At 39.6% G+C, this 57,671-nt stretch carries 40 protein-coding genes and 1 pseudogene; 26 read left to right on the forward strand and 15 right to left on the reverse strand.

The features are described from left to right. The 7 genes and pseudogenes from ESZ39_RS07080 to ESZ39_RS07110 all read left to right on the forward strand — a co-directional run. A partial coding sequence (locus ESZ39_RS07080) for a transposase (RefSeq protein WP_191321720.1) occupies positions 1-196 on the forward strand: 196 nt, incomplete at its 5' end. A gap of 394 nt (positions 197-590) precedes the next feature. Next, positions 591-3,146, forward strand: coding sequence for a nitrite reductase large subunit NirB (nirB, locus tag ESZ39_RS07085; protein WP_146879214.1), 2,556 nt, complete (start codon positions 591-593; stop codon positions 3,144-3,146). Positions 3,147-3,321: 175 nt separating this feature from the next. After that, positions 3,322-3,657: a nitrite reductase small subunit NirD gene (gene nirD, locus ESZ39_RS07090; protein ID WP_146879215.1), complete on the forward strand. Its 336-nt coding sequence runs from the start codon at positions 3,322-3,324 to the stop codon at positions 3,655-3,657. A 677-nt stretch (positions 3,658-4,334) separates the two neighbouring features. After that, complete coding sequence (locus ESZ39_RS07095) at positions 4,335-5,525, forward strand: alginate export family protein (RefSeq protein ID WP_146879216.1); 1,191 nt, start codon at positions 4,335-4,337, stop codon at positions 5,523-5,525. Positions 5,526-5,641: 116 nt separating this feature from the next. Further along, positions 5,642-7,099 (forward strand): annotated as a pseudogene (nirB, locus tag ESZ39_RS07100) (nitrite reductase large subunit NirB); the annotation flags it as partial. A 99-nt stretch (positions 7,100-7,198) separates the two neighbouring features. Continuing rightward, entirely contained in the window at positions 7,199-9,898 is a 2,700-nt protein-coding gene (locus ESZ39_RS07105; RefSeq protein WP_146879217.1) for a nitrate reductase, read from the forward strand. A gap of 173 nt (positions 9,899-10,071) precedes the next feature. Further along, a complete protein-coding gene (locus ESZ39_RS07110) occupies positions 10,072-10,773 on the forward strand; it encodes a VC0807 family protein (protein WP_146879218.1) in 702 nt (233 codons plus the stop codon). Positions 10,774-11,184: 411 nt separating this feature from the next. Here the strand turns inward: ESZ39_RS07110 and ESZ39_RS07115 are convergent, their stop codons facing one another. The 5 genes from ESZ39_RS07115 to ESZ39_RS07135 all read right to left on the reverse strand — a co-directional run bounded on the left by ESZ39_RS07115 (position 11,185) and on the right by ESZ39_RS07135 (position 18,469). Further along, positions 11,185-11,466 carry a DUF1145 domain-containing protein gene (locus tag ESZ39_RS07115; protein WP_191321721.1) on the reverse strand — a complete coding sequence of 94 codons (282 nt, stop codon included), beginning with the start codon at positions 11,464-11,466 and terminating at the stop codon, positions 11,185-11,187. Positions 11,467-11,481: 15 nt separating this feature from the next. Further along, a complete protein-coding gene (locus tag ESZ39_RS07120) occupies positions 11,482-13,107 on the reverse strand; it encodes a GMC family oxidoreductase (RefSeq protein ID WP_146879220.1) in 1,626 nt (541 codons plus the stop codon). 68 nt (positions 13,108-13,175) lie between these two features. After that, positions 13,176-15,140 carry an alkyl/aryl-sulfatase gene (locus ESZ39_RS07125; protein ID WP_146879221.1) on the reverse strand — a complete coding sequence of 655 codons (1,965 nt, stop codon included), beginning with the start codon at positions 15,138-15,140 and terminating at the stop codon, positions 13,176-13,178. 94 nt (positions 15,141-15,234) lie between these two features. Continuing rightward, the gene (locus ESZ39_RS07130; protein ID WP_146879222.1) at positions 15,235-16,596 is read right to left on the reverse strand and encodes a DUF1329 domain-containing protein; all 1,362 of its coding nucleotides are present in this window, start codon (positions 16,594-16,596) and stop codon (positions 15,235-15,237) included. A gap of 31 nt (positions 16,597-16,627) precedes the next feature. Continuing rightward, positions 16,628-18,469 (reverse strand): DUF1302 domain-containing protein, encoded by a 1,842-nt coding sequence (locus ESZ39_RS07135; protein ID WP_146879223.1) that lies wholly within the window; start codon positions 18,467-18,469, stop codon positions 16,628-16,630. 227 nt (positions 18,470-18,696) lie between these two features. Between ESZ39_RS07135 and ESZ39_RS07140 the strand changes: the two genes are divergently transcribed. The 14 genes from ESZ39_RS07140 to ESZ39_RS07205 all read left to right on the forward strand — a co-directional run bounded on the left by ESZ39_RS07140 (position 18,697) and on the right by ESZ39_RS07205 (position 37,913). Continuing rightward, a complete protein-coding gene (locus ESZ39_RS07140; RefSeq protein ID WP_146879224.1) occupies positions 18,697-19,722 on the forward strand; it encodes an AraC family transcriptional regulator in 1,026 nt (341 codons plus the stop codon). A 242-nt stretch (positions 19,723-19,964) separates the two neighbouring features. Further along, positions 19,965-21,098 (forward strand): WD40/YVTN/BNR-like repeat-containing protein, encoded by a 1,134-nt coding sequence (locus ESZ39_RS07145; protein WP_146879225.1) that lies wholly within the window; start codon positions 19,965-19,967, stop codon positions 21,096-21,098. A gap of 10 nt (positions 21,099-21,108) precedes the next feature. Further along, the gene (locus ESZ39_RS07150; protein WP_146879226.1) at positions 21,109-23,457 is read left to right on the forward strand and encodes an efflux RND transporter permease subunit; all 2,349 of its coding nucleotides are present in this window, start codon (positions 21,109-21,111) and stop codon (positions 23,455-23,457) included. Next, positions 23,457-24,872 carry a coniferyl aldehyde dehydrogenase gene (locus tag ESZ39_RS07155; protein ID WP_146879227.1) on the forward strand — a complete coding sequence of 472 codons (1,416 nt, stop codon included), beginning with the start codon at positions 23,457-23,459 and terminating at the stop codon, positions 24,870-24,872. Before ESZ39_RS07150 ends, ESZ39_RS07155 begins: the two co-directional genes overlap by 1 nt. Before the next feature lie 115 nt (positions 24,873-24,987). Beyond that, entirely contained in the window at positions 24,988-26,622 is a 1,635-nt protein-coding gene (locus ESZ39_RS07160) for an AMP-binding protein (RefSeq protein WP_146879228.1), read from the forward strand. Between the two features lie 1,741 nt (positions 26,623-28,363). Further along, entirely contained in the window at positions 28,364-29,644 is a 1,281-nt protein-coding gene (locus tag ESZ39_RS07165) for an EAL domain-containing protein (RefSeq protein ID WP_146879229.1), read from the forward strand. A 171-nt stretch (positions 29,645-29,815) separates the two neighbouring features. Further along, positions 29,816-30,178, forward strand: a complete 363-nt coding sequence (locus tag ESZ39_RS07170; protein ID WP_146879230.1) for a response regulator — start codon at positions 29,816-29,818, stop codon at positions 30,176-30,178. 5 nt (positions 30,179-30,183) lie between these two features. Continuing rightward, positions 30,184-30,495 (forward strand): lipid asymmetry maintenance protein MlaB, encoded by a 312-nt coding sequence (locus tag ESZ39_RS07175; RefSeq protein WP_146879231.1) that lies wholly within the window; start codon positions 30,184-30,186, stop codon positions 30,493-30,495. A 1-nt stretch (position 30,496) separates the two neighbouring features. After that, on the forward strand, positions 30,497-32,659 hold the full coding sequence (locus tag ESZ39_RS07180) for a chemotaxis protein CheA (protein WP_146879232.1): 2,163 nt from the start codon (positions 30,497-30,499) through the stop codon (positions 32,657-32,659). Positions 32,660-32,695: 36 nt separating this feature from the next. Beyond that, positions 32,696-34,846: a methyl-accepting chemotaxis protein gene (locus ESZ39_RS07185; protein ID WP_146879233.1), complete on the forward strand. Its 2,151-nt coding sequence runs from the start codon at positions 32,696-32,698 to the stop codon at positions 34,844-34,846. A gap of 12 nt (positions 34,847-34,858) precedes the next feature. Further along, a complete protein-coding gene (locus tag ESZ39_RS07190; protein ID WP_146879234.1) occupies positions 34,859-35,428 on the forward strand; it encodes a chemotaxis protein CheW in 570 nt (189 codons plus the stop codon). Continuing rightward, on the forward strand, positions 35,418-36,284 hold the full coding sequence (locus ESZ39_RS07195; protein WP_146879235.1) for a CheR family methyltransferase: 867 nt from the start codon (positions 35,418-35,420) through the stop codon (positions 36,282-36,284). The genes ESZ39_RS07190 and ESZ39_RS07195 overlap by 11 nt, the downstream gene beginning before the upstream one ends. Before the next feature lie 8 nt (positions 36,285-36,292). Beyond that, entirely contained in the window at positions 36,293-37,357 is a 1,065-nt protein-coding gene (locus ESZ39_RS07200; RefSeq protein ID WP_146879236.1) for a chemotaxis response regulator protein-glutamate methylesterase, read from the forward strand. A 154-nt stretch (positions 37,358-37,511) separates the two neighbouring features. Next, positions 37,512-37,913, forward strand: coding sequence for a chemotaxis protein CheD (locus ESZ39_RS07205; RefSeq protein WP_223270280.1), 402 nt, complete (start codon positions 37,512-37,514; stop codon positions 37,911-37,913). A 678-nt stretch (positions 37,914-38,591) separates the two neighbouring features. On the opposite strand, the gene ESZ39_RS17955 is transcribed toward ESZ39_RS07205, so the two are convergent. The 9 genes from ESZ39_RS17955 to ESZ39_RS07250 all read right to left on the reverse strand — a co-directional run bounded on the left by ESZ39_RS17955 (position 38,592) and on the right by ESZ39_RS07250 (position 51,151). After that, on the reverse strand, positions 38,592-39,305 hold the full coding sequence (locus ESZ39_RS17955) for a PEP-CTERM sorting domain-containing protein (protein ID WP_223270281.1): 714 nt from the start codon (positions 39,303-39,305) through the stop codon (positions 38,592-38,594). Between the two features lie 162 nt (positions 39,306-39,467). Next, a complete protein-coding gene (locus ESZ39_RS07215; protein ID WP_146879238.1) occupies positions 39,468-41,936 on the reverse strand; it encodes a S8 family serine peptidase in 2,469 nt (822 codons plus the stop codon). Positions 41,937-42,036: 100 nt separating this feature from the next. Further along, positions 42,037-42,675 carry a response regulator transcription factor gene (locus ESZ39_RS07220; protein ID WP_146879239.1) on the reverse strand — a complete coding sequence of 213 codons (639 nt, stop codon included), beginning with the start codon at positions 42,673-42,675 and terminating at the stop codon, positions 42,037-42,039. Further along, on the reverse strand, positions 42,672-43,394 hold the full coding sequence (locus ESZ39_RS07225; RefSeq protein ID WP_146879240.1) for a sensor histidine kinase: 723 nt from the start codon (positions 43,392-43,394) through the stop codon (positions 42,672-42,674). Before ESZ39_RS07225 ends, ESZ39_RS07220 begins: the two co-directional genes overlap by 4 nt. Further along, positions 43,384-46,728 carry a serine/threonine-protein kinase gene (locus ESZ39_RS07230; protein ID WP_146879241.1) on the reverse strand — a complete coding sequence of 1,115 codons (3,345 nt, stop codon included), beginning with the start codon at positions 46,726-46,728 and terminating at the stop codon, positions 43,384-43,386. Before ESZ39_RS07230 ends, ESZ39_RS07225 begins: the two co-directional genes overlap by 11 nt. A gap of 22 nt (positions 46,729-46,750) precedes the next feature. Next, positions 46,751-46,963, reverse strand: coding sequence for a hypothetical protein (locus ESZ39_RS07235; RefSeq protein ID WP_146879242.1), 213 nt, complete (start codon positions 46,961-46,963; stop codon positions 46,751-46,753). 32 nt (positions 46,964-46,995) lie between these two features. Beyond that, positions 46,996-47,652 carry an FHA domain-containing protein gene (locus ESZ39_RS07240; protein WP_146879243.1) on the reverse strand — a complete coding sequence of 219 codons (657 nt, stop codon included), beginning with the start codon at positions 47,650-47,652 and terminating at the stop codon, positions 46,996-46,998. A gap of 32 nt (positions 47,653-47,684) precedes the next feature. After that, entirely contained in the window at positions 47,685-48,524 is an 840-nt protein-coding gene (locus ESZ39_RS07245; protein ID WP_146879244.1) for a DUF6689 family protein, read from the reverse strand. A 161-nt stretch (positions 48,525-48,685) separates the two neighbouring features. Next, positions 48,686-51,151: a S8 family peptidase gene (locus ESZ39_RS07250; protein WP_146879245.1), complete on the reverse strand. Its 2,466-nt coding sequence runs from the start codon at positions 51,149-51,151 to the stop codon at positions 48,686-48,688. A 624-nt stretch (positions 51,152-51,775) separates the two neighbouring features. On the opposite strand from ESZ39_RS07250, the gene ESZ39_RS07255 reads away from it, so the two are divergent. The 3 genes from ESZ39_RS07255 (at position 51,776) to glsB (ending at position 54,726) form a co-directional block, all read left to right on the forward strand. Continuing rightward, positions 51,776-52,648 carry a LysR substrate-binding domain-containing protein gene (locus ESZ39_RS07255; protein WP_146879257.1) on the forward strand — a complete coding sequence of 291 codons (873 nt, stop codon included), beginning with the start codon at positions 51,776-51,778 and terminating at the stop codon, positions 52,646-52,648. A 196-nt stretch (positions 52,649-52,844) separates the two neighbouring features. Beyond that, complete coding sequence (locus ESZ39_RS07260; protein WP_146879246.1) at positions 52,845-53,354, forward strand: tetratricopeptide repeat protein; 510 nt, start codon at positions 52,845-52,847, stop codon at positions 53,352-53,354. Between the two features lie 439 nt (positions 53,355-53,793). After that, on the forward strand, positions 53,794-54,726 hold the full coding sequence (glsB, locus tag ESZ39_RS07265) for a glutaminase B (protein ID WP_146879258.1): 933 nt from the start codon (positions 53,794-53,796) through the stop codon (positions 54,724-54,726). 16 nt (positions 54,727-54,742) lie between these two features. On the opposite strand, the gene ESZ39_RS07270 is transcribed toward glsB, so the two are convergent. After that, a complete protein-coding gene (locus ESZ39_RS07270) occupies positions 54,743-55,375 on the reverse strand; it encodes a dienelactone hydrolase family protein (RefSeq protein ID WP_146879247.1) in 633 nt (210 codons plus the stop codon). Positions 55,376-55,574: 199 nt separating this feature from the next. Here ESZ39_RS07270 and ESZ39_RS07275 point away from each other — a divergent pair, with 199 nt between their 5' ends. After that, positions 55,575-56,303: a YebC/PmpR family DNA-binding transcriptional regulator gene (locus ESZ39_RS07275; RefSeq protein WP_146879248.1), complete on the forward strand. Its 729-nt coding sequence runs from the start codon at positions 55,575-55,577 to the stop codon at positions 56,301-56,303. A gap of 267 nt (positions 56,304-56,570) precedes the next feature. Further along, the gene (gene ltaE, locus ESZ39_RS07280; RefSeq protein WP_146879249.1) at positions 56,571-57,590 is read left to right on the forward strand and encodes a low-specificity L-threonine aldolase; all 1,020 of its coding nucleotides are present in this window, start codon (positions 56,571-56,573) and stop codon (positions 57,588-57,590) included. The last annotated feature ends 81 nt before the right edge of the window (positions 57,591-57,671 follow it).

A 57,671-nucleotide genomic window follows, 5' to 3' on the forward strand; every position in this document is an offset into this window, starting at 1 on the left:
ACCCGCTTATTCACCTGAATTAAATCCAATTGAACAGGTATGGCAGTGGTTAAGACAGAATGAGTTAGCGAATAAATGTTTTAAGGATTATGACGATATTGTTGAATCTTGTAGTAATGCATGGAACAGCTTCATAAGTGATATAAAAAGGGTGAAAGATATATGCTTTAGAGACTGGCTAAATTTGAGTGGTTAATTAATGTAATTGGTATTACACACCCGATAAATCGCTTTGATTTATAATGGCTAATATAATGCCTAAGACTGGCTAACAAACTTTCCTAAAGCGTAAACCGTCTCTTCAACTTGATATTATATAAGCTCAGCAGCTAATCCTGTGCCATTTTCAGTGATGACTACTAGTAGACGGTCACTTGTATTGTATGCCCACTTGCTGCTCATCATTATGGCGCACACCATTGGTGCGTTAATTTCTTCACCGTAGTGCAAAATCTCTATTTCGACTAAGCACTTAAACTCTATCCAATTGAATTTATTATTAAAAATATATTGGATCATTTATTGCAGATAACAAACCATTATCTAGTTCCGCTAATACAGCGGTAATTTAAAGAAGTAGGACTGCAAAAATGAACACACAAGCTCAAAAAATAGTCGTCGTTGGCAATGGCATGGTTGGCCATCATTTTGTTGATGAAATGGCGAAACATGCAGGCTATGAAATTACCGTACTATCAGCTGAAGATCGTTTAGCTTATGACCGTGTTCACTTGTCAGAGTATTTTTCTGGAAAAACTGCTGATGATTTAGCCATGACTACGCCAGCATACTATAACGAAATTGGTGTTAACTTTTTCACCAACGCGAAAGTAACTGATATTGATAAAGCTGCAAAAATCGTTACCACTGAAACGGGTGACACTTTCGCTTACGACAAATTAATTATGGCAACTGGCTCATATCCTTTTGTTCCCCCTATTCCAGGTAAAGAGCGTGACCATTGCCTGGTTTACCGTACAATTCAAGATTTAGAAGACATTCAAGCGTCAGCTAAAGCCGGTAAAGTCGGTGTTGTGGTGGGGGGTGGTTTATTAGGCTTAGAAGCCGCTAACGCACTTAAGGAATTAGGCTTACAGACACACGTGGTAGAATTTGCGCCACAATTAATGGGTGTGCAATTAGACAAAGACGGTGGCGCTTTACTTCGTTCAATGATCGAAGATATTGGCGTGCAAGTGCATACCCAAAAAGCCACCAGCGAAATTGTTGATGGCGAAACCTGTGTTCACCGGATGAATTTTGCTGATGGGACACATTTAGAAACTGACGTTATTTTATTTTCTGCGGGTATTCGCCCTTATGATAACTTAGCACGTGAATTTGACTTGGCCGTTGGCGAACGTGGCGGCATTGTGGTTGATAACCACTGTAAAACCTCTGACGAAAGTATTTACGCTATTGGTGAGTGTGCTTTATGGAATAACTTTATTTTTGGTTTAGTGGCGCCAGGTTACACTATGGCAAAAGTTACTGCCGATAACATTATTGGCGGTGAGCAACAATTTACCGGTGCGGATATGAGCACTAAGTTAAAATTAATGGGCATGGACGTGGGTTCAATTGGCGATGCCCATGCACGTACTCAAGGCTGTAAAAGCTATGTTTATTCAAACCAACCTGATCAAATTTATAAAAAAATAGTCGTCAGTGCAAATGGTAAAGAATTAATAGGCGCTGTTTTAGTGGGTGATACCAGTGAATACGATACATTATTACAATACGCATTAAATGGCATTGAATTACCAGAAAACCCCGACGGTTTAATTTTACCAAGCTCAGGCGAAAAACCTACTTTAGGCGTGGACGCTTTACCTGATACCGCCACTATCTGTTCATGTTTGAATGTCACCAAAGGCGATATCATTGCTGCTATTGATTGTGGCGCCGTTGATGTCGGTGAAGTTAAGTCGTCAACGAAGGCAGGAACGGGTTGTGGTGGTTGTGCCGCATTATTAAAAAAAGTAACCGATCACGAATTAGAAAAACGTGGTGTTGAAATTAGTACTGACCTTTGTGAACATTTTGCTTACAGCCGGGTGGAGTTGTTTCACATTGTGCAAGCTGAACAAATTAAAACCTTTGACCTATTAATAGAAAAACACGGTTCAGGTTTAGGCTGTGAAATTTGTAAGCCAGCCGCCGCGTCTATTCTTGCTTCGGTATGGAACGATTACGTATTAAAACCAGACCATGTCTCACTGCAAGACACCAACGATACCTTTCTAGGTAACATGCAAAAAGATGGTACTTACTCTGTTGTTCCACGTATGCCTGGCGGTGAAGTAACACCGGACAAATTAATTGTTATTGGTGAAGTCGCTAAAGAATATAACCTATATACCAAAGTAACCGGTGGCCAACGTATCGATTTATTTGGCGCCCGTGTTGACCAATTACCCGCGATATGGAAACGATTAATTGATGCAGGTATGGAAACAGGTCATGCCTACGGTAAATCATTACGTACGGTAAAATCTTGTGTGGGCAGCACTTGGTGTCGTTACGGCCAACAAGACAGCATGGCAATGGCTATATTTTTAGAAGATCGCTATAAAGGTTTACGCTCTCCTCATAAAATTAAGTTTGCTGTCTCAGGTTGTACACGCGAGTGTGCTGAAGCACAAAGTAAAGACATTGGTATTATCGCCACTGAAAACGGCTGGAACTTATACGTCAGTGGCAATGGCGGCATGAAGCCTCGACACGGTGACTTATTTGCCACTGATTTAGATGATCAAACTTTAGTAAAATATATTGATCGTTACTTAATGTTTTATGTGCGCACCGCCGATCGTCTAACTCGTACTTCTGTCTGGTTAGAGAATCTAGAAGGCGGTTTAGCCTACATGGAAAAAATAGTGAAAGACGATCACTTAGGGATTAATGCTGAATTAGAAAAACAAATGCAAAATGTGGTTGATACCTATCAATGTGAGTGGAAAACAACCATTGAAAGCACCGAACAACTAAAACGATTCCGTCAGTTTGTTAACTCTGACACCGTCGATGGCAATATCGAGTTTGTTACTGAGCGTGATCAAATTCGACCCGCTCAAGGTGATGAGAAAAAATACGGCGTTCAAATTCAAGCCATTGATTTAATACCAGTTCCATTAAGTTTGTGATCTTGTTGTGCGCAGGAAAAATAACTCAAGGTAAGGCGCTCGATTGAGCAATAGCTGGCTATTGGGAGTGAGAGCAACACAGCCTTGAGCTATTTTAACTAGTACAAGTGAGCAATAACTTAATGGGATTGGTATAACACCTGCATAAGAAACGTTTACCCATAAGGAAAATAAAATGACCACAGAAAATACCTGGCAAACCATCTGCCCAACCAGTGATTTAATTAAAAATGCAGGTGTTTGCGCCTTATTAGCCAATCAAGAACAAGTAGCCCTATTTCAAGTAGGTAACGATACCGTTTATGCTGTTGCTAACTTTGACCCCTTTGGCAAAGCAAATGTTTTATACCGCGGTTTAATTGGCGAAACTAAAGGTGATGTCTATGTTGCTTCACCCTTATTAAAACAGCGCTTTGTTTTAAATACCGGAGCCTGTTTAGATGATGATACCTTCGCGATTAAAACCTATCAAACACGCGTTACTGAGGGCAAATTAGAAATATTCGGTTAAGTCTTTACTCTTATCGATTTTACCATCCCAGCTTAAGTGATTAAGCTGGGATTTTTGTTTTTAGTGATGTAGAGATAAGCGTATCAACAAATTTGATCACGTTAATCACTACAAAAATTTTATTGAAAGTACCATTTTCAACCTATGAACAACAATACTTTTGTTGATAGCATGTTTTTGCATAAGAGGCGGGCATAAAAGCTAAACTGATAACCATCAATCATACGCTAGTGATAAATGTAGCGTGATTGAACCTGATGAAGATAAATAAAACTTAGTGAGCTCAATATTGAATACCAAATGGGATAACTTTATTTATGCTCAGATTCTGTTCGTTATTTTTATTTTTATTTTTATTTTTATTTTTATTTTTATTTTTATTTTTATTTTGGTGCAGGCTTGCATCATAAACTAACAAAATACCGCTAATAAAAGCCTCGTAAAAACTAATTCGTTGATATTAAACAACTTAATTTAATGGCATAAAACCTGCTCTATTCCTTTAAATATAACCTCTTATTTTCTCTGATTAAATTAAATTGACAAAAACACCTTATTTTCATCGAACAAATATCTGATGTTGCTAAATGTATATAACAATATTGAGCCATTAGTATTTAACCAGTAAAAACCATAAATTTAACCGCGATTTTAAAAAGAAATTCAAGGGATAAACCATGCAACCAGTTCGTCAACTTTCAACACTTACTGCATTGATTTTATTAGCAGGCTCAAGTGTTTCAGCTAACGCCAATAGTGAGCGAGAAACCCAAGCTAAAACCAGTGTCGATTTGAACTTGCGCTACGAGGCAGTTGCTCAAAACAACGCTTTAAAAGATGCCTCGGCATTAACTTTAAGAACCCGATTAAATTACACTAGTGCTAGCTACCATAGCTTTACAGGCGTTATTGAATTTGAAGACTCACGCCAAGTAGCGGGTATTAACGACTATAACGATACCGTGGGCAACAATACGCCATATGCTATTGTTGCCGATCCAGAAACTACTGAACTAGACCAAGCTTTTGTGCAATACCAGCAAGGTAAAATCATCGCTAAAGTAGGTCGACAAATTATCACCTTAGATAACCATCGTTATGTTGGCCATGTCGGCTGGCGCCAAGATAGACAAACATTTGATGCAGCAACACTAGATTATGCTCCATTAGATAATCTACAAATGAGCTATAGCTACATTAATAAACGTAACCGTATTTTTGCACAAGTAAAAAATCTGCACTCAAAAGATCATCTACTTAACATTACTTATAAAACGAACTATGGGCAACTAACCGCTTACAGCTACCTTTTAGAAGTTGATGAAGGCGCGAAAAACGGTTTAGATACTTTTGGGCTGCGTTTAAACGCTAATAAGAATAAATTTACATACTTTGCTGAATATGCCAGACAAAGTGCTGACAGTAGTACCACTGACTATTCTGCAAGCTATATGGCCATAGAAGGCGGTTATAGCTTTGATGCTGTAGCCGTTAAATTAGGCGCTGAAGTACTGGGTAGTGATGAGGCAATGTATGGTTTTTCAACACCACTAGCGACACTGCATAAATTCAATGGTTGGGCCGATCAGTTTTTGCTAACCCCAAAAGAGGGCTTGGTTGATATATATGCCTCTATTGCCGGTAAAGTCTTTGATGGTAGTTGGACCGTTGCCATACATGATTACTCTGTTGATAAAGCCACCGAGACAGTTGACGATTTAGGCCGTGAAGTCAATGTGGTTTACACAAAGAAATTCGCTAAAAATTATACCGCAGGCATAAAGTACGCCGCTTACTCAGCAGGCGATTTAGCCGCAGCTAAAGTCGACACGGATAAATTTTGGCTGTGGCTTGGTGCTAAATTTTAGCTCACCAAAGACACTTATAATGATAACGCTCAGTACTTTTATTCAGCGTTATCAAAAATTATAAACCCATATAACTATTGCAGCAGGTAAATAAAATTAGCTCAAGTAATCAACAAATCATCGAGAAAAAAAAAGTGGTTGTGGTCGGTAACGGCATGGTGGGTCACCATTTTGTTGAGCAATTGGCTCAATTGAACACAGCTGACCAAGCCATTGAGATAACCGTTTTGTCAGCAGAGCCTCGCCTTGCTTATGACCGTGTTCACCTTTCAGCATACTTCAGTGGCAAAACAGCTGCAGATTTAGCCATGGCTGACGAAAAAACCTACCAAGATTGGGCGGTAAATTTTCAAACTAATGCCAAAGTTGTTGATATCGATCGCAGCAATAAAAATGTTGTCACGCAAAGCGGGCAAGTTATCGCTTATGACAAACTTATTTTAGCTACTGGCTCTTATCCTTTTGTACCGCCTATTCCAGGAAAAGATCGCGAGCATTGTTTGGTTTATCGCACCATAGATGACTTAGATAAGATTCAAGCCAGCGCAAAGGTCAGTAAAGTAGGCGTTGTTATTGGCGGTGGTTTATTGGGTCTTGAAGCTGCCAATGCCCTAAGTCACTTAGGTTTAAAAACTCATGTGGTTGAATTTTCGCCACAATTAATGGCTGTGCAAATTGATGCTGGTGGCGGTCGGTTATTAAAAGAAAAAATTGAAGCCTTAGGTGTTGAGGTGCATACATCAAAAGCCACCAGCGTAATTGAAGACGGCGAAACCTGTCGTTACAAGCTGTGTTTTAGTGATAATACTGTGCTAGAAACTGACCTTATTTTATTCTCCGCAGGTATTCGCCCTTATGACAATCTAGCTAAATCATTCGCGCTTGAAATGGGTGAACGAGGCGGTATAGTGATTAATAACCACTGCCAAACCTCAGATAAAAATGTCTATGCCATTGGCGAATGTGCGCTTTGGAACAACTTTATTTTTGGTTTAGTTGCGCCAGGTTACGACATGGCTAAAGTGGCGGCAAAACATATCATGGGTGAACAAGCCTTATTTACCGGTGCCGATATGAGTACTAAATTAAAACTCATGGGCGTTGAAGTAGGCTCAATAGGTGACGCACACGCAAAAACACCGGGATCAATAACCTATAGCTATCAAAATCAACCTACAGGCGTATACAAGAAAATTGTGGTTTCGAGTGACAAAAGCAAAATGCTCGGCGCGGTATTAATTGGTGATACCAGTGAATACGACTCCTTATTACAATACCTGCTTAATGCCATAGATTTACCTGCATCACCCGAAGCACTGATACTGCCTTTATCAGGAGAAAAACCCACCTTAGATGTTGCGACATTACCTGATACCGCCATTATTTGTTCATGTCATCACGTTACAAAAGGCAATATTATCAGCTCAATAGCTCAAGGGGCTTGTACCGTGGGTGAGATTAAAACCTGCACTAAAGCCAGTAGCGGGTGTGGGGGTTGTAGCGCTTTATTGAAAAGTGTCGCTGATGCAGAATTTGAAAGCCGTGCTGTGGAAGTTAAAAAAGATATTTGTGAGAGTGTCATCGAATAAAATCTAAAAATAAATAAACAAAACTAGCAAAACATCCCATATAAAGCGGGCTGTAAATCATTCTCTGTTTTAAAGGTAAATTTTATGAGTTGTTCTCAATCGTCACATATTGTTCAATCGACTTGTGCATACTGTGGTGTAGGTTGCGGTATTGATATCACCGTTAACAATGGCAAGGCCAGTGCATTAGTGGGCACACTAGAGCACCCCGCCAATTTTGGACAACTGTGCGTAAAAGGCAGTAATTTATTAGCCACCACCGATTTAACCAACCGCCTGCTTGAGCCACAAATAAATAACCAAACAGTTGATTGGTCAACGGCGACAAGCCATGTTGCCAATAAATTTGCACAAATTATTAAAGAGCATGGCCCTGATGCTGTCGCTTTTTATGTCTCAGGACAAATACTGACCGAAGATTATTACCTCGCGAATAAATTAATGAAAGGCTATATCGGCTCAGCCAACATTGATACCAATTCACGTCTTTGTATGTCGTCAGCCGTTGCAGCGTATAAACGCAGTTTTGGTGAAGATGTTGTGCCTTGCAGCTATGACGATTTAGACAGCACAGAGCTGTTATTAATTACCGGCTCTAATGCCGCCTGGACCCATCCAGTGTTATTTCAGCGCATTGAACGCGCTAAAAGACGTAATCCAGCGATGAAAGTTGTGGTTATTGACCCACGTAAAACCGCAACTTGCCAAATAGCTGATTATTTTTTGCCGATAAAACCAGGCACTGACGCCGCATTTTTTAACGGTCTTTTAAACTATTTAAGCGCTAATAATGGCTTAAATAGTGACTATATTGCACAGCACACCCAAGGTTTCGAACAAGCCGTATTAGAGGCAAAAAAATGGTCACTCGCTAAAGTATCAGCCTATTGCGATATTGATCAAAAAACCATGAAAAGTGTCTATCAATTATTTGCCCGTACTGAGAAAGTTCTCACTTTTTTTTCAATGGGAATAAACCAGTCAAACTCAGGCGCTGATAAGTGCCAAAGCATTATTAATTGTCATTTAGCCACAGGAAAAATAGCCAAAGACGGTTGTGGTCCTTTTTCTATCACAGGTCAACCCAACGCCATGGGCGGCAGAGAAGTCGGCGGTTTATCTAATCAATTAGCCTCACATATGGATATTGAAAACCCTGAGCACCGCTCAACCGTACAGCGTTTTTGGCAATCGCCCACTATGGCTGATAAAGCGGGCTATAAAGCCGTTGATCTGTTTGACGCGATGGATGAAGGTAAAATTAAAGCGGTCTGGATAATGGCGACTAATCCCATGGTAAGTTTACCTGATGGTAAAAAAGTCGCCCGAGCACTGAATAAGTGTGAGTTTGTTGTGGTCTCTGACTGTGCTGAAAATAATGATACTTTAGACTTTGCTGATGTAAAACTACCGGCAACGCCATGGTTAGAAAAAAATGGTACTGTTACCAATTCAGAACGCCGAATTTCCCGTCAAACTAATGCAATAGCACCTAATGGCCAAGCAAAGCACGACTGGAAAATAATTGCAGAAGTAGCCACAGCCATGGGTTTTTCAGGCTTTGATTATTCGCATGCTAGTGAGGTTTTTCGAGAGTTTGCTCAATTGTCAGGTTTTGAAAATAATGGCGAACGTGTTTTTGATATTTCGGCATTTTCAACCATTACCACACGACAATATGACCGTTTAAAACCCGTACAATGGCCGGTTAATCACAACTACCCTGAAGGTAAAAAACGGGTTTATGAAGATGGACAGTTCTCTACGCCTTCAGGCAAAGCACTATTTTTTCCTATTACGCCGCGCCAACCAACCCAAAAAACGTCAGCAAAATTTCCCTTTCGATTAAACAGCGGTCGGTTAAGAGATCAATGGCACACCATGAGCCGAACAGGTAAAGCGTCGCAGCTTACCGCGCATACCGATAAATGTTATCTCTATATTAACCCTGAAGATGCCGCACGGTTAAACATAGTTGATGATGAAATAGTCAATATTTCATCAAGTGTAGGGCAAGCAACTGTTCATGCAAAATTAGATAAAAATCAACGTGCTAATGAATGCTTTATGCCTATTCATTGGAATAAGCAGTTTGCTTCTAGCGCCAATGTCAGCAATTTATATGCAAGTATTACCGACCCAATTTCTGGTCAACCTGAAATTAAACACGGGGCCATCGCTTTAAGCAAAACAACATTTAAACAATTTGGACAACTTCATATTAGTGAAGACTTTATTGTTCAAACTCAAATAACTAACGAATTTTGGACCAAAGCACGAACAAGCTATGGCATGAGCTTTCAATTTGCTAATACTAGCCCTGAAACTGATATATTGCACTGGTGCCAAACAACCAGTCAAATCTCCGGTGAATGGCTGCAATTTAGCCAAGAAAGCACCCGCTATGTTCTTTGTTTGCAAGCAGGTAAATTAGTGTTTTTATGTTACAGTTCAGCAACTAATCCAAATATCGAAAGCGCATGGCTTGAACATATTTTCAGTCAAACAAGTTTGCCAGAGCAAGATATTCAATCCTTGTTATCGGGTACTTCAAGTGAGGAATTCGCTAAAGGTAAACAAATCTGTAGTTGCTTTAATATTGGTGAAAAAGACATTATTAGCGCCATTAAAGCTGGCTGTAGTTCAGTTGAACAATTAGGTGACACCTTAAAATGTGGTACCAATTGTGGTTCATGTAAACCAGAGCTCAGTGTTTTACTTAACGAACACAGCATAAATACCACAGAAATAATTAACTCAACTTTTATAGAAGAGATCGCATAACTTGCCAATCATCGTTTTAATGTCAGCATTGAAATGATGACTACACTGGCCAATAAATGTCATCTGCAAAATCATGGAGCGGGTATAGCATGACATTTTAGCTATTATTAGCTAAAATGCTAGCAGACTTAAATAAACTGGCTATAGTCAGTTGCGCCTTAAAATGAAATATCATGTCAACTCAAACACCCACTAAACGCCCTAATACTTTTTTAGAGATTATTTTTAATATTGCTATCCCGTCGGTCATTTTAATGAAATTATCAGGGGATGAATATTTAGGCACTGTATACGCTTTAATTTTGGCGTTATTATTTCCGCTCGGTTATGGCTTGTATGATTTTGTTAAAAATAAGTCAATGAATTTTATTGCCTTACTTGGATTTGTAAGCACCTTATTAACCGGTGGTATTGGTTTATTTGAGTTAGATGTACAATGGCTAGCCATTAAAGAAGCCGCCATTCCTTCTGCGATTGGTTTAGTTGTACTGATATCTGGCTTCTGGGGTAAACCCTTAATTGCAAAGATCTTGTTAAATCCACTGGTGTTTAATTTAGAATTAATCTATCAAACCCTGGAAAATAAAAATAAAACTGATGAGTTTAAAGCCAAAATTCAGCGAGCAAATCACTTTTTATCAACTACTTTTGTTTTTTCTGCAGCCATGAATTACCTCTTAGCTAAATGGATTGTTGTTAGCCCTGCAGGTACCACGGAGTTTAATGAACAATTGGGTGAGATGACCCTATTGAGTTATCCAGTTATTGCGATACCTTCGATGATCATGCTGATTGCGATTATGTTTTATGTCGTCAGAAGTACCATGAAATTAACTGATTTAAAATTAGATAACATCTTGAATAGTGAAAAATAGCTCTAAAACTGACTATAAAATTTATTACAAACTGCAAGCCGAATAAACTGAGCGTTAAGCAAATATTTACTTGATAAAAGCAGTTATACCAAGTTGATTAATTACCTGCTCATTTTTAATGGTTAAAATGAATAACTACAGCGTTATAAAATTTATAAAGTGAATAACTACTGACTAAATTTTATGCCTTGTATTTATCCATTTTTCCTCATGAAAAAGGTGATCACTTAATTAATCAAATTGGTATTACCTAAGCACCTTTTATCATAGCTTGACTATGTCATTTGTATACTTAAAAATATTTTAAAACAGTACAAATCCCGTAAAAAAACCACAGTCAGTTGCCTGAGTGTGGTTTTACTTTACCTAAACTATTTTTACCTAAGCTATTTTTAAGTCAGTATTTTTTTCTTAATCAATCTGCTTTTTAGCCAGCTGCAAAATTGGCAGCCAATAACCAAAGCCCCACAGCATAGTTTGCACAAAGTTCATGGCTAAACCACTTTGCTTTTTAAACTTAGCTTTCATCGCAAAAAACTCAATAAAGTGTACTAAAAGCGCAACACCCGCTAATACCAGAGCATAAAACTGATACTCTGCAGCTAATGGTGACAGCGATAATAGGCCTAATATTGCCAAGACCCATAAACCGGTAAGTAAAGCTTTAAGACTGTATATAACGATATTTAACATCTGCATATTCCTAAATTAATCAGCCAAGATCAGCGCTGACACTTTTTCGGCAATCGCCATTGTTGGCGCGTTTGTGTTACCACTAACCAGCGTTGGCATAATTGAAGCATCAACGACTCGCAGGTTCTTAATGCCATGAACTTTTAACTGATGATCAACCACCGCCATCTCATCATGACCCATTTTGCAGGTACCAACCGGGTGATACACTATGCCTAGGCGCTCTTTTACTTTAGCAAAAATTTGTTCATCGGTTTCAAAAGCTTTGCCAGGATGCACTTCATTATCATAATGATCGGCTAGTGCCGGCGCGGTTAATATTTTACGCAACTGCCTCATACCATCAATCATCACTGCTTTGTCTTTTCCTGCTTCGTCAGAGAAAAAGTTAAAATCAATCTCTGGTGCGTCTTGATAATTAGCAGATTTTAGCGATACTGTGCCAGTACTTTCTGGCCGTAAAACACAAATGTGACATGAAAATCCATGCTGTGATAAAAGTTTCAGGTCACGACCATTATCGTCATATAACAAAGGCAACATATGTAACTGAATATCTGGCCTTTGCACATGCTCACTTGATTTAATAAAGCCACCCGCTTCTAAAATACTATTGGCCAGTTTACCTTTTTTAGCCATAATATATTTCACCGTATCTGGCAGCATTTTCAGTAACCCGGTGACTGACACAGTAAAGCCATCTGTTTTTTTACTTTTGACTAAGACACAAGCATCAACATGTTCTTGTAAATTTTTACCAACCCCTTTAAGTTCATGTACGCAATCAATACCCTGTCCTGCAAGTTCAGTTTTATCACCAATACCCGAGAGCATTAATAGCTGCGGTGAAGCGATAGTGCCACCACTTAAAATCACTTCTTTTTTAGCGGTTATGCTGCTCTTTTCACCTTTGATAACCACATCAACGCCGTAGGCTTGTTGGTCTTTTATAAGTACCTTACTGACTTGCGTATTGGTTAATACCGTTAAATTTTCTCTAGCAAGTACCGGTAGTAAATAGGCATGCGCCGCCGAACAACGCTTGCCATCTTTTATCGTACATTGGTAGTAGCCAACGCCTTCTTGCTCACTGCCATTAAAATCATCAGTAAATTGAAAGCCCGCTTGTTTGCCCGCCTCAATATAACGTTTGCTAATATCGTAGAAAACTGGACGATCGGTAACCTGTAAAGGCCCACTATCGCCATGCAATTCACTTGAGCCACGCTGGTTAGTTTCTGATTTTTTAAAATAAGGTAAAATATCGTCAAATGCCCAACCTTCATTGCCTAAGGCAGCCCAGTGGTCATAGTCTTGCTTTTGACCACGAAGATACAGCATGGCATTGGTAGCAGAGCTGCCCCCTAAGCCTCTGCCACGGGGCACAAACATTGCAGCACCGTGACGAATATCACTTTTAGGCTTAGCATTAAAACTCCAATTAAACTTTTTCAAAAACATAAAGGCTGAAAAAGCGCCTGGGGTATTGACTAACATACTGTTGTTATCACCACCGGCTTCTAATAAACAGACAGTAAATTTACCATTTTCGGTTAATCGATTGGCTAAAACACAACCTGCTGAACCGCCGCCAACGATAATATAATCAAACTTCTTAGCTGATTTTTTTTGACTATTCATTACAAAAACCTCACTTATTTAAATCGGGTTAATTTATTTTTATATTTATATTTATATTTATGCCCATACTATGGTGTAACAATATTGAACCAGAATGGAAATTCATCCATCATCTGTAATAATTGGCCAAATATTTTGCCATTGCCATCGAGCTGCATTTTTCCAGATTTAACCAATTGCCCAAATGACTGTTGTTTTAACAGTAAAAGGTTTAAATCTTTTCGGTCAATAGTGACCGTTAAGTCCGCTTGTTTATCTTGAATATTTTCAATGTTATTCAAATGGGCATTACTTAACTCGACTAAGAATTTTTCATTACGGTCGGGGAAAACAAAGTTAATTTTAAACTGATGTGCCAAGGCTTTATTGGTATTTAACCGTACACCCAAAAAATCAAAAATCAATTCACTACTCATGGCTTTGATGATATCTGGGCCCGCTTTAGTGGCTTTAGCCTTAGTAGGTATGCCGTGGCGCAATTCAAAAGCGGCCGCTAGATAACTATTACGCCAGCCAGCATTTTCAGCTTGATAACCCAATTGTTCTAAGGTGTCTGCTTGTAGATTTTTTGCTGGTTTATTTTCTGGCTGAGCAAAAACTAAGTGATTGAGTAACTCAGCTACCCAGCGATATTCGCCTTTATCAAAAGCTTTTTTCGCCTGAATCAGCACATTTTCTGCGCCGCCCATCAACGCAATATATTTAACCGATGATTGCGCCGGACTCAACTTATTAAGGTTCGCCGGATTGGCGTCATAAAAACCTAAATATTTATTAATAATGCCTCTAACATTATGAGAATAAGAACCATGATAACCGCGGTTATACCACTGATGCGCTAACACATCAGGCACCGCTAATTGGTTATGTATCTCATTTATAGTAACGCCTTTGTTGGCAAGATTTAGTGTCTTATCATGTAAATATCCATACATATCACGCTGCTTTTCTAATACGTCAATAATGTACTCTTTGCCCCACCTTGGCCAAGAATGCGAAGCAAACATGATGTCGCTATCCTGAGCAAAACGATAGATAACCTTATTGATGTACTTACTCCACGCTTGTGAGTCGCGTACTTCAGCGCCACGTAAAGTATAAATATTATGCAGTGTGCCGGTAACATTTTCAGCCAACCAAAGAGTTTTAAACTGGGGGAAATAGGTATTCATTTCTGCGGGTGATTCTGTTCCTGGAGTGTTTTGCATGACCATTTCAATACCATCAACGATAATGCTTTCTTCATCAGCCAAAATTTCTCTCGTTGGTGCAATTAAATCAATATAGCCGGTAGATAAGCCTTTACCGATAGCGGCATCAACTTGGCCTTTAGCGCCTTTTGCAAGCGCATTACCATATTGATAAGTGGCGCGACGCGTCATAGCATTGCCAGCTAAAACATTTTCTTTAATGGCGTGCTCCATAAAACCACGTGGAGCAATAATTTCTACTGCACCAGAATCCACTTCAGCTTGGCTAACCACGCCTTTGATACCACCAAAATGATCGGCATGAGCGTGACTATAAACCACCGCTTTTACTGGAAATTGACCAAGCTCTTGGCTCACCAATGCTAAGGCAGCTTTAGAGGTCGCTGCGGTTAATAGCGGATCAAAAATAATCCAGCCGCTATCACCTTTAATAAAAGTAATATTAGCTAAATCATAGCCTCTGACCTGATAAATACCCTCAGTGACTTGATACAAGCCATAAGCCATATTTAACTTAGCTTGACGTAATAAACTTGGGTTAACACTATCTATATTATCGTTATCAAGTAGAAATTGATAATTACCCAGTTCCCAAACCACGTTACCCAGTTCGTCTTTAATACTGAGCTTTTCTGGGCGTTTGATCAGGCCTTTTTCTACCAAAGAGAAATCAAGGTCATCGCTAAAGGGTAAGTTTTTTAATAATTTGGCTTGATGAGCAATAGTATATTTACTGGCAGGTTTTAACTCAGTATTAGCATAAGCAGACCCCATGCTAACTAACAAGGCACAATATAAAAATACAAAAATACGCTTCAACATATTATTTCTCTTAAATAAGCGACAAAAAAAAGCTGATTAATACCATTGGAAATAAATTCAACAATATTAATCAGCTAGGTTTATTTTACTTAACTTAACGACCTAAACGTCTAAGCGCTGAAGTTGAAAAGTCTTTTCTGTTAACTTTTTCGCCCCAAATCATAAAAGTAGGCTCTTCATTACTTAAACCAGTAACCAAATAGCGGCCAGAATTTAAGTCATGTAAGGTTTCAGCAACTAACCAAGGAGTGTCAACGTCATAAAACTGAATGTTATGGCCTTCTGACAATTTCCATAGTTCACCACGACCATCATATTGATCGATAACAGAGGCGCCCCAAGTATCTTCATCAATAAAGAAGGTACGTTTAGCATAAATATGTCTAGCGCCTTCTTTTAGCGTTGCCTCAACTTGCCAAACACGGTGTAATTCATATCTTAAATGATCAGCATTTAGATGACCTTCTTGTATTAAGTCTTCATATTTTGCGGTGGTATCTAGTAAGTTATAAGAGTTGTAAGGAATATAAAGCTCTTTTTTGCCAACTAGTTTCCAGTTATAACGATCCGGAGCACCATTGTACATATCATAGTTATCAGTCGCTCTTAAACCATCAGTACCTGCGCCTGGGCCATCATAAGCGACATTAGGTGCACGACGAACACGACGTTGACCTGCATTATAGACCCAAGCTTTACGAGCTTCTTTCACTTGATCGATAGTTTCATGAACCAATAACGCTGTACCGGTTAAGCGTGATGGCGCAGTAATTTGTTGCAAATAATAAAACAAGATATTGGCATCTTTTTCATCATCACGGCCACCTTTTAAAAATTCAGGCCAGACTAACTGATCATTCATTTTTACTGGTACAAATGAACCATTGGCTTGTACCGGAATAGTGGTTAAAAAGCGTTTAGCCGTACCACCACGATAACGGGTAATGTGGTTCCAAATAACTTCTGAGCCATTTTGCGCAATAGGAAAAGGGATCGTAGTATCAAAATTAGCCACACCATTACCCGATTGCACTAGTTCAGCTGTGGTCGCATTTTTCTTTACCACATCATAAAGCTCATCTGAGTAGGCAGCGGTTCTTCTAGTCTTATAAATAGGCATTGTATAATCTGCATATTTTTCAAACATAGCGATTTGACCGGCACTCAAGTTAGCTTTGTAATCACTAAAGTTAGCGTTAGTAATCGAAAACAAAACCTTATCTTCACCAAAAGGGTTTGCAGGACGACCTGAGTCTGCACTTGCTGGAGTATTTTTACTGGTGAGTCCACCAGTCCATGCCGGAATAGTACCAGCAGCGTTAGCCGCCATTTCAGCACCTAATGGTGTCAGGGAGTTACCTAATTTAGCTGCTTGTTCTGGACTCACTTTGGCGAAGGCATAACTGCTAACGAGTGATAGCACCAGTAAACTTGCTGTTGTAATATTTTTTTTCATTATAATTCTCTTAATGTTTTTTTCAATATAACTAATATGAAATGCCAAATGACAACGAAACTAAATCTTTATCTTCTAGATTGCTGTGACTACCACCTGAATAGTTGTTGTAACCTAAGGTCATAGAATATTTCTGTTGATATAAAGCTTGGACAGAAAAGCCTAAGTTTTTACGACCTTCATGAAATTGCTGACCTGGGTCTGGTGAATAGCCGTTGACATCATGTGCCCAAAAAATACTGGGTTTTAATGATATGCCCGCATAGACATCGTTATAAGTAAAGATAGCTTTCATGCGGTAACCCCAAGCATTATCACTAACAAAACCATCTGCTCGACAATCACCTGATAATGCACCTGCAGCAGTTAAGTTGGTACAGTTAAAACCACCACCGGCATCAAAATCACCTAAACCAAAGACTGAATTACGGCCATAATGTTGATCAGAGTTTTCAACGCCATCGGTTAAAATCATCCCCACTTCACCAATAACGGTGATGCGAGAAGCGCCTAAGCTGTTTTCAAAGAACTTAATCGCCGTAACTTGTAATTGAGTAACATCAAATTCATCCCAACCCTGTACTTCTTGACCATAGCCAACAGCAGTAACTCTTGGGCTGAAACGTAATACTGGTGATTCAGACAAAGCACCATTTAATATTTCCGGGCCACTGATTTGAATCGGAGTATCTGGCTTGTAAGAAACCTCACCTGATAAAGCCACACCGGCAACATTGGTAGCAAAACTGGCACCAAAGTATTGTAAGTCTTCAGGAAATTCAATATTATAACCTGGATTTAGTGCCGCTAAAGCACCGCCGGTTGGGTCTACCGCTTTAGGCACAAAAACTGGCGTCGGACTTCCTGTGGCTAAAGGCACACTGGTACGAATCGCATTAATTAATGGCACACGAGAATGGATGTTCATGTAGTACAAGCCAAACTCAGTATAATTTAACTCTTCAGCATAATAACGCGCAGCTAAACCATATTGACCACCGTCATCAGGTTCAACATCTGCTTGTCGTTCAGCAGCGAAGCCTCCAGCTAAACCGGCTTGATCGCCAAATGGCCCTACCGGAACAAAGTTACAGCCAGATGCGGCAAAGTCGGCACTAGAAAAATAAGTACCACAACCATCAATTTGGGTTTTTTCCCATTCATATTGATAAAAAGCTTCAATACTTAATTTATCGGTTAAACCTAAGTTAGCGTAAAGCATACCAACCGGTAAAATGCCTTCTTTTAAGGTCGCGCCAGGGCGACGTAACGCAGCAACATCAAAAGGGTTAGATGAATTCATACCACCTTGAATAAAAGTGCTTTCACCCCAGCTCACTACTTGGCGACCTAAACGAACATCCAGAGGAGACGTTCCTATATCAAATGAGCCATAAACATAAGCATCAAGTAATGTCACACCTGAGAATTTAGTATTGTCTTCAAAACCATCATCGCTTAGTGGTGTATTGGGTATAAAGCCATTATTAGAATTACCATGAGGCACATCGCTATCTTTAAGCGCATAGTCGTACCAATATTTAACACGAACAAAAGCCCCAAAATTACCTTTACTCAACTGCAGATCATGCACACCTTTAATGATTTTTGAATAGGCATCATGCTTAGAATAGTTTAAGTTGCCATCATCGGTAGTTGATGTAAAACCCGTACCACCATTGGTTTTACCAATAAAACGCGGATCAGCATCACCAAGTCTCCAACTAGCACCAATATCTAATTGTGAAGTGATTTGCAGTAGAATGTCATTGTCTTCCCCAAAGTTAAAGTCTACGGCCTGCGCTGAGGATGTACCCAGCGCCATAGCAACAACCAGAGCTAATGGTTTGATTTTACAGTTATTAGTTAGCATTTTATTCGCCTGTTATTATAGTTGTAATAGGTAGTGTCGTAGGTAATATAATAGTTATTTGTTATAATTGTAATAAATAATGTAATAGGTAATGTAATATTTTTTCTAAGTTCACATTACGCCAATGGTCAAATTAATATTTCGCTAAATGCGCCAACCTATTGTCATTTCGTGCAATACTCGTAAAATAGAAAAACAATAAAAAATATAAAAATATAGGTAATGTAGTGCAAGATTATTATTCAACATTAACTGGCTGGATGATCCCTATTTCAAGGGCTATGCAAGCAAATGGCATTGACGCTGCAAAAGCGCTAAAAGAATGTGATATCTCGCTAGATGCCCTCTCTGATCAAGAATCTAGTATTGCTGCTGAAAAGTTTGCCCATTTACTTGAATATTGTAATAAAAGATTAGACCGCCATGACTTTTCTGTCTTAGTAGCAGAGCAATTTCATCCAGGTATGTTTCACGCATTGGGTTATGCAATGATGTCTTCCAATACCTTGTATGATGCACTAGAGCGTATTGCTCATTACAAACGTGTGGTGTCAAATACTTGCAAATTGCTTAATCATGAACGCCATGAACATTTAGTGTTTGAGATGAACATTTTCACCTATGAGTCAACCAATAGGCCAGTGCTATCACAAGAGGTTGTCGAGACTTTTTTAGCAACTATTATCCGCTTTGCCCGTGAACTTGTTACCTTAGACTTTGCACCGGTAAAAGTTTGCTTTGCTTACCCTACTCCCCGTTATGATGTCGCTTATCTAAAAGATTTTTTTAACTGTGCCGTAGAGTTTGATAGTAACCAAACAGCCATTATATTTGATCTGAAGCAAACAAAAGAAAAACTAATGTGTGGTAATCCATTGATCACTCACAGCCATGAAAAAATGCTCGACGAATTTATGGCTAGAGTTGATAAAAATGATTTAACGCATGTTATTAAAAACAAAATTTTTGAATTACTACCGCTTGGCGCGCCATCACAAACTGAAATCGCTGAATTTCTCGGCATGAGCTTGCGTAACTTACAACGCAAACTAAGTGACCAAGGCACCAGTTACAAAGAAATATTAGAAAGCACACGCAAAAAATTAGCGATGAATTACATTACTCAAAAACACTTAAGCTTAAGTGAAATTGGCTATTTAGTAGGATTTTCTAGTGTTGGTAATTTTAATCGTGCTTTTAAACGCTGGACCAATCAAACCCCTGGTGATTATCGCCAAGGTCGTAAAGCGTAGCGCATGGCACAAATTTGCAGCTTGAAGTGATACGGGTGTAATCGCTAAGATCAGTTTAAATCTTTGATGAACATAAATTTAAATCGGTTTTAGTCACAGCACCTAAGCCAAATTGAGCTTCAAAAATCCCATCAAAAACTCACTGTGTTGCAAAGATAATCATTTGGCACGTTTAACACCTCTAAATTAATTTTTTATCATCAATACTAGTCAGCAGATTTATATAACTTATTAGGACTTTTATGCGCTCATCTTTTATTGCTTTTAGCGTGATAAACTTATTTTTTCTCGCACAGCTTAATATCGCTGAAGCTAAAACTAACTTAGATTTGCTTGAGTTACCCGCTAAGCAAAGTGCTTTAGCCAGTAAAAGTATACTTATGGCAATGACGCCTGATAATAACGCTATTTTAGCGGTCGGTGAACGTGGCCATATTATCAACTGGAAAAGTCAGTCAGACTGGCAGCAGCAACAGTCACCGGTGAGTGTGTCTATAACCCATATCACGCTTTTATCTAACGGCAGTAAAATAGCGGTCGGTCATGATGGTGTCATTCTTAAAAGTGGCCCTGAGAGTAGCACTTGGCATAAAGTATTTACTGGCGCCAAAATGACTAAGCTTAAAATAGCCCAGGTGAAAGAACAATATAAAGCCTTAGAGCTAGTGATAGCTAATACTGAAGATGAAGACGAACTTGACGAGTTAACCTATCAACTTGAAGATCTAGCCTATGCCATTGAAGATAACCAATTAGAATTAAAGTCTGGCCCAAACAAGCCCCTCTTGTCTGTCACTAGCACCGCTAACGACACCCTATTTGCTACTGGCGCTTACGGCTCATTTTTGACCAGTAATGACCAAGGAGAAACTTGGACTTTGATCAATCAGCGCCTTGATAACCCTAATAACTTTCACCTGAACGCCATTATTACCACCACTGATGACCAGCTTTATATTGCTGGCGAGAATGGCATAGGTTTTCATTCTGACAACCAAGGTGAAACTTGGTCGTCATTAGCATTACCCTACTCTGGCAGCCTATTTGGTATTATCGCTAATCCTAATAATTCTGCTCAGCTGGTGGCTTTTGGCTTGCAAGGTAACTTGATGGTATCGCTTGACAGTGGTGTGCATTGGCAACATAAAAAGTTGCCTACTAGCGCCAGCTTACTCGGCGGCACGTTTTCTGAGCAAGGTAAAGCTTACTTAGTGGGGCACGGGGGGGTAATTGTCGATTTAATCCCTGAAGACCTCAGCACGCTGGCTATTAATAAACACCCTTCAGGTGCAGCACTTTCGAGTGTTTTAGTGCAAGAAAATTCATTAGTTCTCGCCGGACAATTCGGTATTTTAACCTGGTTACTTAAGCAGTAAGGGCAAACTTATGTCAGAGAATAAACCCGTTCATTCGGCGAGTAAATTAGAGCAACTTATAGAGAAATTCGTCTTTGGTCATCGCGCATTAGTGATGGCAGTCATTGCCGTTTGTATCGCTTTACTGACCATTCAAGCGGTTAAAGTTGAGCCTGAGGCTAGCTTTACTAAAATGATCCCCGGTGATCATCCCTTTGTTAATAATTTTTTAACCTACCGAAAAGAACTGGCTGATTTAGGTAATGTAGTACGTATTGTTGTCGAAAATAATCAAGGTGATATTTTCAATGCTGATTTCCAACAAACCTTAAAGCAAGTTACTGACGAAGTTTTCTATATTCCAGGCGTAAGTCGTGACGGTCTTAAATCTTTGTGGACCCCAAATGTTCGCTGGCAAGAAGTCACCGAAGAAGGTTTTGTTGGTGGCGCGGTGATCCCCGATGGTTATGATGGCTCGGCTGAAATGATCGAACGCGTTAAAGCTAATATCTTTAAATCAGGACAAATAGGTGTGCTGGTAGCGAATAACTTCCAATCAGCCATTATTTTAGCGCCCTTGCAAGACATTAACCCTGAAACAGGTTTACCACTTGATTACCGAGAGCTGTCAAAAATTTTAGAAGCAAAGATACGCGACAAATACAGTAGCGACAATATCACTATTCGTATTGTCGGCTTTGCCAAAGTGGTTGGCGATTTAATCGATGGCGCTTTACAGGTTGTGGCATTTTTTGTTTTAGCCGTTGCAATTACTTTTGTATTATTATGGCTTTATTCACGCTGTATACGTAGCACAGTGTCGGTATTAGTCTTTTCTATTTTTGCGGTGTGTTGTCAACTAGGTATTCTTAATTTACTTGGCTTTGGTATTAATCCTTATTCAATGTTGGTGCCGTTTTTAGTTTTCGCTATTGGTGTTAGCCATGGCGTACAAATTATCAATTCAATTATTCATCATAGCGTAACTGGCGCTAATAAAATTGATGCCGCCAAACTTGCGTTTCGCTCACTCTATATCGCCGGTATTACCGCTTTAGTCAGTGATGCTATTGGCTTTACCACCTTAATGGTGATTGATATTGAGGTGATCCGAGAACTCGCGATAGCGGCCAGTATTGGTGTTGCTATTATTATTGTCACCAACTTAATTGCCCTACCTATTTTAATGAGTTACATCGGTGTTTCTCCTGCTGGTTTAAAATATGCCCAAAAATCGGCTCATAAAACCGGTATTGTTGAGCATTTATTTAAAAACTTTGCTAGACCGCCGCTAGCCAAAATAGCGCTAGCCGTTGGTGTTATTCTTTTTGGTTTAGGACTTTATTTCTCACAAGCCATGCAAATCGGTGATTTAGACGCCGGTGCACCCGAGTTAAGACCTGATTCACGCTACAACTTAGACAATGCCTATATTGTTAATAATTACAGTACCAGTACCGACCTATTTGTCATTATGGTAAAAACTGAGGTTGAACAATGTGCTCAATATCAAAACCTAGTGTGGGTAGATCAATTTCAATGGCATTTACGCAACGTGGCCGGTGTACAAGCGGTAAAATCTGTTGCCGATGTTTCAAAATTTGGTCTGTTTGGTATGAACGAAGGCTCATTAAAATGGTATGGCTTAAATCGCAACCAGTTAATGACCAACGCTTCCTTGTCTAAAACGCCACAAGGCTTAATGAACAAAGATTGCTCAATGGTGCCTGTGCTGGTTTTCCTTAACGATCATAAAGCACAAACCCTAGACAATGTGGTTAAAGCGGTAGAAGTATTTAAAGCTGAAAACCAAGTTGATGGTGTCGAATTTCTGATGGCTGCAGGTAACGCCGGTATAGAGTCTGCCACTAATATGGTTATTGAAGATGCACAAACTGAAATGCTAGTGTGGGTATATGCCATTGTTATTCTGATTTGTTTAATCACCTTTAGAAGTGGTCGCATTGTGGTTTGTATTATCACGCCATTAATACTAACTAGTATTATGAGCCAAGGCTTAATGGGCATTTTAGGTATTGGCGTAAAAGTCGCCACTTTACCAGTTATTGCCTTAGGTGTCGGTATTGGTGTTGATTACGGCATTTACATTTTCAGTAAAGTTAAAGAAGCACTCGGCCAAGGTAAATCGTTATATATGACTTATCGCTACGCTTTAAACCAAACAGGTAAAGCCGTTGCTTTTACCGGTATAACTTTAGCGATTGGTGTAGCTACTTGGGTTTTTTCACCAATAAAATTCCAAGCAGATATGGGTATATTACTAACTTTCATGTTTATTTTTAATATGTTAGGAGCGCTAACGCTAATTCCAGCTATGGCATGGTTACTGAAGATAGGCGCTAACAAGGATAAAAAATAATGACAGAAATAATCACGCAAACAGCATTAAATGAGACTTTTTTACAACAAAAAGCATTTTTTGCTCAGCATACTTATCCTAGCTATCAAGAGCGCATTAGCGACTTAATCAAGTTAAAAGCGCTTATTGTTGATAACCAAAGCGCTTTTATTGTCGCCATGAGCGAAGATTTTGGCCATCGCAGTGCTGATGACTCAAGAATAGGTGATATTCTCACCACCGTCATGGGTATTAACTATGCGATAAAAAAATTAAAAAACTGGATGAAGCCTGAAAAAAGACATATCGGGATATTATTTCAACCGGCAAAAGGTCAGGTTATTTATCAGCCTAAAGGTGTTATCGGCATTATCGCGCCGTGGAACTATCCTGTTTTTCTAACGCTGGGACCGTTAACAACCGCGTTAGCCGCAGGTAATACTGCGATGATAAAAATGAGTGAATACACCGCTAAAACCAACAGCTTATTAGCTAAGTTAGTGGCGGAGGTTTTCCCTAGTAATAAAGTGGCGATAGTTTGTGGTGAAGCTGGCATGGCGGCGGCATTTTCAGGTTTAAGTTTTGATCACTTATTTTTCACTGGCTCTACCGGTGTCGGTAAATTAGTGATGAAAGCTGCCGCTGAAAATTTAGTGCCTGTGACCTTAGAATTAGGCGGTAAATCACCGACTATTATTGATGAAAATATTGATATAAAAACAGCGGTTAGTCGATTAATTCTTGGTAAAACGCTAAATTCAGGTCAAACCTGTGTGGCGCCAGATTATATTTTTTGCCCACAAAGCAAAGTAGCAGAATTAACTCAAGCTTTTCAAAGCGCTTATCAAAGCATGTACCCTAATACGCTGGAAAATGATGACTGCACTTGTATCATAAATGATGGACAAAAAGCCCGTATTGATAGTTTATTAACCAATGCTAAAGCGCAAGGGGCAACCATAATGCCGTTGACCCCCCACAGCACTGATAGCTCATCAAGAAAAATGCCTTTAACCCTACTCACTAATGTTAATGATGACATGAGCGTGATGCAGCAAGAGATTTTTGGCCCGCTATTACCCATTATTGGCTATAACAATATTGACGAAGCCATTACTTATATCAATAGTAAGCCTCGTCCACTGGCCTTATATATCTGCAGTTTTAACAAGACATTTCAACAGCAGGTTATATTAAATACTCATGCCGGTGGTGTCTGTATTAATGATGCCGCTTTTCATGTTGCTATTGATGATTTACCTTTTGGTGGTATTGGTGCCTCTGGTATGGGGCAATATCATGGTAGTGAAGGTTTTAAAACTTTCTCACATGGAAAATCAGTACTATCGCGAGGAAAAATAAGCCTAGGGACATTATTATTCCCTCCATTTGGTAATAAAATCCATCAATTTTTATTTAAATTATTTATTCGTTAATTCACTTAATGAGTAATATATTATTTACTCATTTTACAATTTACACTTTACTAGTATTTTGCTTGCTCTACTCTATTTTTCAGGCAAAACGCATCTAATTGCTAAAGGAAATAACATGACTAAACCTTGGACTAAAAATTATCCAGCAAACGTGGCGCATGAAGTAGATTTAAATCGTTATGACTCTTTATTAGATTTATTTCATCAAACAACTGCTAAATATAAGCAAAAAACTGCCTATAGTAATTTTGGCGCTGAGCTGACTTTTAAGCAAGTAGATGCACTATCACGATCTTTTGCCGCTTATCTACAAAATGAGCTCAATATTGTTCCAGGACAACGTGTCGCCTTAATGTGTCCGAATACCTTATGTTTTCCTGTCGCTATGTGGGGCATTATTCGCGTTGGTGGCGTGCAAGTAAATGTTAATCCAATGTACACACCGCGCGAGCTAGCGCATCAACTTAACGATGCTCAGGTCGAAACCATCATCATCTTTTCACCTTCAACAAAAATGCTTGCTGATGTTATCGAAAAAACTAATATTAAAAATGTTATTACGGTTAACTTAGACGACTTAGTTAATAAAGGCTTACCTTGCGATGCTGTTGATCCACGCTTAAGTCAAACTATTAGTTTTACAGATGCCTTAAGACAAGGAGAAAGTTTAACCCTGTCTGAGCCTAGCCTGAGCCAAACTGATTTATTGTTTTTGCAATATACCGGTGGCACCACCGGGTTATCTAAAGGCGCTATGCTTAGCCATGGCAATTTACTTGCTAATATTATGCAATACCAAGAGTTTGCTAAAAATCAGATAGATTATGGTAACGATGTGGTTATTACGGCTATCCCGATGTACCACATCTTTGCTTTAATGGCGAATACACTGAGCTATTTTTACTTTGGTGCTAAAAATGTTTTAGTGACTAACCCTCGCGATATGGCTAGCTTTGTCGAGATATGGAAAAACACGCGCGCAACTGTTTTCACTGGGGTAAATACCTTATTTAATGGTTTATTACACACCCCAGGCTTTGATCAAGTCGATTTTTCATCATTAAAAGTTTCTCTGGGCGGTGGCGCGGCAGTGCAGCAAGCGGTGGCAGATAAATGGCAAAAAGTGACGGGTGTTAGACTAAACGAAGGTTATGGTTTATCTGAAACGGCACCCGTTGTGTCATTAAACTTTGGCACTACGATTAACGGCAAAGCCGTTTATGTTCCAGGTATTGGCGTGCCAGTACCCAGTACTGATCTTTCTATTCGAGATGATTATGGCAATATAGTCGCACCAGGCGAATCCGGTGAGCTGTGTGTTAAAGGTCCACAAGTTATGCAAGGGTACTGGAATAATATTACCGCCACCAATGAATGTATGACTGCTGATGGCTACTTTAAAACTGGCGATGTTGGCATGCTTGACGAGCAAGCTTTCTTTCACATTGTTGATCGTAAAAAAGATATGATCAATGTTTCTGGTTTTAATGTTTATCCCAACGAGATTGAAGCTGAAGTGGCTGGAATGAGTGGTATATTAGAATCAGCTTGTATCGGCGTAGCTGATGATAAAACCGGCGAAGCGGTTAAGCTTTTCATCGTTAAAGCAGATGAAAAAATTACCGAACAAGATGTTATTCAATTTTGTCGCCAAGGGTTAACCGGCTATAAGGTCCCTAAACATGTGGTCTTTATTAATGAAATACCTAAATCAAGCGTCGGTAAATTATTACGCAGAGAGTTAAGGTAGTATTTACCATTGGCTATAGCGATTATAGGCCTAGACTTTATAGGTACCGTTGTTATAGGTATAGTTGTTATGGGTATGATCTGGTTTAAAGTAAGGCTACCTATTATACCCGTTCCACTTCAAGGTGCAGTTTCAGCGTTAAGCTAGGAAATCAGATCAAGGCGCGATACGAAGATAATGGTTATTCCCTTATCAAGTAGTGCACAGGTTTTTTGTTCCAGACAAAACCTAAGTACATACATCCATGTATGCAACGCTGGACTGGTTTTCTAGCTTAGCTCCCTACGGGCAAGCCGATAAAGGGTCATCTCCGGCGTTATGGATTTCGACAATAGAATAACTATTCTCTTCAATCCATGCCTGGTACCTAACCCTTTCTCGACTTGCTGAAACCTGCACTTTGAAGTGGAGCGGGTATAGATACCAAGTTATATAGATATCTAGCTTACAAGTGAGATGTTTTAAAACAAATCCAGCTGATCTGAATTTATTTTTTATTTTATAATTCAATTGGTTGGTTTTAACCTACCGTCTAATTATCCCCTGCTATGGCATTTTTAATTATGGCAACAAAATAGCTTTGTTGCCATAATTTATCAACCCAGCAATATAGCTTGGTAATTTCAGTATAAATTTTGAAAAAATAATCGCCAGTGATCCTGCTAATTATCGGCATAAGATTTACGTTCCACGCATTAAACCTAAACTTCTTTTACCTGTTGCAGTAGTTCTGCTGAGCTACAGTTAGCAATTAATTCGATGGCTATGTGCAACCACGGTAACCATTCTTCAACTAAGTAACTCGGTGTCACTCTTGCTTCATTGTTTTGTTTTGTTTTTTTCCATATTATTCAATAATGCTCAATACAGGCAATACGTCTAAAGGAACTTTTGACCTAGTTGCAGTGTTTTTTACAAGTTTATCTAGGCTAAAATAACAAAGACTATTGCTTATACCAATTACATTAAGTTATTGCTCACTTGTACTAGTTAAAATAGCTCAATGCTGTGTTGCTCTCACTCCCAATAGCCAGCTATTGCTCAATTGAGCGCCTTACCTTGAATTATTTTTCCTGCGCACAACAAGATCACAAACTTAATGGAACTGGTATTACACCCTGACGATAAAAGCTGTTTTATCCTTACTTTCACCAACTATTAGCCTATTATTTATTTCTGCGCCACTACGTCCTCGCTTAATTTTTTCTACTAGCAACCAGCACATTATCTAACGCTATCGCGTCATTTAATTAATACAAACTGTCTCTATCAATAACAAGTATTCATAGGGTATTCACTATTAAAAAGATGGCTTTTATTCTATCAACAGCTTAAGCAGATAATCATGACTGAGCTACTAGCTTATAAGGATATAATGCTAAGTTGATTAATTACCTACTTATTTTTAATGGTTAAAATGAAAAAGGTGATCACTTATTTAATCAACTTATTTAATCAAATGAGTATAAAACGATAACCATTACATCTCATGTTTGGGTTAAGTGGCTTGCCCTTTTCTATAAACAATCTAGTTCAGCCGTAAGTCATCTACATAAGCATATGATTTAAAGTAAAATAAAGCATTAAATGACCTTAATTGTATAGATAAAGACTTGACAAGTTAAGGTTAACCTTTAAAAAATAATTATAATAAAGTCTTTTATGCCTATTTATCTGGCTCAGATAAAACTATAAAAATAGTCAGCAGCACCACACTATAATAATGACTTAAGGAACAATAATGCATCAAATGAAAATACTTGTTGTCGACGATAGTGAAGTCCAGCGTAACCATTTAATAAACTTGTGTAATAAACACGGTTTATCAAACGTCGTTAGTGTTAGTAACGGCGTGCTTGCTGTCGATATATTACAAGATAAAAGTTTTGATTTGGTGTTTATTGATTTAGAAATGCCAGTAATGGACGGGATTACTTTGGTGAGAGAAATAGCTAAAGATAAACTTGCGCCAGCTGTCACTATTTTAAGTGCTAAAGATCCGGCGTTAATTGCCAGTATTGGTACCATGGCGGAATCTGATGGTTTAAGCGTGTTAGGCACCTTTAAAAAGCCGATGCAGGATACTGACCTGTTAGGTTGCATTAAGCGCATCGCTTATAACAGCGAAAAAACAATACCAGATGAAATCCCGAACAGAATTACCGCAAAAGATTTAATGACAGGCATGATTGAAAAGCAAATAACACTTTTTTATCAGCCAAAGTTAACTTGCAAGGGCTTGTTACTCAAAGGTGTTGAAGCCTTAGCTCGCTGGCAGCATCCTAAATATGGCCACGTTTCTCCTGTTGAGTTTATTACCGCCGCTGAAGAGCTCGATTTGATCTGGGAATTAACTTACTACCTATTCGAGATAGTCCTTAAACAAAAAGTAAAGTGGCATAGTCTTGGCATTAACTGCCATATTGCCTTTAACCTTTCACCGGTATCACTCTCCGGTCACGACATTGTTAATAAAATAGCAAGACAAGTGACCTTATATAAAGTTGATCCTAAAGAAATCATTTTAGAGGTAACCGAAAATGCTATTTGCCGTGAAGTATCCGACGCTATTGAAACCTTAGCTAAGTTAAGGTTACAAGGTTTTAAAATAGCCATAGATGATTACGGTACTGGCTTTGCTAATTCAGAACAGCTTTCTAGAGTACCAGCAACAGAGTTAAAGCTTGATAGAATTTTAGTCGATAGTATCGCCACTAGACCCCAAAAATTGGTGATATTAAAAAGCTCTATTAACCTGGCTAGAGATTTGGGCTTATATACTGTTGCAGAGGGTGTGGAAAGCTTTGAAGACTTTCAATTACTCTGCAAATTAAATATAAACTTGGTGCAAGGCTATTATTTTGCTAGACCTATGAAGCCAGAGGCATTAGTGAGCTGGTTAAAAAATGACTTAGCTAGCATTCGACAGGATCTGCGTGAAAAACAAGCTCAAGAAAGTGATAGCGAGTGTGTCAGTTTGAAAATGAAAGTGAAAGCGGCACTTAAAGATTTAGCTGAGTGAGCCAACATATTAAACTTTGAGACAAGGGTTCGATAACTTTTTTGCCCTTTATCTACACCCTGATGATTTACACCTAGTGGTTTACACAGAAGTTAATCGAAGAATGACAGTTTATAAAGTATTGGTAAATAAGCTCGCTAACTCACTTTTTTAATGATTTTGGAAAAATAAATGTCAAAAACAATATTGGTCGTAGATGACTCCCCCTCTGTTCGTCAGATAGTCGCTCTTACCTTAAAAAGTCTTGGTTATAAGGTAATAGAAGCGGTTGATGGTGTCGATGCTTTAGCTAAACTCGATGGCCAGAAAATTAACCTGATAGTCAGTGACGTCAATATGCCCAATATGAATGGCATCGAGTTAGTGAAAGAGGTTAAGGCACACCCAAGATACAAGTTTACGCCCATCCTGATGCTAACCACGGAATCAGATGAAGCAATGCAAGCGGCTGGCAAAGCGGCAGGTGCCAAGGCATGGCTGGTAAAACCTTTTCAACCCGCAGTGCTGTTATCAGCAATTTCTAAACTGGCCTAATAACTATGACCATTAAGATAGATAACTTCGAAGATCACTGCACCATAAAAATTGACCAAGACTTAACCATTTACGAGGTAGACGAGTATCGCAAACAATTACTTGAAAAGTGCGATTTAAACCACTCGGCAACAGTGGAGTTAAGTGATGAGGTTGAACTTGATACTGCAGGCATACAGCTTTTGATCTCATTACAAAAACAGCTCCAAGCCACCGGTGGTGATTTGACAGTTTGCACTACCAGTGTACAAGCGATTAATTTATTTGCTGTATTTAACTTATCTAGCCAATTCAAGCTTACCGATAGGGCTTTCTAATATGATCGACCTTATCGACCTTATCGATACTTTTCGCAATGAAGCAGAAGAACACCTAATAATACTGGAAAAAGCCTTACTGGAGATGGAGCAAAATCCTACTGATAGCGAATTAATCGCCAATTGTTTTCGCGCTATGCATACCATTAAAGGCTCTGGTGGCATGTTCGGCTTTAATGACCTTACCGCGTTTACTCATCATCTAGAATCCGCCTTTGACAAGATTCGTAATGGCCATTATTCGGTTACCCCAGCATTGATCAGCATTATGCTCGACTCCAAAGACCATATTGCGGGCATGCTTGAAAAAACTGAGCAATCTCAGGTACAAGCCTTTGTCGGTCAATCGCTTTTAATGAAACTAAATGACGTTATTCCCAGTGATCAGTTAGCCGATAACAACTCGATAGTTCAACCTTTGTCAGCGCCATTAGCAGAACAAAAAATAACAAAAAATAATGCTTTTAGGATCCGTTTTACACCTTGTAGTAGCTGCTTCGCTGACGGTTTTGATACCCTACATATAGTGAATGAACTAACCTCACTAGGTCATTGTTATGTCACTACAATACACAGTAATGTCCCGCTATTAAAAGACCTCAATGCAGAGTCTAGTTACTTGTCGTGGGACATCATTTTAATCACTGAACAAAGCATTGAGGTTATAAAAGATAGCTTTATTTTTGTCTCTGATGACTGGCAAGTTGTTGTTGAAGTGATAGATAAAAGTTTGTCTGATGTTGAGCACTTCTCGCACATAGACGAGATACTACTTGAACACGGTCTAATGTCGTCTACGCAAGTAATTTCAGTGCCAACAAAAATCGACAGATTACTAGAAAAATCCGATCTAATCGCACAAGCAGATATCGACAAGTTACTCGCCAAAGCAGATATTGACACAGTACTGGCCGAATCAGATCCGGTCGCACAAGCAGATATTGACACAGCACTGGCTGAGCAAAAGATACTTAATGAGCTCAAACAACGTAAAACCCGAGATTCTTCAGATGCCATTGTTCGGGTGCCCGCAGCCCGACTTGATATCTTGATGAATCTAGTTGGCGAACTGGTCATCGTACAGGCGCGCATGAAGCAATTAGCCAAGTCGCGTGCAGACGACGAAATAATGTCAGTATCTGAGGATTTCGATCGACTGATGGATGACCTGCGCGACAACACCTTCTCTATTCGTATGTTGCCTATTGGTACCACTTTCGCTCGTTTTAGCCGACTCGTTAGAGATCTGTCACACGAGCTGGGCAAGGAAATCAAGCTTGAAACCATAGGGGCAGAAACTGAACTCGACAAGATGGTGCTAGACCGTTTAGGTGATTCATTAGTGCACTTGATCAGGAACAGTATCGATCACGGCATCGAGAGTCCTGATATTCGTGCTGCCGCGGGTAAAGACCGAACCGGCACTATTCACCTTTGTGCACAACATGCAGACTCCCATGTGATCATTAATATAAAAGATGATGGTGCTGGACTTAATACCGACATAATACGTGCAAAAGCCATCGAACGTGGCCTTATTGCCGACCATAATGAGTTAACTGAAGACGAAGTAAATAACCTGATATTTGAGGCTGGATTTTCGACAACAGATCAGGTGTCAGAAGTATCTGGCCGTGGTGTCGGGATGGATGTAGTTAAACGCTCGATAGAGGATCTGGGTGGAGAAGTCACTCTGTACAGCGAAGCTAAACAAGGCACTAACATCAAAATAAGGTTACCCATGACCTTAGCGATTATAGAAGGTCTGATGGTTGCTGTTGGAGATGAGCGCTATGTTTTCCCACTCAGCGCTGTTGAAGAGTGTGTTGAGTTACATCAAGACCTCGAAAATCAATCAAACGGTAAGCGTCTGGTAGAAGTTCGGGGGGAGCTAGTGCCTTATATGCGCTTACGAGAGTGGTTCAGCGTCTCAGGTAGCGCCCCTGCTATTGAGCAAATCGTGGTGACCCGCATGGGTGACCGACTTTTTGGTTTTAGTGTCGATCAGGTGATTGGACAATACCAGACCGTAATTAAACGGTTAGGCAAGTTTTATGAAGGCACAACAAGTTTTGCAGGCGCAACCATCCTTGGTGACGGCAGTGTTGCAATGATATTAGATACAGCAAGGCTCATAGAAGCCATAGAGAAAAAAACAAAATGAAAGACACACTACTTTTGAGCCATGCGGAGAGCATAAATGAATAAAATCACTTTAAAAGCCTTGTTGTACTGCACCTTTGCAATATTGTTTATCCTGATCGGCTTGACCAGTTACCTCGGACTTGATGCGCTGGACGGAATGAACGAGCGCTTAAACAAGTTGATTAATGGCCCAGCAGAAAAAGTCAAACTCGCAGCTAGGATCCGTCAGGATCTATTAACAATTAGTCGCGCAGAAAAAAATATTATCTTGGCGAAAACGCAACAAGAAATGGATGATTTTGCGGCCGTAATAACTCAAACACAAACTGAAATGCTAACCAAGAGGTTAACATTACGCAACCTAGTGGATGAAACCGGTAAAGAAAAACTCGATCAATTTGCATCAACTTGGGATGAATACCTGAAAATAAATGAAGAGGTGCGCCAGCTAGCACGTCTTAATTCGAATATTCGAGCAAAAGCGTTATCAACCGGTGCTGCTAGAGAAGCTTTCGATAAAGCACAACAACAGATGGCCATATTGGTAAAAAAAGCTGATGACGATGGTAGCAAGTTTGAACTTATTGCTGAGAATGCCGTTGCTAATAATATGGAAAAACAGCTAAGCACTATTACAAACAACAATAAGAACGAGCAAATAACTTCGTTCCAGGGCTTGCTAGATTCACAAAAGAAAATAAAACTTGCCGCTAACATTAAATATAACTTAGTAGAAATTCAACGTGGTGAAAAGAATATTATTCTAGATACTAGGCAAGATAAAATGGATGTTTTTGCCAAAGCAATTGACGACGTGGCTGTTGATTTACAGTTGCGTCTGAACGAACTTAATACCCTAGTTGATAATGAAGGTAAATTGCTGGTGGCAATATTTCAAAAAGACTATAACGCCTATTTGAAATTAAATAAGCAAGTACGTGAAATTAGCCGAGAAAATGGTAATGCCCTGGCATTTGACTTATCAGCAGGTAAGGGCCGTGAACTACTCGAACAAGCTGAACTCTATCTTGGCGCAATCGTTAGAGTAAATGACTTAGCCATGGACACCGATCAGCAGGCCAGTGATATAAGTTTTATCACAGCTCGTAATATGTTGATGATCATTGCCCTAGCAGCGCTATTTGTCACTGTTATCAGCGCCTGGATAGTGATAGCCAGGATTAATCTGATCAGTCGAGTTACCCAAAAAATCGGTGCTGGTGATTTAACTCACCAATTTGATACTCATACCAGTGATAGTGATATTTATGGTGTACTAAGGTCGATGAATAACAATCTGCGAAGCATTGTAGGGGAAATTCAAGAAGCCGCCACTAATGTCGCCGCAGGTAGCGAAGAAAGCAGTGCAACAGGGCAAGAAATAGCTCAGGGCTCTACTGAGCAAGCGGCTTCACTTGAAGAAGTGACCGCCTCAATGGAAGAAATTACCGCTAACATCGCACATAGTGCAGGCAACGCCCAGCAAACTGAAAAAATTGCCCGCAAGGCCGCTGTCGACGCCGAAAATAGTGGTAAAGCCGTCATTGAAACAGTTGAAGCGATGAAAGATATCGCCGACAAGATCGGTATTATTGAAGAGATATCACGTCAAACTAATCTACTGGCACTAAATGCGGCGATAGAAGCGGCTCGCGCCGGTGAACACGGTAAGGGTTTTGCCGTAGTCGCGGATGAGGTTCGCAAGCTGGCAGAGCGTAGTCAAAAAGCTGCAGCTGAAATTGTTGCCCGGTCTAAAGGCAGCTTAGAAATATCGGAACAGGCAGGGAGTTTATTGGCCCAACTGGTGCCAGACATACAGAAAACCTCGGATCTGGTGCAGGAAATCAGTGCATCTGCCCGTGAACAAACATCGGGCGCTACTGAAATTAACGCTGCTCTACAACAACTCGACCAGGTGGTGCAACAGTCAGCTGCTGCCGCTGAAGAAATGGCATCTACCTCTGAAGAACTATCAGCACAGGCGGAACAGATGCAATCTACTATGACCTTCTTCAATGTTGATGGTAGTAGGGTCAGCAGAAGTACTGCTGCTTTGCAACCACCAAAAAAACCAACGTCTACCAGTCGACCGATTAGACCCACTGCTGCCAAAACAACTTTTGGTCATAAAAAAAGTGCTGAAAAAAAGTCTGGTGTTGATATCAAAATGAATGATGACGACGCCACTGAGTTTGTGCGTTATTAAGGGGCCAGCACCATGTCAAATATTAAAGAAATTACCGCGAGCACAACTGCCCAAGAGCCCCTGCAGTTACTCACATTTTTGCTTGATAAGGAACTCTATGGCACCGATATCAGTCAGATACAGGAAGTGCTCGAATACCGTAAGGTGACACCGGTGCCGCGCACTCCTGATTTTATGCTCGGTGTTATCAATTTACGTGGCAATGTGGTACCCGTTGTTGACCTGCGCCGCCAATTTGACATGCACATTATCGCTAGCACAGTCGAGACCTGTATCGTTATTGTTGACGTAACCGTTGAAGGCGAGAATAACCGTATAGGTATCCTCGTCGACGCAGTAAAACAAGTGATCACGCTGGGCGAGGGACAGATCAGTCCACCGCCACGCATTGGTAACCGCATTGATACGCATTTTATTAGTGGCATGGGTAAACGGGATGAGGAATTTATTGTCATCCTTGATTTGCCCAGGGTGTTTTCGAAAAATCAACTGGAAGACGTCCTTGATACTGTCCAACTTACGGATGCAGAACTTCTAGACAACGCTTTAACCCGTCAAGCGAATGGCCCAGATGTGTGCTAATAAAACAACTATTGTGCAGGATTCGCTCAGCCGGAACGATCATAAACTGGTGGCCGAGTATATTGAACGAACAGCGGGCATTCAACTGCCCGAATCTAAGGTATCGTTGATAGAGGGGCGTCTGCGCAAGCGCCAACGCAAGACAGGTTATCCGTCTCTGCACCAATATATTAATGTCGTGCTCAACTCTAACCAAGATAAACAAGAACGCCTACACCTACTAGATGCTATCACCACCAACAAGACTGATTTTTATCGGGAGCCGGACCATTTTCAGACCCTGCGCCACCATGTACTAAACACCCTAGCGCCTTTGCATCTACAGGGCTGGAAAAAGCCATTAAGAATATGGAGTGCTGGTTGTTCATCAGGCGAAGAGCCCTATACTTTGGCTATTGAACTAATGGAACTATCTCGAGAGTTACCTGGACTGCAATTTAGCATTTATGCGACCGATATTTCTAATAGTTGTCTAGTCACCGCACGCAATGCAACTTACGAGCATGATCGGATTGACCCCGTGCCTATGGCGATGCGTAAACGTTATTTCTTGCGTTCAAAAGACCAGACTAAAAATCTGGTCTGTATGGGGCCAGAGTTAAGGAATAAGGTCAACTTTGGCACTTTTAATCTCTTGACGGATGAATATAAATTTCAGCCGCGATTCGATATTATATTTTGTCGTAATGTGATGATTTATTTTAATGACAAAGATCGAAGCCAGATTATTGATCGATTTTCACATTCACTCACTCAAGGCGGACTACTGTTTATTGGTCATTCTGAAACCATCGCAGATAGATCTAAAAGCTTTAAACAACTAGTACCCACTGTTTATCAAAAAAACGAGATTTAGAGGTCAGTATGAAAAAGATTAAAGTTATGATCATTGATGACTCTGCTGTGGTTCGCGAGACGCTAAAAGATATTTTCGATACCGATCCACAAATAGAGGTCGTTGCAACCGCAACAGATCCTTATGTTGCCGCGGAACAGCTAAAACATGTCATACCTGATGTCATCACCCTAGATATAGAAATGCCACGCATGGACGGTTTGACCTTTCTAAAGAAAATTATGAGTCAACACCCGATACCTGTGGTTATTTGTTCTTCATATGTTGGCGAGGGTACTGAAACACTGATGCATGCACTAGAGGCGGGTGCGGTAGATATTATCCAAAAACCCCTTGTCGGTACCCAAGCATTCCTAAAAGAAGCACGAGTGCTGATCACCGACGCTGTAAAAAGCGTCGCTCAGGTCAAACCTTGTATAAAAAATGAAACCAGGTTATTACCCAGAGAAAAACTCAGTGCCGATGTGATGCTGGAAAAACCTGACGCACACGTAAGGCTAAAAGCCACTGATAAGATCATGGTAATTGGCGCCTCAACAGGAGGAATAAGAGCTATTCGTGAAGTGCTTCAAGCAATGCCTTTAGACTGTCCAGGTATCGTGGTTGTTCAACATATGCCTGAAGGCTTTACGCAATCTTTTGCCGAGCGTTTAAATAGCCTGTGCAATATCAGCGTAAAAGAAGCACAAGATGGCGATACGGTATTAATAGGACAAGCATTAATCGCGCCCGGCAATAAGCATACCTTAATTAAACGCAGTGGCGCACGCTACTACGTCGAAATTAAAACCGGTCCGCTGGTGTCTCGTCACTGCCCTTCGGTCGATGTACTGTTTCGCTCTGCTGCCCGATATGCAGGGCCTAACGCGGTAGCCGCTATTCTTACTGGCATGGGCGATGATGGCGCTGAAGGTATGAGAGAATTGTTTGACGCAGGTGCTTGGACTTGTGCTCAAGATGAAAAAAGTAGTGCCGTTTATGGTATGCCCAAAGAGGCTGTGCTTAGGGGCGGGACTAACCGAGTCTTAGCACTCAATAAAATAGCCGACGCCTTGTTACATGCTGGTAAATAAATCCCCAGAGACTTTTGAAATGAATTATGATGAAAAAAAGGTGGTTCTACATGCCGGAGATTATTGTTTTGATAAGGCCGGTACTTATATACATACGCTTTTGGGCTCCTGCATTTCTATCACCATCTGGCACCCAAAACTTTGTATCGGCGGCATGTGCCACTTCGCACTCGCTAGGCCGGATGGCATACCACTAGGAGCAGTATTAGACCCTAGATATGCTGAAGATTGTATCGAGTTATTCAAACGCTCAGTAGAAAGAAAAGGCACGCGACTGAAAGATTATCAGGTGAAAATTTTTGGCGGCGGTAACATGTATGATAAGTATCCAGACCCAACATTAGACCCAGTTGAGAAACTCCCTATGGGTGAAAAAAACACCGCGGCTGCATTCACTTTGTTAATGAGTGAAGGGGCAGATATTTTGCTGGCACATGTTGGTGAGTTTGGTCACCGCCGACTGGTATTTGATCTATCGACAGGCGATGTCTGGGTGCGTTTTACGCCCTCAAAGGGCGTTGTTGGAGATGCTCGAGCACTGGATGGTCCAAAATAGCATTAGTTTAAAAATCAAGTTTTTTATTTTTTATTTTTTATTTTTTATCAATATCGTATAACAGTTTAAACAATAAACCCGTCACTTTAGCGCTTCAGTCGCGAACTTAGAGCAAGCAGAATGTACTAAGTATAATACCAAGTTGATTAATTACCTGCTCATTTTTAATGGTTAAAATGAATAACTACAGCGTTATAAAATTTATAAGTAGATAACTACTTATACCAGTTCCATTAAGTTTGTGATCTTGTTGTGCGCAGGAAAAATAACTCAAGGTAAGGCGCTCGATTGAGCAATAGCTGGCTATTGGGATTGAGAGCAACACAGCCTTGAGCTATTTTAACTAGTACAAGTGAGCAATAACTTAATGGGATTGGTATTACTAAATTTTATGCCTTGTATTTATCCATTTTTCCTCATGAAAAAGTAGATCACTTAATTAATAAAATTGGTATAATATTGTTTGTTGCAAAAGTTTCTTGATGTAATCAGATTGCTACTGAGCGCCCAAAGCAATAGTGTAAAAGACTTACAAGTAGCGTTGCAGCCGTTACATTAATTATCTGCGCAAAGTAGATAATTAATGTAACTGGTATAAGTTTTATGCCTTATATTTATCTACTTTTACTGATGAAAAAGTAAATCAGTTAATTAGTCAAATTGTTGTTATGTCAAAATTTAAGACTTTTTCTTAAATCGACGTGAGACTAATCCCATCAAGCCTATCGCAAAAATAACAAGTGTTGAAGGCTCAGGTACCATAGCAGGTACAGCGCTTTGTCTAAACATTAACCAGCCAATAGATGCATCACTTGTATGCGCATAAGTATCAGTTTCAACTATGGTATGGGAGCTATTGTATTTTCTATTGCTGCCCCCTGACGTTAGGTTTAAAAAACTTGCTTTGCCGTTAGTGACCACATCAACACCATCGAAGACCCATGCATCATCGTAAAACCATACAGTATCAGCACTGCTAACGCCACGTGTTGATGAGTCGCCCAACAGCGCAGTGTATTCTGCACTTGAGAAGCCGAGGTTGTCTTTGCAAAATATTTCACTTGTATCATTGTCAACGCATCCGTGATCAGCACCGTTATATAGTGCATTCAGAAACTCCGTAGCCTCTTCTACGCCCGCTATAGTCCAATCTGAATAAGGGCCAACAAGTGATGTCGTCTGAACCAAAGTTTCCAAGTAAGTTAAATTGGCTAATTCATCCCATCTTAGCCACTCACGGTTATTTCGCGTATCACTAATGACGTTAGTAGAGCCGTCATCATTACTGGTTAACGCGCCAATAGTGATTAAGCCAGCATTTGCCAAATTGACTAAACAACTTAAAGATAGTACTAAAGCAATGAATACTTTTTTGAAAAATTTAAATTTCATTAGAATTTACCTTTTATTAATTTTCAGATGAATTAACTAGCGAATGGTTAAATAAAAATACGCTCTAGTAGTAAGGTCTTTAATATTTCCAAACCATCGCAACAAATAAAAAGCCCACCTAAATCAAACGGGTGGGCTTTGCTACTAGAGCTCTTTTAACTATTAATAGTTGTTTAAAAATCGTGTTACAGCTACCGCGTAATCGCCGCGAGAGAGCACATTAGTACCGTTAAAGTTTGCGGTAATGGTAGGTTCTAAATCTAAAGCACCTTGTTCGATAGCAAAATATGCGTTTAATATGCCTAAATCTAATGCCAATTGAACGTAACCTTTAAATTCAGTAGCAATAGCGCTTTGGTCTGCTAAGGCTACACGTTGGTCTTGAAAAACCACGGTAATATCACCGCTGAAGCTTTCAGCTAAAGGTTGTAATGCCAATGATTGTACTAACGAGTAAGCTAATTGCGTGCGGTCAACAGCACCTTGTGGATTAAAGTCAGTCAAGCTACCTAATAACACTGGCGCTTGTGTTTGTTCGGTGTTGCGCAGTGCAGCACCTGTTGAGTTCACCGCATTAATTGCTGCAGCATATTTAGCATCAACAGCAACATCGTTAAAAGCATTGGTTGTCGCTAGATTAGATTGACGAATACCAGCTCCTAAGATTAAAAAGTCAGCTAGGTCTTGGCGTGACAATATTGTATTAGGCTGGTATCCAGTAGCGTTAGCATCAACTAACTCTTCACTTACCGCGTATTCAATAAATGCTTGTGCAGCATGACCTTCAATATCAGCAAGTCCAGTATAACCGTCAGTTTTGATAATTTTAATGGTGACATCAATATCACCCGGAACGGCATAACCGTTGCTTATGCCTGTTGGGTCAGCTTCAACACCTGAAATACCACCAATACCATTAGCGCTAAGTGTCCAATCACCCGCTTCAGCCGGTGCTGTTACCGCGATATTTTGACCTAAAACGGGTAGAGAGATACTAGAGCTATAACGTTTACCTGAGGGACTAACCAAAGAAAGTCCTACGGTATTATCATCAACATTAGCGCGCACCATCACCATAGAAGCCACATCACTCACTTCAACCGTAATGCCGTCATCACTAGCTGGACTATAAGGTACAGAGTCAGCATATTTTTTTTCTACCGAGGTTAACACTTGGGCATTAAATGTACGTTCAAGTTTCGTCGTAGTGCCGAAGTTTAGGCTGTCATCCACTATCGATTTAACCGCGGCATAAGCATTAACATAACCGGCACCGGCTTCCCAAGTTTCACGACCTGGCATATTGGTTGCGGTTGCTTGTAAAATCGCTTTCACTTCACGCCATGATAGCTCTGGGTTGGCTTCTAACATCAGGGCAACAATACCAGCAACATGAGGAGCCGACATTGATGTACCACTCATAGTCGTGTAATAAGGTACTTGATTAGGCGCCATTACTTCACTGTCATCGCTAATGCTTAAGGCACTTAAGCTTGATAGTGATGCACGTACAGAAATAATGTCAACACCTGGGGCAGTAACGGTAGGACGGTCTTGCCAATGAAATACTTCACCATCAACGGTTACTTCGCCGCCATTACCTTTCACACCACGTGAACTAAAGTCAGCCAACCTACCTGCTTTATCGCCTGCTGCAACGGTGACAACCCAAGGGGCTTTTTTAAAGTTACCGGTAATAGTCGCTTCACCACTACCAGAGTTACCGGCTGAGAAAACCACGATGACACCATTATCTGATAGTGCTTTGGTGGCAACGTTGGTTGGATGATCTGGGTTAAAGTCTGTACCTGTATCACTGGTACTACCAAAAGAGTTTGATATAACGCGAATATTGTAATCATATTGATGTGTTAATGCGTAATCGAAACCGCCAATCGTGTCTAAAATAAATAGACCTGCGCCTGAGCCGTAACCGATAATGTTAGCACCTGGAGCTACACCTTGGTATTTACCAACCGACATAGCACCATTACCACCGATAATACCCGCAACATGTGAACCATGACCGCCAGCAATATCTGTATTGGCCGTATCTTCTTGATAAGTAATTGGCAAAATATCTGATAATGAATGTAAGTTAGTTTGCGCTAATACGTTTTGCACCACATGATTTGGGAATTTAATATCAGTGTGCGTGCCGTCAACACCCGAGTCGTTAACCACAACACCAATACCGCGACCTGAAAATGGCAGACCTTGAATGCGCATACTTGAGTCAGCACGTAAACGCTCAACACCCGTAATTTGTGTTGCGCCATCATTTTCTAATGATAGCGGTGCGTTAAAATAAACAGAACGGACTTTATTTGAGGCATATATTTGTTCAACTTGCGCTTTTGTTGCACTAATGCCAACAATAGGCAAGGTTTTAAAACTAATACCACCGACAACACCCGCAGCTTCTATAACATTTAAACGTTCAGAGTTTATTGCACCTTCACCATCAAATGTCACTATCACTTCAAAAACATCATCAACAGCAGCGGTTGACAGCAAGCCATGTAATTCAGGACCTAATGATTTAGCAGATAGACTAGCAGACAATAAAATTAATCCTGCTCCCATAAGACCAGCAATTAGCAATTTATTTTTTATTTTAGTTTTAAGCATTGGAAATACCTTATTGGTTTTGATATAACGAGCATCTCAAACATCAAGGCATTAAAGAATCAGGATAAACCCCTATAAGCAATAGGGCAAAACACCTGATTTATAGCAGTAAGTGGTGCTTAGCCGCATAGCGCACTAGTTCAGCGGCATTGGCGACACTGAGTTTTTCTAATACTTTGCCACGATGGTTTTCTGCGGTTTTGACACTAATCTCTAAAGAGCGAGCGATTTCCTTTGTGGTTTTACCTTCGATAATCAAGTGAAACACTTCGCGTTCACGGTTAGTCAAATTTTTATAAGGGTCTTGCCAATTACCTGCTGGTTTATTGTATTGAGTGGCTAAAACGCTAGCGGCATATTGGCTGAAATAAGTTTTTCCTTGAGCTAACGCTTTCACCGCATCAATTAACTCATCACCCGCACTATCTTTTAATAGATAGCCTGAAGCGCCGGCTCTGATCATATGTATGACATATTCCTGTTCTTCATGCATGGTAAGCACGAGCACTTTAGACTCAGGCAATTGCTCATGTAGACGTTTGACCGCTTCCATACCGTTAAGTACCGGCATGCTTATATCAATAACAATAACCGTCGGCCTTAATTCCAGCGCCTTTTTAATCGCTTCTAATCCGTCTGCAGCCTCAGCCACAACACGAATACTTTCATCTTTGCTTAATAAGCTGACCAGACCATGACGTAAAATAGTATGGTCATCGGCAATAAGTACACTGATCATGGCATTTCCCTTCCGGTCACTAAAACCTTGATTTCGCAACCTTGGTTAGGTGATGAATTAATGGTTAACTGGCCACCAAAGGCACTGACCCTATCTCGCATAGCACCTAAGCCAAAGCCATCTGGATTATTTTCTGTACCCAGTGCCATGCCGACACCATCATCGTTTATTTTAATCATTAGCAGTTTGCTTGTGGCAATAACATTTAGGGTAATAGTTTTAGCTTGGGCATGTTTAATGGCGTTGGTCAGGGCTTCTTGTATAACACGAAAAGCCAATGTTTGAGTATCGCTATCTATTTCAGCATTTATCTGATGATGGAATTCAATTTCTGCATCTTCTGGCTCACCCATAATCCTCACTAACCATTCTAGAGCGGGAATAAGGCCAAGATCATCTAGGATCCTTGGCCGCATTAACCGAGAAATAACCCGAGTATCCGACAGGGCTTGGCGCGCTAAATCAATACTTTCACTTAAGGCAATTGTTGGTTCGCCTTTTTGTACTTGTTGTAATTGATTGATTAAAGCGGTTAAAAGTTGTCCGACACCGTCATGTAATTCTTGAGCAATATGTTTGCGCTCATCTTCTTGAACTCGCCAAACACGCTTGGCTAAACCACGCATTTGCTCATTACCCATGTATAATTGCTGGGATATTTGTTTTTGCTTTTCATTCAGCTGAGCCACCAACTTAGTCATATCCATATTATTGCTCATTACGCAGTAATTCCTGAAACGAGTCATTTAATTGATAATAATTTTGCTTTTCTAAGAAGCTTGAGGACGTTTCTGTTGGTAAGTTTATCATCAGATTTTTAAGCTTTTTACGAACTTTTTCATGATATTTTTCCGATTCCTGTTGCTGTGCAATCGCTAATTGTGCACGTAAGCGATCAAATTGAAAACTGCGCCAATAATCGCCCATTTTTCTTAATAAAAGATCGGATTCTCGCAAGGTACTTTTTAAGCCAGTCCATGCCTGTGCATAGTATTGCTGTACAGCTAACAACTCTAAATACTCTATATACTGATATTGATAAAGACCAAAATCTATTTTTGCTAATGGCGCCAAATTAGCACGAATATCTTTACTTCCCGCACGCAACGCTTGTTTTGTTTGCTCGATTAACTGACGGATATAAATGACTTGATGAGCATGATCAGCAACAACTTCATTAGTATCGGACCTTGTGCTTGTGACACTACTTTTATTTTGATTGATTAAAAATCGGTAGGTAGTTTTGTATTCTTTATTGCCATAAGTCGAGACGATAGTGCTAATTTTAGCCAGATGTTCTTCTGCTTTTTTAACATCACCCAATTGCAGAGACCAATCAGCTAACCAGAGGCCAAGCTGTGCTATGGCTCTAACATCATGCAATTTTTCTGCTTCCTTATAAAGCGCCATCAACTCTGTAATGCTTGATTGAAAGTTACCTTGTAAAAAAGCTAATTTAGTTAGGTAGCTGTGTGATACTAGTGCTTCTTCAGTACTATTAAGCTGATTCGCATCTGCCAAGGTATTATTAAAGAGATGATAAGCATTACGCCAATTACCTTTTGCTAGCTCCAACTGAGCTAAATTTTGCCTGACATGAATAATGCCAATTGGAAATTGAATTTGTTGATATAACTGCTCTGATTGACGCCAATAAACCAGAGCATGCTCTGGGTCAAGCAACATGAAATAGCTATAACCTATATTGTTCATACTCTCTGCTTGCAGCATGAGATTGCCCAAATCGACACGAATATTTAAGGCCTGACGGTAATTCTCTAAAGCACTTTGGTACAAAGCTTGCTCTTCCGCCAAGTTGCCAAGTTCATTGTAAATATTGGAAAGACCTTCTTGATCGTTTAACTGCTGATAAATTTCTAAACTTGCTTTTAAATATTGTTCAGCTTTTTGATACTCACCTATAGCTACGTGCATAGGTGCTAAATTAGTCATGGTCGTAGTGGCACCCGCTAAATCGCCGCTCACTTTTCTAATTACTAACGCTTCTTGATAATAATCAAAAGCTAATTTGGTTTCACCTAACTGCTCATATACCACACCAAAAGCATTTAATGCTTCAGCTTCTTTGTATTGATTTTTTAATTTCTTTGCTGTTACCAACGCTTTAACAAAATATTCATTCAGTGCTTTTTCAAAATCCCCTTGTAAAAATGCCGCTCTGCCGAGCATAAACCAGGCTTTGGGGTGATTAGCATCAATGTTTACAACGTCGAGTAATAGCGATTCCATTTTTTCATGTTGCTCAATTAAAAAATAAAACTCTGCCAACATCATTTTAAACTCAATGTTATAAGGAAAAGCATTCACTAAAGTTAAGTAGTCGATTTGCGCTTGCTCAGTTTTACCCGCTAAATCATTTAATCGGGCGCTTGCTAGCTTTGCAGTATAAGAATTAGCAGTGCTAAATTCCGCAGCCTTACCATAAGCTTGCTCCGCTTCTAAAATTAAGTTTTGGGCAAGGTTTAGCTCACCTTGTTGTAGCCAGGTTTGAGCCGACTCAGGATTTTTACTTAGTATTAGCCTTAGCGCTTGTTGTGCTTTTTCAAACTGACTTTGTGAAATAAAAGCTTTAATGGCGAATAAATCAATTAATGGGTTAGGATCATATGACAAGGTCTGTGTGGTATTCGCTTCTATGGCTAAGCGTTGTTTAAAGTTATCGACAAAATTGATTAAAGAACTTTGCCAGCTTTTTTCGTCAAAACTTTCCTGTAGCAAGGTCTCACGATGGACTTTAAAGCCATCAACGAAGATCAATTCAATTTTGATTTCTTTCGCTTTGGTACCTGCAATAATCATTTGTGGGCTAATCAGTAAATCAACTTGCAGTAAATCAGTAACTAACTCAATTTTGCTTTCATCTAACGGTAAGTTAATCCCTAGTTGAATTAATAGTTGCTTAAGTCTTGATTGCTCTATTACCCGTAAACTCTTGACCTCGCTTAATCGATAATTTAAATAATCAGCGAATGTTTGATCAAACTCTTCATCTTTGGTCGACGTCGGCAAGATAGCCACAGCATAGTGATTCTTGGCACTAGATTTGATTGGCTTTGGTTGATTATAAAACCAAAGCATAACAAAGAGTCCAACCAGCATTAGTGCGAAAAAAATATAAAACAAGGGTATTTTTGTTGGCGTTTTTTTATCTGCTGCTAATACGATATATTGCTGCTGTGCCAGTGCAATATTTATCGGCCGCGATGCGGGATGTGCTGAAATTAACGATAACAGCCAAGGTTTTAGAAGATTAAGTTCGACGTTGGTAGGGCTAAATTTAGCTTTATTAAGTAACTTGCATTGTATGATTTCATTAATAGAATCACCAGTAAACGGCAAACATTGGCAACAGAGTTGGAAAATAACGATACCCACAGCATATAAATCTGTGCTGGCATTGATTTTACCCAATTGCAGATATTCAGGTGGCGCATAGTGCGGCGTGCCTGACACGCTAACCGAGGTACTTTCTTTATTCAGCACCGAAAGGCCAAAATCAGCGATATAGAGCCGACCCGAGGTGTCTATCATGATATTTTCGGGCTTAATATCTTTATGCGTTACGCCTGCTTGCTGCGCAAAGGCAAGACCGCTGAGTAATTGTTCAATAATAGTATGAACTTGCTTGATAGACAGGGCTTGACTAGCGATAATTTCTTCTAAGCTACTACCTTCTATCCAATCCATGGTTAAGAAGTGTAAATCTTGATGCTGATAATATTCATGGACACGAATAATATTAGGGTGACTAAGTTGGCGAACTAATAACAATTCATTTTTAAAATCAGCTAAATTTTTTGCATTTTGGCTGAGAGATTTATCAAGCACCTTAATGGCAATAACAGCATCGAGTTGCTGATCGTACGCGCTATAAACACAGCCGTAACGTCCTCTGCCTTGCAAATTTTTTATTATAAATCGCCCAACTAGGCATTCACCTATTGCTAGTGAATTGCCTGATTGAATAACTTGCGTTTCCTGTTGTCGATCTTCAACAGGTTTAGTTGGTTTTAAATTTTCAGGAGTGCTCATACAGCCTATGTATTAATAAAATTTAATGGCAGAAATTAAGCAAACTAGCGTTTTTTTTACCAGATATCTGTATTGAGTCATCATCGAGAATTTGTTGCAACAAATCAATCGATTGTTGTAGTAATATTGCTTGAACTGATGCTTGAATTTGCTGGCTCATAGTGCTTAAAATTTCAATATCTAATTCAGTCAGTACTTTATCAGATATTTTACTGTCAGTGTAAACAACACCCACGACTTTATCTTCATAGAGCAAAGGGATGCAGGCTAATGCGGAAATTTTTTAGTTTCTATACTCTTACGTGCGCTTAACAGTTCATGACGAGTAACATCCATGGCAATAACCGCTTGTCCAGACTCAAAGCAGCGAGTAATAGCGCCGACACTGCCTTCGAATTTAGCTAATTTAAAATCAGCTAATTGCATACCATGAGCAATGCTAACCCTTAAGGTTTGTAGGGTATCACCCAATAAAATAATGCCACGCTGAGTACCAGTTAACATAATAATATTTTGTAATTGTGCCGATAAATTGTCTTGTAAGTGTTCTGTTAAAGGGGTTGATATTGGTGATTGACTCCTTGATAAGCGCCATTGATTATGCGAAATAATAGCATCAAGTTGTTCAGATGATTTTGTTTCAAATAAACAGTCTAGCTCACCAATCGATATTAATGCGTCAGTATTTAACGTGGACTGTGTGATGGCAATCCCGTTTACTTTTGTGCCATTGCGGCTGCGCTCATCTTTAAGTTGCCAAATTTTATTTGTATGCGCAACTTTAGCATGTTGGCGAGAAACCGTCGGGTGATCTAATAAAAGCTCACATTCATTTGAACGCCCTAAACGGTAGCCACTGTCTTCATAAAGAAAACTTTCTACTGCCGGTTGATTAGAATAACAAACCGTAATTCTGGCTGGCATGACAAAACCTCCATATAAAAAATGGTTGCGTGTTAATCAATTAAACGCAAACTAAATCGCAAAGTATTTGCGTATGCCATCAACTCACCGGCAATATTGCGAATATCTCGGCTTGAGCGCCACACATCCGGAATATTAATGCCACGGTTATCGTTAATACGGCGATTAAACGCATTAAGCTTATTACTGGCGGTGTTATAATCTTGTGTTGATATTAACTGATTAATCTCGTTAATATCTTGTAATAACGCTGAATAAACCGCAGCATTTATTTGTGGAGAGAATGCATTTAGCGCTGTTTGTAAATCACTAATTTTTTGTTCTACTACCACTATAGGTGCACGTAAATCCGCCACAATTATAAATTGAGAAAATTTGCCTGTTGTGCCACGAGTACGCAGACTTCCAGAGCCTAAGGTCTCGGTAATATCTTTAAAATCCCCGTTTAATGGTGCTTTAAAGAAGCGAAGAGGCGTGCCAGCAGTATATTCTAGGTTATGAGTATGTAGATCAACTGTCGCAACACCCGAGAACGAAAAACCAGTATTTGCTTTAGGTTCGATGGTGATCATCATTGGAAAAGCTGCTGCAGGAGTAATGTTTAGTCCATTAGGTAAGCGGTCAATAATGTCTAATGAGGTAACATCGATTAATTCTGCACTTAACCCTAAACTATCTCTAGTTAAGCCAACAGCATTTTCAAACTGTAAGGTCAGGTCTGCAGAGATATCACCGGGCAAATGGACAATAACTTCTACTTTATTACCCTGCACGTCAACTGATAATGGTTCAGACGCGAAAGATATGGTATTCAAAAGAATGGCTGTCGCTGCCAAAACTTTTATCGTGATACTTTTTATGTGCAACATCATTTGTCCTCTGGATATGAACCTGATAATTTACTCAGATTTTTATATGTTTTACCTAGTAGAAGCTACTTTGAAAGTAGCAAATTAGCAAGTATTAAGGCTAATTTAATAACAAGAAAACCAACCTACTATCAGGTTGGTTTTTACCTTCATACTGCTAACGATTAACGCAAATAACCGTCATATACTCGACCAATAATAACCGCATAATCACCACGTTTAATATTATTTTTTGGCTCAAAGTACGCAACGACTGTCGGAGATAAGCCATAAGGGCCTTGTTCTAGTGCGAAACGCACTCTCATTAATGACATATCTATCGCCGCTTGAACATAACCTTTTAATACCGGTGTCACAGCACTTGAGTCGATCACAGCAATACGCTCACCATTATAGTCAACCGTTAATTCACCCGAAAAATCTAATGCTTGTGTTTCTAACCCAAGACTTTGCACTAATGAATAAGCCAGTGCTTGCTTACTGACATTGTGGTGCGGGCTAAACTCGCTGCCATGAGATAGGATGACCGGAAATTGATTTTGCACGCTATCTTTTAGCGCAGAACCAATAGTTGTTACTGCATCAACAAAAGGAGCATGTTGACTACGGACATCAGTAAAGACAGTTTTTTGTTCATTTAATAAATCACGATGTTGTCTAATTGACATGCCCATGACTAAAAATTGCGCTAAGTCTTGACGTTTTAAGTCAGCACTAGGTCGATAAGTCTTATCGCCTTTACTATCAATTAAACGCTCACTTACCGCAAATTCAATTGCTTTTTCAGCAGGATGACCGGCAATATCGTTCAATCCGTCATAGCCACCAGAGGTTAAAATTGAAATGTCACCCTCAATAAACTCAGGAATACCTGGGCCATTAGTGGTGCCGGTTGGGTCAGCTTGTACACCTGACAAAGAGGTTATGCCAAAAGCAGACAGTTTCCATTCTCCAGCCTGTGCTGGCGCAGAAACTCGCATGGTGCTGCTCAATACTGGTGTGGTTAAGTTACCCAAGTATATTGTGCCGTCTGGTGCTTCCAATTTAAGTTTAACCAGATTGGCAAGCGTTTCAGATGAAGCACTAATCCATGCAGCATCATCAGCAACGTTAAATAAATGTACCTCAGGTTCACCAACCGGTGTAAATAAAACACTAAATGGCTCAGGCGCGTCATCATCGATAACGATTGCATTAGCATTAAAGGTATTAAGGTTATTAACCGTAACACTATTTTGCTCGTCATAAGCTAATGCACCGGCTACCGCCGCATAAGCATTGACATGGCCAGCACCCACTTCCCAAGATTGATAGCCTGGCATATTAGTGGCTGTTGCTTGAATAATAGTTTTTATTTGTAAATTTGTTAAATCAGGGTTAGCTTCTAACATTAAGGCAACAATACCAGCCACATGAGGCGCTGCCATCGAAGTACCCGAAATTCTGGTGTAAAAAGGTAAGTATTCGTTTTCAATAACGCCAACATCGTTAGCACCGCCATTAGAGGCGACATTGGTCTTAGCGCGGGTTGAAATAATATCAACCCCCGGTGCAACGATAGTTACTTCGTTCTTATAGGTCCAAGGTGAGCCATCAGGCATAGTAAAATCATCTGTTTCACCGCGTTTTCCGCGTGATGAAAAATCAATTAAATCGCCTTGCTTAGTACTAGCACCTACCGACAGCCCCCATGGAATTTGTGCATATGGATTGTGAGTGTCTTCGCCTGAACCACTATTACCGGCAGCAAATACTGAGATAATGTCGAGTCTGTGGGCTTTATATGACGCTAAAGATATCGGGCCTGCGGGATCATATTTACCACTAGAACCCCAAGAGTTACTCATCACACGAATGGGAGAATTAAAAGCCCAAACATTACTGATCGCGTAATCATAACCGCCTAGAGCATCTAAAATAGAAAGACCCGCGCCTGAACCATAACCTACAATATCGGCACCGGGTGCGGCACCTTTATATTTACCGTCAGAGCGAGTGCCCCAGCCGCCAACAGTGCCCGCACAATGTGTACCATGACCAACATTTAAGTCCGTGTTAGGTTGACCTTCAATCCACACACCATCAACGCCCGTTAAAGAAAGCGCTTGAGCATGGGTGATGCCTTGAACATTTTCAACAACTTTAGTGCCATACTCTAAATCATCTAAAGTCGCATCAATACCCGAGTCGTTAACAATAACGGTGACGCCCTTGCCAGTAAATTTCATGCCATTATTGTTTTCAAATGCGCTTGATTGTAATTTTTCTACACCGGTTATCTCACGTGCTTCTGCGTTGTAATATTCCAACGAACGGTTAGCGAATACAGAACGAATACCCGGCATAACGGCTAATTGATTAATTTGACCAGGACTCGCCATTACGCCAATAATAGGTAGTGATTTAAATTGGACACCTTGCGTTAAACCAAAATTTAATAAGCTTTGTAGCTGGGTAGTCGTTAAAGCATCTAGTTGATCATAAGAAACCACAACCATTACGCGGTCAGTTGCGGTCATATTTTGTAATTTTTGCTCTAGTTGAGAACCAATAACTGCAGCAGCGGTTGCACTTAAGCTGATACCTGCGATTGACATGGTCAATGCCATGTTTTTTATTATAGATTTCATATTTTTATCTACCCATGTAAAAGTGTGTTTTTATTTAACTCGAACTCAGCTAATAAAAACATCAGGATCATTCCCTATAACATACAGGGGAAAACCCCTACAACACACTTTTTTTATACATAATATTAACAAAAAAATATAGTTGCTTGCAGGCAGTTTTTTTCCTAAGCCAGTAGCTTATTTTACGAGCGACTAAGCTAAGTAGATTTTTTATTTCAGTTTTAGCTAAAACTGAAATAAAAAGTAGTAAATGCAGTGCAGCGTATCCAACATTGCCTTATTATTGAGCTTATGAATGAAAAAAAATCATCTATTAAGTGAATTTATCTCGTTTGCTAGCAGTAGAGCATAACCTTAAGATGAACTTGTTTTTGGGTCCCCCCCGGTTCAATAAACATTTTTACATAGTTAATTTGTTTCATTTTAAGGGCATCAATAGATGTCCTTTTTTTTCTTTATTTTTTATCAACAACATTATTTTGGTGCAAGCACACTATTATGGTGCATTAACAAGTATTTTAAAGTTTAAATAATAAAATAAAACATATAAAATCAATTAGTTAAATTACGGCTTAAGTTTTGCTATATAGCTTTTGTCTTTATTAAAAAATGTTAACTATGCCAATTCAAACACCTATACGTGGCCTACGCTCATTTTGCGTAGCGTCAAAATGTTTAAGCTTTAAACATGCCGCAGCACAATTATTTTTAACTCCCTCAGCCGTTAGCCATCAAATAAAACAACTTGAAACACAATTAGGGATCGTTTTATTCAATCGTGGTACCAGAACTATTGAACTTACCAGTGCAGGAAAACAGTTTTACCAATCAATTCAACCGTTAATTAATCAATTAGAATCAACCATAGCCGAATTTACTCAAAAACAACAAAATCAAACTATTGTCATCAGTTTGCCAGAGTTTTTTGCCAGCGAATTATTTATTCCCCGTTTATCGGAGTGGTCTCAAAATAACCCAACCATTAACCTACAGCTTGAAACAGTTAAGTCTGGCAGCGAGCCATCGCGGTCTGCCGATTTATCTATTGTGCTTGCCAATGGCAAGCCTAATGCAAAAATAGTTCAAGAGTTATTTCCTATTCGTTATGCCCCTGCTTGTAACAAAAAAATTTATAAGAAGTTAAAAAACGTCGGATTTTCTGCTCTAAAAACCACACCGTTACTTTTGCATCAATCACGCCCATGGTCTTGGCATCAATGGGCCGACAAGAATAATGTCGACGATTTTGATCCTAAACAAATCATCCAATTTGACAGCATGTATGGTGTAGTTCGAGCAGCACAACAAGGCATGGGGGTTGCATTGGTGCCATTACCAATGAGTAAGGCCTGGTTCAGTGAGCAACTGCTGGTAAAGTTATTTGACGAGGAATTAAATACCAATGATAAGTACTATCTTATTCAGCATGAGAATATGGACAACCATACAGAGCTGACTTTGTTTGCTCAATGGGTAAAGGAAACCTTCACAATTTAAGCCCTTAAGCTTATAAGCGTTAAATGCTGATGTGCAACATTGAGTAAATTGCGCCCTGACAATGCAGTTAACCTATCGTTAGACAATTGAATTTTATTCACTTGATAAGTGTATTCTAATCGTTTGTCAGTTATTGGGCTTACCTTTATATTGATTTTGTATCAATTTGATGCACAACAAATATAGAGAAAAAAACATGAACAAAACCATATTAAAAAATACACTATTAGCCACTTTATTATTAAGTACCAGCCATACAACTTTAGCCAATGCAGCAATATTTCAAGTGGCTGTCGTAAAAGGTGCTATGGGTACTGCGGACATAAGTAAAGGTAAAGTAGAGTCAGGTATAAGCAAATTAATCGCTAGTGAAAGTAGTAAAGATTTTTATGACCGTAAAATGAATTTGTGCGTTGCTTACTTGCAATCTACACAGAGCAACAAATCAGAGTTAGCCTGTACAGAGGCGATCGACAGCATAAAGTCTATCACTCGTCAAAGTAGCAAAGTGCGCTATTTAACCTCACTTAATTACAGTAACCGTGGTGTTGCTAGGTACAAAAAAAATCAGTTAACCGCGGCATTAGAAGACTTTGAGCTTGCCGTTAGCATTGACAACAACCCGATTACAGTCGGTAATTTACAAAAAATAAAACAACTTTTACCAATAAATAAAGTAGAGAAAATAACAGCGTTATCTGATTAACACTGTTATTTTTCAACCAGGAGCAGACAAATGGTCAACACTATACTTCACAAAATGAGCTCAACCATTAGCTTGATAACTAAAATTAAGCATATCTCGATTAGTCAGTGGCAGGTTGAGTAAAAAAAGACGGCATTATTCATTAGTATAATTTATAACGCTATTACCAAGGCAATGAATAATGTCAAAACCACCATAACACCACTCAATAATAGTAAAATAAAATACAGCATTAAAATGATTAAACTAAGATTGCAACTGTCTAAAATAAATGAAGTTTTCATGCTAGAAGAGCAACAAGTAAAATTACATTGTTAGTGATTTATTAGCCTAAATATAGCAAGGCTAACAAAGCGCTAGGCATGTCTCATTTTTTGTGCATAATGTAGGTCTTTCATGCTTTATTGCAAGCCATTCAAAAGATAAACAAGTCCGTTATATGATAAAAGACATTTCCAACTTGCAGGTTAAATTACAAACCTTACTCGCAGCACAGCAAGAATTCTATACTCAAGGTAAAGTAGCCAATTATATTCCTGCCTTAGCTGAAGTCAGCCCTGAAAAAATGGGCGTTTGTGTATCTACTATTGACGGTAAAACTGTCGGTGCTGGCGACTACCAAGAGCCCTTTTCGATTCAAAGTATTTCAAAGGTGTTTGGTTTGGTTATGGCAATGAACCGCATCGGCGATGATTTGTGGCAACGGGTTAATATGGAGCCGTCTGGACAACCCTTTAACTCGATTATCCAATTAGAGTGGGAGAAAGGTATTCCTCGAAATCCAGTAATAAACGCTGGAGCCTTGTTAGTTGCTGATGTACTCACTAGCCACTTTTCTTCTAGTAAGTTAGCCTTTTTAAGTTTTATGCGCTCGTTAGCTCATGATGACAGTATTTATATCGACAACTATGTTTACCAATCAGAATTAGCCCATGGTAGCCGAAACGCAGCATTAGGCTATTTAATGAAAAGTTTTGGCAATATAGAATCAGAAATACCTGAGGTATTAAACCATTACTTTACCCAATGTTCAGTCGCCATGAGTTGTGAGCAACTGGCAACTAGCCTACTATTTTTAGCGAATAAAGGTATCGACCCGATTTCTAAAGAAGCTATTTGTACGCCAAGAGATGCCCATCGCGTTAATGCGATATTATCAACCAGTGGTATGTATGATCAGTCTGGCGAATTTGCTTTCTCTATTGGCTTACCAGCAAAAAGTGGCGTAGGCGGTGGGGTTATTGCGATAGTGCCTAACTATGGTGTTATTTGTACTTGGAGCCCACCATTAAATAGCTTTGGTAACTCAGTAATTGGCACAAATTTAGTCGCCAGTTTAGCCCAAGAGTTAGGCTTGTCTATTTACCATTAATGCCTTTATCTAATACTTACAGCATTTTTTCTTCCAAAATATGCTGTGAGTATTGTCTTGATAATAAATCCGCTAGCCTCTTAACGTAATACTGATAAGCATCGCTATTATAGTTCGTTGACAACACATTCATAAAGCCATGTAAGTGTTCACTCTGCTCAAGGGTAACCGTTGCTTTTTCTTGTAAAGCTACTCGCAAGTCTGCAACTGAAAAATGTTGCTCGGTAGCAGGTAAAATTAACCTAGTTGGAATATTTGGTGTTAGCTGCGTCATCTGTCGAATTTGGCTACTATAAAAACAAATAACCCCTAAATTTTGCTTAACAGCACTTGGTGAATTTAACTGCCAAATAGCGCTACCACCGACACTAAAGCCCACTAACAGTTTACTACCTGATATTGCCAACAGTTTTTCTGCTAGTTTGTTAACGTAGCCCTCTACCCTAACATTTTTGATAAAATACTGATAAGCGTCATGCTCACAGGTAAATAATATCGGTTGGTTTTGATAAGGGCCAATCATATGGCATTTAACGCCATACCTTTTTGCAGCGCCAAGACATTGCTCAACTTGGGCAGTAACTTGCTGACATAAATGCTTAAACTCGTCAGTTAGGCCAAAAATATCAGCAACAAAAATTATATTCAACTAACAACTCCAATCATTAACGCTTACCGATAGCTCTAGCCAATATTTTGAGCAAAGCACTTGTATGGCTTAACGCAAATTTTTGCATGCTTTTTTAAGATTTGAAAGCTCAAATCGGCTAAGTACTAGAAATAGGGGACGCTACCCGTTAGAATCTAGCGTATAGAAATTTTAATTATCAGCGACGAGACTTATTCAGATGGGCAGAGCATACCAAAACCGTAAATTATCAATGGCCAAAACTGCGGGTCAAAAAACTAAAGTTTATTCAAAGTATGGCAAAGAAATTTACGTACTAGCCAAAAATGGCGGTGTAGACCCCGATGGTAACCTTGCCTTGCGTCGGACCATTGAAAAAGCAAAAAAAGATCAAGTTCCTACACATGTTATTGAAAAAGCGTTAGAAAAAGCCACAGGCGCTGGCGGTGAAGATTACGTAGAGTCACGCTACGAAGGCTTTGGCCCAGGCAATTGTATGGTTATTATTGACTGTTTAACCGATAACGGCAATCGCACCATTAAAGATGTTCGTCAATGTTTTACTAAAACTTACTCAAAAATTGGTTCATCAGGCACCGTTTCACACATGTTTGATCATCAAGCAGTCTTTGCCTTTAAAGGTGAAGACGATGAAATTGTCTTAGAAAACTTAATGATGGCTGACATCGATGTTACTGATGTTGAGCTTGAAGACGGTATTATTACCGTTTACGCACCCCATACTGAATTCTTCAAAATTAAAACAGAATTTGCAGCCAGCATGTCTGAGTATGAGCTAGAAGTAGAAGAAATTACTTGGGTGCCACAAACCTATACTGAAATTTCAGGTGAAGACGACTTAGCTAATTTTGAAAAATTCATCAATATGTTAGAAGACTGTGATGATGTACAAAATATTTATCACAATGCTGAACTCGCTGAAGAATAACCTTCACGCGCAACACATTAATTGCAGGCGTATTAACCCCATTTAGCTAACAGATGGAGTTATACCAGTTCCATTAAGTTTGTGATCTTGTTGTGCGCAGGAAAAATAACTCAAGGTAAGGCGCTCGATTGAGCAATAGCTGGCTATTGGGAGTGAGAGCAACACAGCCTTGAGCTATTTTAACTAGTACAAGTGAGCAATAACTTAATGGGATTGGTATTAATACGCCTTTTTAATAGCCACTTGCCCTAAAACCTAAGGTGCCACATGATTGATTTTCGCTCTGACACAGTAACTAGACCCACTAAAGCAATGCGTATGGCGATGGCAAACGCTGAGGTGGGTGACGACGTCTATGGCGATGACCCCACGGTTAATGAACTAGAATCTTGGGCAGCAAAACGGCACGGTTTTGCCAGTGCGATGTTTTGTAGCTCAGGTACCCAAGCTAACTTATTAGCGCTAATGGCACATTGTCAACGCGGTGATGAATACCTTTGTGGCCAACAAGCGCATAACTATAAGTTTGAAGGCGGTGGCGCGGCTATTTTAGGCTCGATTCAGCCACAACCGATCGCCAATGAGCAAGATGGCTCTTTATGCTTTAAAAAGCTGGCGGCAGCGATAAAGCCTGACGACTCTCACTTTGCTCGTACCACCTTACTCAGTATTGAAAATACCATTAACGGTAAAGTCCTGCCGTTAATCTATATGGCAAAAGCACGTGAATTTACTCAGCAAAACAATTTAGCCTTACATTTAGACGGTGCGCGAGTTTACAATGCGGCCAGCGCATTAAATGTCGATATTACAGAGATTTGCCAATACGTTGACTCAGTGTCTATTTGCTTATCAAAAGGCCTTGGCGCCCCAATAGGCTCAATATTGCTCGGCTCACAAGTCTTAATAAAAACGGCCAAACGCTGGCGAAAAGTGGTTGGTGGCGGTATGCGCCAAGCCGGTATTATCGCTGCAGCAGCCAAAATAGCACTGGAACAAAATCCGGGGAAATTAGCACAAGACCACATTAATGCAAAATATTTAGCGCATGCCCTAAACAAGCTTGCTGATATTTCAGTCAATCTGGAGCAAGTTGAAACTAATATGGTCTTCGCAAAATTCTCTGAAGGTGTTGATATTGCTAATTTAGTCAAACAGTTAAAGACAGATAAAATACTGTTATCTGCGGGTAACCCTATGCGACTGGTCACGCATTTAGATATTGATAAAACGGCTATCGATAACTTTATTAAAAAGTTAAGTAGGGTTTTAAATCAACGCATTTAAAACCGCTAAAGTAAGCTAATAAAATGTTTTATGCATTAGATACTGTGTGTGAAAGCTAAGTAGCAGCTTAAACCGAACTGA

It is taken from the genome of Colwellia sp. C1TZA3, assembly GCF_007954265.1.
In the GTDB taxonomy this organism is placed as follows: Bacteria; Pseudomonadota; Gammaproteobacteria; order Enterobacterales; family Alteromonadaceae; genus Cognaticolwellia.

Coding starts and splice junctions, on each gene's coding strand:
- nirB (WP_146879214.1), top strand. CDS start 591: ATGAACACACAAGCTCAAAAAATAGTCGTCGTTGGCAATGGCATGGTT.
- nirD (WP_146879215.1), top strand. CDS start 3,322: ATGACCACAGAAAATACCTGGCAAACCATCTGCCCAACCAGTGATTTA.
- ESZ39_RS07095 (WP_146879216.1), top strand. CDS start 4,335: ATGCAACCAGTTCGTCAACTTTCAACACTTACTGCATTGATTTTATTA.
- ESZ39_RS07105 (WP_146879217.1), top strand. CDS start 7,199: ATGAGTTGTTCTCAATCGTCACATATTGTTCAATCGACTTGTGCATAC.
- ESZ39_RS07110 (WP_146879218.1), top strand. CDS start 10,072: ATGTCAACTCAAACACCCACTAAACGCCCTAATACTTTTTTAGAGATT.
- ESZ39_RS07115 (WP_191321721.1), bottom strand. CDS start 11,466: ATGTTAAATATCGTTATATACAGTCTTAAAGCTTTACTTACCGGTTTA.
- ESZ39_RS07120 (WP_146879220.1), bottom strand. CDS start 13,107: ATGAATAGTCAAAAAAAATCAGCTAAGAAGTTTGATTATATTATCGTT.
- ESZ39_RS07125 (WP_146879221.1), bottom strand. CDS start 15,140: ATGTTGAAGCGTATTTTTGTATTTTTATATTGTGCCTTGTTAGTTAGC.
- ESZ39_RS07130 (WP_146879222.1), bottom strand. CDS start 16,596: ATGAAAAAAAATATTACAACAGCAAGTTTACTGGTGCTATCACTCGTT.
- ESZ39_RS07135 (WP_146879223.1), bottom strand. CDS start 18,469: ATGCTAACTAATAACTGTAAAATCAAACCATTAGCTCTGGTTGTTGCT.
- ESZ39_RS07145 (WP_146879225.1), top strand. CDS start 19,965: ATGCGCTCATCTTTTATTGCTTTTAGCGTGATAAACTTATTTTTTCTC.
- ESZ39_RS07150 (WP_146879226.1), top strand. CDS start 21,109: ATGTCAGAGAATAAACCCGTTCATTCGGCGAGTAAATTAGAGCAACTT.
- ESZ39_RS07155 (WP_146879227.1), top strand. CDS start 23,457: ATGACAGAAATAATCACGCAAACAGCATTAAATGAGACTTTTTTACAA.
- ESZ39_RS07160 (WP_146879228.1), top strand. CDS start 24,988: ATGACTAAACCTTGGACTAAAAATTATCCAGCAAACGTGGCGCATGAA.
- ESZ39_RS07165 (WP_146879229.1), top strand. CDS start 28,364: ATGCATCAAATGAAAATACTTGTTGTCGACGATAGTGAAGTCCAGCGT.
- ESZ39_RS07170 (WP_146879230.1), top strand. CDS start 29,816: ATGTCAAAAACAATATTGGTCGTAGATGACTCCCCCTCTGTTCGTCAG.
- ESZ39_RS07175 (WP_146879231.1), top strand. CDS start 30,184: ATGACCATTAAGATAGATAACTTCGAAGATCACTGCACCATAAAAATT.
- ESZ39_RS07180 (WP_146879232.1), top strand. CDS start 30,497: ATGATCGACCTTATCGACCTTATCGATACTTTTCGCAATGAAGCAGAA.
- ESZ39_RS07185 (WP_146879233.1), top strand. CDS start 32,696: ATGAATAAAATCACTTTAAAAGCCTTGTTGTACTGCACCTTTGCAATA.
- ESZ39_RS07190 (WP_146879234.1), top strand. CDS start 34,859: ATGTCAAATATTAAAGAAATTACCGCGAGCACAACTGCCCAAGAGCCC.
- ESZ39_RS07195 (WP_146879235.1), top strand. CDS start 35,418: ATGTGTGCTAATAAAACAACTATTGTGCAGGATTCGCTCAGCCGGAAC.
- ESZ39_RS07200 (WP_146879236.1), top strand. CDS start 36,293: ATGAAAAAGATTAAAGTTATGATCATTGATGACTCTGCTGTGGTTCGC.
- ESZ39_RS07205 (WP_223270280.1), top strand. CDS start 37,512: ATGTGCCACTTCGCACTCGCTAGGCCGGATGGCATACCACTAGGAGCA.
- ESZ39_RS17955 (WP_223270281.1), bottom strand. CDS start 39,305: ATGAAATTTAAATTTTTCAAAAAAGTATTCATTGCTTTAGTACTATCT.
- ESZ39_RS07215 (WP_146879238.1), bottom strand. CDS start 41,936: ATGCTTAAAACTAAAATAAAAAATAAATTGCTAATTGCTGGTCTTATG.
- ESZ39_RS07220 (WP_146879239.1), bottom strand. CDS start 42,675: ATGATCAGTGTACTTATTGCCGATGACCATACTATTTTACGTCATGGT.
- ESZ39_RS07225 (WP_146879240.1), bottom strand. CDS start 43,394: ATGAGCAATAATATGGATATGACTAAGTTGGTGGCTCAGCTGAATGAA.
- ESZ39_RS07230 (WP_146879241.1), bottom strand. CDS start 46,728: ATGAGCACTCCTGAAAATTTAAAACCAACTAAACCTGTTGAAGATCGA.
- ESZ39_RS07240 (WP_146879243.1), bottom strand. CDS start 47,652: ATGCCAGCCAGAATTACGGTTTGTTATTCTAATCAACCGGCAGTAGAA.
- ESZ39_RS07245 (WP_146879244.1), bottom strand. CDS start 48,524: ATGATGTTGCACATAAAAAGTATCACGATAAAAGTTTTGGCAGCGACA.
- ESZ39_RS07250 (WP_146879245.1), bottom strand. CDS start 51,151: ATGAAATCTATAATAAAAAACATGGCATTGACCATGTCAATCGCAGGT.
- ESZ39_RS07260 (WP_146879246.1), top strand. CDS start 52,845: ATGAACAAAACCATATTAAAAAATACACTATTAGCCACTTTATTATTA.
- glsB (WP_146879258.1), top strand. CDS start 53,794: ATGATAAAAGACATTTCCAACTTGCAGGTTAAATTACAAACCTTACTC.
- ESZ39_RS07275 (WP_146879248.1), top strand. CDS start 55,575: ATGGGCAGAGCATACCAAAACCGTAAATTATCAATGGCCAAAACTGCG.
- ltaE (WP_146879249.1), top strand. CDS start 56,571: ATGATTGATTTTCGCTCTGACACAGTAACTAGACCCACTAAAGCAATG.